This window comes from Terribacillus aidingensis (assembly GCF_040703035.1).
Lineage (GTDB): Bacteria > Bacillota > Bacilli > Bacillales > Amphibacillaceae > Terribacillus.
Map to the genome: position 1 here is coordinate 2,185,579 of NZ_CP159996.1, position 57,671 is coordinate 2,243,249.

Genomic DNA, 57,671 nt, shown 5'->3' on the forward strand with positions numbered 1-57,671 from the left:
GACAATGAATACCGGTTCTTCGGTTAGACTGAATCCTTATGTAACGCTCAGTTCCATGACTCAAACGCAAAACGTACCCTCTGTTCAATCTGTTACAGATAGTACTGCCAAGAGTTCTGGTAACGAGACGATTGATGGTATCATCTCTGATGCTGCTTCCAGATACGGAGTCGATGAGAAACTCATCCGCTCTGTCATTCAGATGGAGTCAAACTTCGATCCATTGGCTGAAAGCGGCGTAGGTGCACAAGGTCTTATGCAGCTTATGCCAGCTACAGCAGCTGGACTCGGGGTGACCAACAGCTTCGATCCGGAGCAGAACGTGATGGCAGGCACAAAATATTTAAAACAGATGCTGGACCGCTATGACGGCAACACCAGCCTAGCTTTGGCAGCGTATAACGCCGGCCCGGGAAATGTCGATAAATATAATGGCATCCCGCCATTCAATGAAACGACGAATTATGTCCGAAAGATAATGGGCAGCTACCTAGCATAAAAAACCAGCTTCCGCTTGGAAGCTGGTTTTTTATTTAGCTATAAGTGATTTTCTCGACTGTTTCTTTGTCCAATTTCTGGATGACTGCAGTCAGAAGTTTCACGGTATTATCATAATCATCTTCATGCAGCATTGCCGCATGTGTATGGATATAGCGCGTCGGAATACCGATTGTCAATGCAGGGACACCATTGCCAGTCAGATGAATACTGCCCGCATCCGTTGCTCCGCCTTTGATTGTGTCAAACTGATAAGGAATCTTCAGCTCTTCTGCTGTTTCGATTACAAGATCACGCAGACCTATATGGGCAATGTGTGCAGCGTCATATAAAACGATCTGCGGTCCAGCTCCTAGCTTGCCTGTTGCTTCTCTGTCGCTGATGCCTGGTGTGTCACCTGCAATACCTGTATCGACTGCAAAAGCAATATCCGGTCCGATTTTATTGGCAGAAGTAGTAGCACCTCGTCTTCTTACTTCTTCTTGAACAGTACCGACACCATAGACAGTCGCTTCCTTGTCGGTATCATGCAAATTCTTCAAAATATCAATGGCTACTGCACATCCTATGCGATTATCCCAAGCTTTGGCTAGAAGCAGTTTTTCATTCTTCATCTTCGTAAACTCGAAATAAGGCACAACCGAATCACCAGGACGAACGCCGAATTCTTCTGCTTCTTCCTTACTGCTTGCACCGATATCAATGAACATTTCCTCTATAGAAGCCGGTTTTTTCCGTTTTTCAAGTGAAAGCAGATGCGGGGGCTTGGAACCGATGATGCCGACAAGCTCACCCTTTCTCGTATGAACAGTTACACGCTGTGCCAGCATGACTTGACTCCACCAGCCGCCGAGCGTCTGGAAGTACAGATAACCATTTGCATCAATACGTGTCACCATAAAGCCGATTTCATCAAGATGACCGGCAACCATCACTTTCGGACCATCTGCCTTACTGCCTTTTTGCATGGCAATCAAACTGCCGAGATTATCTGTTGTTACCTCATCGGCAAATGGGGATATATACTCGCGCATTACCTTGCGGATACCTGCCTCATCTCCGGAAACACCTGGTGCATCAGTCAAACCTTTCAGCATATTCAATTTGTCATTCATTAGGTAGTCCTCCTCCGTTTAATAGCCTTCGTCCTGTCTCGTATGATTCACTTCGTTTTTTTGCTGGTAAGCCTCCAGTATCGAGGCTTCCGTGAATCCTAGCTGCCGGCCTAGCTCCAGGAAGCTTTGGAAAAGCTTTTCATACATTCCCTGTACTGGTTCGCTGTAAAAGGCACCGATGCTACGGTACAATTCCAAAAATGCATCGGTTTGATCCATTTCGGTGGCAGCTAACGGCCCAGAGGTATATGTAAGGCCTTTATCAAGTCCGAGTGACAAAATGAAATGCAGACCATCCACATATTCCTCTAAAATGACACTTTGCTCGCTTGGACCTTTTCTGCTCCAAAATTTGAAGCAGCGGGTTTCATTGGCCAATTCCCCGATTTCAACCTGAAGCGCTAATATTTTCTTGCGGAAAAGATCGTCACGATCAGTTGATTCCAGCTTGTCTTCGATGTAAGCATCCAGCTCCCGCTGTTTATTGAATAGATATTCGTAATCCATATATAAGACTCCTTCTTGCGTTATTCCTATGTAGTGAGGGTATAGTAAAACGGATGAAACTTCTTCTTTAGCGTAATCGTATCTATACAAAAAGTAAAGGAGGCCTGCTCGCTATGAAGATTCTTTTTCTCCTGTTGCTGGCAGGTGCAGCAATTCTTTTGTTCTACACCGTCATGAAAGCAAGGAAAAACCAATTGGATGATCCCTCACACCTCAATGCAGAGGAAGTGGAATACCGCGAACAGTATGATCATTATTTCTCATTAAGCTATCGCGGCTATCGGATGATTGGTAAGAAATATCTCCAGCCAAGGGAAGACAGCATTGAAGTGACCAAGGTCGTGATGAATGCTGTACAGCCGGATCGATTAACCGGATTTTCCCGAAATGATTTATATAAGATGGAAGAATGCATCCTGAGCCATTTTCCTTATGCTTCGATTGAATGGAAGCATCCGATAAAGGAGCTCGTCCTGACAGAAATATGATAAAGCACTGGAGCTTATAGAAGCGCCAGTGTTTTATGCACTTTCTTTGAAAAATTCTTCCCATTTGATTGTAAATTCTTTTTTCCGCATCAGATAAATACATACCAGAAGGACGACCAAGACCCCAGCTATCGCTGCTGGCGGCAAGTAGCGCAGCCATGTCCCAGCAAAAGAATAGGCTGCGGCAAGCGGGATACTTGATAGAAACGAGGCTTTCCCATATGACCTCCAACTGCGGTTGGTTTCCATCAAGCAGACGCTTAAGATGTGGAAGTGAATAAATGGTACTAGCCGCATTAAGGCGACTTGACCCGTTGTAAAGCTCGTGTGCCTGCCAATCAGCTTTTGTTTCAACATGAGAATCCTGTTTGCCGACCGCGGGAAACGCTGGGCTACACCATAAAACAGCATACTGGATGCGGTAATGCCGATAATAGACAATATTGTACCGGCTACAGCACCAAACAGGATCCCTCCAGAGATACATAGGAAAACGACAGGCAGAAATAAAGCAGGTCGAAGCAGGTACAGGAGGATGAACAAAAGCGGTGCAAACAATCCACCTGTCGCGACGACCGTCAAGAGACTTACGCCAACCTGGTCCATTGCTGCTCACTCCCTCTCAGATGTCTCTAATATATATGACAGGAGACGAGCCTTTATGACAAGCACACAGCATTTATCTTACAGCAAATAAAGAATCAGCAGGACATGCATGGCGACAAGGCAAGGAAAGCCGATAACGAACGCGGTATGCTTCGTTTTATGTCGAAATGCTTGCATCCCGAGCCAGCCGCCTAGTGCGCCCCCGATGATTGCTGTGATCCACAGCCTTCTTTCACTTATGCGCCACTCGTGCTTCTTTGCTCTTTGTTTATCGATTCCCATCCAGCTGAAAAGCACGATATTGATAACTAGCAGATAGAGACTAATGACCAGCCACATATTCCTACCCCTTTCTATACAAAAAGCCGCTATCAAAGGATAGCGGCTTTTTGGCTTATTTCAATGCGTCTTTTGCTTTAGTAGCAAGTTGCGCGAATGCTTTTTCGTCAGAGATTGCAAGCTCTGAAAGCATTTTACGGTTTACTTCGATACCAGCAAGTTTAAGACCGTGCATCAAACGGCTGTAAGAAAGTTCGTTCATACGTGCAGCAGCATTGATACGTGCGATCCAAAGTTTACGGAAGTCACGTTTTTTCTGTCTGCGGTCACGGTATGCATACTGACCGGATTTGATTACTTGTTGTTTTGCAGTTTTGAATAGTGCATGTTTCGCACCATAATAACCTTTAGCTAGCTTAAGAACGCGTTTACGACGCTGACGCGTTACTGTTCCACCTTTTACACGTGGCATAGTATTCCCTCCTATAGGACAAAAAAATCTTTAATTTTATTATTTAGGTAGCATTTGTTTGATACGTTTGAAGTCACCAGCAGAAACAAGTGCATCTTTACGAAGTTTACGTTTCTGTTTAGTAGATTTATTAGCAGCCAAGTGGCTTGTGTAACCGTGGTTACGAACTACTTTTCCAGTACCTGTTTTCTTGAAACGTTTAGCGGACCCTTTGTGGGTTTTCATTTTTGGCATCGTATTTCCTCCTTATATCCTTCGGCTTACTGTTTCTCAGCTATAGGAGCTAGCATTAGGAACATGCTGCGGCCTTCCATTTTCGGTTTCATTTCAACCGTTGCAACATCCTTGCACTCTCCAGCTAGCTTTTCGAGAACTTCTTGGCCTAATTCTTTATGCGTAATGGCACGTCCGCGGAAACGAACAGAAGCCTTTACTTTATCGCCTTTTTCAAGAAACTTGCGCGCATTGCGAAGCTTCGTGTTGAAGTCATGATCCTCAATACCAGGGCTCAAACGAACTTCTTTTACGTTGATTATTTTCTGGTTTTTACGCGCTTCTTTTTCTTTCTTCTGTTGCTCGAAGCGGAATTTACCATAATCCATAATCCGGCACACGGGTGGTTTTGCGTTTGCAGCCACAAGCACCAAATCAAGATTTCTTGTTTGTGCGATTTCTAATGCTTCTTGACGGGATTTTACGCCAAGCTGGTCACCGTTTGAATCAATGAGTCGAACCTCACGTGCGCGAATTTTCTCATTGATATTCGTATCTTTGCTAATAATCATCCACCTCCAGGATATTTTGGGAAACTTATGATCGGGGACAAGATATCCGCCGCTTATCAGTTAAACATGGTTGTAAAAAAGCATAAAAAAAATGCCGGTACGCATACGGCACCCACATTTGTCCTAGAACACTGTTTTCATACCTGCCAACTGCCAAGCGGCGTCAATCAGGTGAGAAGTGGGTACTTCTGCTTGTCTCAGATCAATATTTATTTCACTTTTACAATCTTATCATAGCTGATGAATGCTGTCAATCATATTGAAGCCCAGTAATCCTGCTCAACTAATGTAACATATTCTTCAGATGCTGACAACCTCCCCTTTTAAAATAATATAGCTGGAACTTATTCCCCCACTGTTCCGTACATAAACTAAGGGGTGATAAATATATGCAAAAACAGCTCAACATACCGAAAACCCGCGGCGAAAAAGCCTGGGATATCATCGGAATCAGCGGATATATTGCTACCGTCCTTTTCTTGATCATAATCTGGCGCCAGCTGCCTGAACAAGTGCCTCTCCATATGGGTCTGACCGGTCACGTTGACGACTGGGCGGCAAAAGAAAGCCTGCTTCTCCTCCCCGCACTCAGTATCATTATGTTCACTCTTTTACACCAATTGGGGAAATATCCTCATATACACAATTACCCGAAACGACTGAATGAAGATAACGCGGCAGCATTTTATCAGCTTAGCCAAAAAATGCTCAATAGGGTGAAGAATATTTGTGTACTGGTCTTTTGCTTCATTGAATTGGAATTCAGTATGATCGCTTTAGGCTGGATTGATGATGGTCACGCCTGGATATTGATCATCATCTTGCTCGCTGTTTTATATCCTATCGTAGAGGGTATGTTGAAGCAGCGTAAAATAAAGTGAACTCTATCAAGCATATCAGGAAAGTGTCTTGGCCAAATAAAAAGCCATTCCTGTACTAATAATGACAGTCATGAAAAGTGAAAACCTTTTCCTCTATGCCTATTTAGTCGCTCCATATACCTTAGTAAACAAAAAAATCCTTCCACCACTTTAGTGATGAAAGGATTTTTTCTGTTATTTACGCAGTATGCGCTGAGCTACTTCTTCTTTTATATCCGCAACGAAAGCTTTCAGATCTTTCGTATCAGATTGTTTCTCTCCATAACGGCGGATGTTTACGGCTTGGTCGCTCACTTCCTGGTCACCGACGACAATCTGGAACGGAATCTTCTGTACTTGTGCTTCGCGGATCTTATAACCCATCTTTTCGTCACGCTCATCCACTTGTACACGGATACCTTCCATACGCAAAGCATCCTCTACTTGGCGTGCGTATGCCAAGTGTGCTTCAGGAGAAACCGGGATGATTTTCGCTTGGACTGGTGCAAGCCATGTTGGGAAGGCACCTTTGTACTCTTCGATCAAGAAAGCAACGAAACGTTCCATAGTCGATACAACACCACGGTGGATAACGACTGGACGATGTTCTTTACCATCTTCACCGATATAAGTCAGATCAAAACGCTCTGGCAAGTGGAAGTCCAATTGAACAGTAGACAATGTTTCATCTTTACCAAGAGCAGTCTTCACCTGTACGTCCAGCTTCGGACCATAGAATGCTGCTTCGCCTTCTGCTTCCACATAGTCAAGTTCAAGATCTTCCATTGTTTCTTTCAGCATCGCTTGTGCTTTATCCCACATTGCATCATTGTCAACATATTTTTCTTTGTCTTCAGGATCACGATAAGAAAGACGGAAGGAATAATCATCGATACCGAAGTCTTTGTACACAGCTTGTACAAGTTTCACAACGCGGATGAACTCATCTTTCAATTGATCCGGACGCGCGAAAATATGTGCATCATTCAATGTCATCGCACGAACACGCTGCAAGCCGGCAAGAGCACCAGACATTTCATGGCGATGCATTGTTCCGAGCTCTGCGATACGGATCGGCAGGCTGCGGTAGCTGTGCAATTCATTTTTATACACCATCATATGGTGCGGGCAGTTCATCGGACGAAGAACTAGGTCTTCATTATCCATTTCCATCGGCGGGAACATATCATCTTTATAATGGTCCCAGTGTCCGCTAGTTTTATAAAGCTCTACACTGCCCAGGACTGGAGTATACACATGATCATAGCCAAGTTTTTCTTCCAAGTCGACGATGTAGCGTTCAATTGTTCGGCGGATTGTCGCACCTTTTGGCAGCCAAAGCGGCAGACCTTGTCCGACTTTCTGGGATACTGTGAACAATTCCAATTCTTTTCCTAGTTTACGGTGGTCACGTTCTTTTGCTTCCTCAAGCATTTTCAAATGATGATCCAATTCATTTTTCTTTTCAAAAGCAGTACCATAAATACGCTGTAGCATTTGGTTGTCACTGTTGCCTCTCCAGTAGGCCCCTGAAATGCTAAGCAGCTTGAACACTTTGATTTTGCCTGTAGATGGTACGTGGATACCGCGGCAAAGATCGAAGAATTCGCCTTGCTCGTAGATTGTTACATCTTGATCTTCTGGAATGGCATCGATTAATTCCAATTTCAACTCATCGCCAATTTCAGAGAACATAGCTTTTGCTTCATCACGGCTGACAACTTTACGGACGATCGGAAGGTTGGCATCAACGATTCGCTGCATCTCTTTTTCAATCTTCGGAAGATCCTCGGGTGTGATGCTAGCCTCCAAGTCCATATCATAATAGAAGCCATTTTCAATTACGGGACCTACACCGAATTGCACTTTGCCGTACAAGCGTTTTACTGCCTGTGCAAGCAAATGCGCAGCAGAGTGGCGCATAATTTCTACACCTTGCTCCTGCTTAAGTGTGACGATTTCGATTGCACCGCCATTAGGAAGCGGTGTACGCAGATCATATGCAACGCCGTCAACATTGACTGCGATAGCCTGCTTCTTCAAACCTGATGAAATGGAAGCTGCGATATCCTCGCCAGTTGTTCCAGCAGGGAACTCTTTCTTTGCTCCATCCGGGAAAATGATTTCTAATACATCTGCCATTATTCTTTCCTCCTAAATTATAAAAAGCCCGTCCCTTTGCACAAAGTTTGTGCAAAGGGACGAGCGTTTGTCTCGTGGTTCCACCCTAATTCCCGGTAAAAATACCGACTCAAGAATCTGTAACGTAGATAAGACGCTGCCGGTTTTCTTTCGTCCCCCGACAGAGCTGTAAAAGGTGGTAACAGTAAAGCGTATGCAGGAAGCTTCCAGCCTAGGCTCCCCTCTCTTCAGTGCAAACGGATTTTACTATCATGTCCTTTATTGTCGCTTTTTCATATAAGGTAAGTATAAGCGCTGAATCGGGAAAATGCAAGGACATGCTAAAACATGGAGAAAGGAAATTGATGTAAAGGAAGGTATGTGGCTCTTTCCTGGAAAATATTGATGACAGTCAGTGTCTTCGGTTCAGATGGGTAGTCACCATACAAGTAAATTCGCCGTGGTGACATGGCAATCAATGGTGTCAGATTTTTTTCTTGTTTGCCGATACCAGCCAAGAACAGCGGTTCTTCCTCAGCAAGCGAATGGATTTCCTCAGCAGAATAGCAGGTTCCGTCTTCCTTGTAGAAGGAGAAATCACGTCCTTGTATGACATGGATCGCTTCCATTCCTATTGGCTTTTTGCCAACATATTCCCGCAGAGATTCCACGTATAGCTGATATTCTTCTTCACGCTTGTACTCATCTATCGCTTCACCGACTACGTCCATCAATGCTTCTCTGTATGCAGTGCTGCGGAATTGGATGACAGCGTCATAGAAAATCCTGATGTGCTTGGCAGCAATTTCTTGGAAACTCTGAGTAATTTGCTGTCGAGGCAAACTCGGCTCTTTTGCTTCTTCATACATGTCACCTACGAGAATCGTATGTGTTAATTCTGCTATACGTTTTATCGCTTCTTCGTCCTTATAATAATAAACTTCTTTCACAATTTGCTCGATCCATTCTGTCTCTCGATGATGAAGAAACGTTTCTACTAAGGCGATTGCAATCCGCCGGTGATAGCCATCATGAATTGTCGCTTCAAAGCCCCAACGGTCATCTTCATCCACATACACCTGTTTCGTTCCCTCCAGCATAGCCAGGCACGAACAGAATGTATCCATTTCTTTTTTTGATTTGATAAACACTTTACGCAATATCAACCACCCTCGCCACTATCAACTGTTACATTATATGGGCGGAGAATGGAAATATGAGTTGAAAAAAAGACAAGCCGTTCTCAGGCTTGTCTTTCAGATCAATCGTTTCTTCTATTTTTGCCGAACAACGGTACTTCGGTGGCAACACGCTTAATACGCTCCATGATTCTGCCTGCTTTCACTCGTTCCACATCACCCCGATTAGTCGTGGCAATCTGCTGCTCCAGCTGGGCAATGGAATAGTTGGACGTAAAGAAGACTGGCAGCCTTTCCATCATACGGTAATGAAGGATGGAACCGAGTATCTCGTCCCTGAACCAAGCGGATTGGGATTCGGCGCCAATATCGTCCAGCATGAGCACTGGAGTCTTCTTGAACAGCTCGACTTTCTCATTCACCGAATCATCTTTCAGGGAAGCTTTCATTTCCCTTACAAACTCAGGCATATAGATAAGCATACTGGAAATATTTCTTTCGGCCAGATAGTTAGCAATGGCACCAAGGAAATAGGTCTTTCCTACGCCGAACGGCCCATAGAAATACAACCCTTTTTCAGGAATGGTATCGCCTGTCTGCTGCAGGAACTGCAATGTCTTCAAAATTGCCTGCTGACGTTCTGCATCGCCATGATCAAGCATTTCTGTCGACGCTTCCAGTATATCCTTTGGCATGTACAAGCTGTTGATCCGTGACTGCTGCTTCTCCCGTTCCTCCTGCTGAAGGCGGGTATGGCATTTATCATATGCCAGACGGATGACATTTCCATCCACCTCAAGCGACGGCGTATAGCCATTAAGGATATTCCGGCATTCCCCAAGTGAAGGACAGTCCTGGCATTGCTTTGATTGTGTTGTATATTCGTAAAGACGCATCAGATTCCTCTGGATATCCTGCTCTGTCAGCTGCGGATTTGCTTCCAACACCGCTTTGACTTCCGGATCCTGTCTTACCTGCTGCTGCATGCGCTCGAAGTTTTCTTTAAAATTACTGTTTTCCTGCATCCATTTCCGTAAAGATGCTTGAATGGGTTCCATACGTGCACCCCCTTCCTGCTATCAGTCAAACATGCCGCTTATTTTCATTGAACTGTTTGAGCAATTGCGCTACATCCGCATCAGGCACAGCTGCAGCGCTGGGAGCTTCTGCCTTGCCCTTTTGATCGAACCATTCCGGTACAACCTCCGCACGGCCTGAAGTTTTTCTTCTTGCTCCCGATTGATTCGTGCTGTTTGTCGTATTCCATGGCTGATTGCTGCTTTTGGCAAGCTCCATCGCTTCTCTTACTGTACTTACTTTTTTACGAGCCCAATGGGCTGCAATCTTCTCCATATATGCTTTCGACAGCTTCATATCAGATTTGAGCAGCACATAGTACACCAGCACATTCATGATGCCAGGTGACATCCCCTGTTCAGACATGACGTCACGGATCACCTTCAAGTCTGAAGCAGCTGCTGTCCCGTTTCCGGATATATCCTCTAATAGCTGTTTCGGTGATATGGTCTCAAGTATCTGAATGAGCTGCTCCTGCTTGGTGGTAGCCTGTTTGTCCGTTTCCTGTTTGGATTCCTTTTGCACAAGTTCCATAACCTTTGTGTCGTTAGTTTTTGGACGTGCTAAAAATAAATCGTGACAAGCAGATTTGAATTCTGCCGGATTCAGCTCATGCTCATCCGAGACAGCCCAAAGCAATGCTTTGTCAAGTTCCGGTGAGGTGAGGCTGTACAAGACAGCCATCGATTCGAGCAGCTTTTGGTTTCGAGGAGTAAGAATCACTTCCGGATCTAGCATACGCTGCTTCAATGATTGGCGAAGCCAGTCAAAATCGACTACTTCTGTTTCAATGGAAGGTCCTCGCTTTGCATCCGCAACCGGCTTTGCGGCTGTCTTTCTTGGCTGAACAGCATGCTTAGTCAAATTCTTCGCTGAAAAAACAGCTTCAAACGATGCCGTAACTTCCTCCATCGTCTCAGGCAAATCTTCTTCTTTAATAAAGAGAGCTTTCATTTGCTGGAATCTGCTTTCGCCTAATTCGTGATACAGCAGCTGGGATAGCATGTCATCTTGGAAAAATGCATCTGGTGTAAACGGTGCATACAAATCGTATGTATACAAATTCTGTTCCCCAGAATTTTGATACGTCCGGATGAGCCCGATTGCTTCCAGCTGCAGTCTTGCTTCATATAATTGATCCATCGGCATGTCCAGCAGCGTCATAAGCATATGATGGGTCTGCGGTTCACATGTGCCATGATGCAGGAGATAATCATTGACCAGTGTCTGATATAAGGTCACTGCCCGTATCCCGAGCAGCGGCTGATACAGATGCGTCAGGGCTGCTGAATATGTTTCCGGAAGTACTGCTCTCATCCGGAGCTGATAACCATCAGCTGGCAGAAGTTTCCCGATATGCTGACTGTTCATACTATCTGTCCTTTCCTTCTTGCAAACTATTACTCTTTCTTATCGGTTTTGATCAAGTCCTTCAATTCTTCCAGGAAGACACTGATATCTTTGAATTGCCGGTAAACAGATGCGAAACGTACATACGCCACTTCATCCACTTCAGACAGACGTTCCATGACCATCTCGCCGATTTCTTTGCTTTGTACTTCAGATGTTCCGCTGTTACGCAGTTCCTTCTCAACTTCTGCTACAATATGTTCAATCTGCTCCAGCGCAACCGGGCGTTTCTCACACGCCTTGATCAACCCGCGCAAAAGCTTCTCTTTACTGAATTCTTCCCGCGTTCCTTCTTTTTTAACAACAATCAATGGTGTTGCTTCAATACGTTCGAACGTTGTGAAGCGAAAAGCGCAGTCTTCGCATTCCCTGCGTCGCCGGATGGAACGCCCTTCCTCGATGGGACGGGAGTCTAGTACTTTTGTGCTTTTATATTGGCAGTTTGGACATCTCATGCCGATCCACCCCATTACTTCCGCGAACCTCGACAGGCTTCGCGCATTTGCGACACTTTTGCATCGTCTTTTTCCTATTCTACCATGATTCAAGAGAAAAATCGAAGCGTTCTTGGACCCAACAAAAAAAGGCAGCCGAGGGCTACCCTTTCCATTTTTGCAGTGCAAGCACCGCATTATGTCCGCCGAAACCGAAACCATTCGACAGAGCAACTGACAGTTCCTTTTCAACTGCTTCGTTCGGAACATAAGACAAATCGCAATCAGGATCAGCATCCCGATAATTAATCGTTGGAGGTACAATGCCATCTTGCAGGGCTTTCAAGGTGATGATCGCTTCTACAGCTCCTGCAGCACCAAACAGATGCCCAGTCATTGATTTTGTCGAACTGATCAGCAAGTCACTTGCGTTATCTCCAAATACTTCCTTGATTGCTTTCGTTTCTGTTTTATCTCCCTCAGGAGTGCTTGTAGCGTGCGCATTTATGTAATCCACGTCTCCAAGCTCTAAGTCAGCCATTTGCATCGCCAGCTTCATTGCGCGTGCAGGACCAAGATAGTTAGGCGATGTAATGTGATGCGCATCCGTAGTCGACCCGTATCCAACAATTTCGCCAAGGATGACTGCGCCACGCTTTTGTGCATGCTCCAGCTCTTCCAGTACAAGAATACCCGCACCTTCTGACATGACGAACCCATCGCGGTTTGCATCGAATGGCGAGCTTGCAGTTAGAGGTGAATCATTTTGCGTACTCATTGCCCGCATTTTCGTAAATCCGGCATAAGCGAAAGGTGTAATAGATGCTTCTGCTCCTCCAGCAAGAATGGCATCCGCATAACCATGCTTAATATTCAGGAATGCTTCCCCGATTGCATGATTCCCAGTTGCACAAGCAGATACAGGTGCAAAGCTAGGGCCACTGAAGCCCGTCTTGATCGAAACAATTCCTGCAGCCATGTTGCTGATCATCATCGGTACCATGAATGGTGAAACACGTCTGGGACCTTTTTCAAGCATCGTTGCATGATTGTTCAATATTGTGTTTACGCCGCCAATACCAGAACCGATGTAAATACCGACACGTTCAGGATTTACGGTCTCCGCTGACAGATTGGCTTGCTCCATCGCCTGTACAGCAGCACCATAAGCAAACTGACTATACAAGTCATAGCGTTCAATTTCTTTTTTGTCCAAATACTGCTCCGGATCAAATCCGCTGGCAGTTCCGCCGATTTGTGAAGCTATCCCGGCAAATTTCTCCGGATCCAGCTTTTTGATACCGGATTCCCCAGCTTTAATATTATTCCAGAATGTCTCTACATCCGAGCCAAGCGGTGTAACAGCACCATATCCTGTAACTACGACACGTCTATTCAAAAACATACCTTCTTTCTAGCAGTAACTATTAGTACCTGCTATTATATCGGAAGTGAAACTAAAATGCGACCATAAGCTATGTTTCCCTTATGTAGGCTTGAGATACAACATTAAAAAAACCCTGATCCTAAAAGGAACAGGGTTGGTTATCTTGGTATTAATGTGATTTAGGCTGTACTGCCACAGGACCCATGCCCCGCGGAAGCTCTGCTTTTTCACAAGTTTTAGCTTCAAGCGCGTCAATGATATAATCAGTCGCTACGTTCGGGTCAATGATGTTACCGCAAGTGTAAACATCAATGCTGGCATAGCCATGTTCCGGAAAACTGTGAATTGTCAGATGCGACTCAGAGATGATGACCACTCCGCTTACGCCATGCGGCGCAAATTTGTGGAAGGCTACCTCCCGTACTTCAGCTCCTGATTTCAATGCTGCATCTACGAAGATTTGCTCGATCAGCTGCATGTCGTTCAGTTTTTCTGTATTACAATCCCATAGTTCCGCTATAACATGTCTTCCCATTGTATCCAATGTGTTTCCCCCTTTGAATATTTACCTAAAAAATAAATGCGTGAATTGCCACGGGGGAAAGTTAGTCCAAAGAGGTCCTAACCCTTTAAGCAGTCACTTGCTGCATAGATTCTTTAGGAAAACAGTTTTGACATCATGCTTGTATGCAGTAAAGAATGCATGCAAAAAGTAGTATATAGTGTTTGTACTTGTTTGGCAAGCATACGTCCAAAATAATTCAAAGCGGGAGTTTTACTTAGATGACTTCTGCTCCATCTGCCTTTAGAAGACTGCTGCCGACAAGCTGTGCCAAATCGACGACGCGGCAGGAATAACCCCATTCATTATCGTACCAAGCAATAACTTTTATTTTCTTTTCTTCCATAACGATCGTAGATAAGCCATCAATTGTAGCCGATTGCGCTGTCGTCGTATAATCGATACTGACCAATGGCTCTTCATTATAAGAGATAATACCTCTCATGTCAGTTTCTGCCGCTGTTCGGAACGCATCATTGACTTGTTCTGCAGTTACGGATTCTTCCACATCCACCACAAGATCAACAAGCGAGACATTTGGAGTCGGAACACGCAATGCCATGCCGTGTAGCTTCCCCTTCAGATGCGGCAGTACTTCCGCGAGTGCTTTAGCAGCTCCTGTTGTCGTCGGAATGATCGATTGTGTACAGCCTCTGGCTCTGCGCAAATCTTTGTGCGGATTGTCGATATTCTTCTGATCATTCGTGAAGCTATGAACCGTCGTCATCAGACCGTTTTTAATCGTGAACCGTTCATCCAGTACTTTAACAACAGGTGCCAGGCAGTTCGTCGTACAGGAAGCATTGGAAACGACATGATGCAATTCACTTTCATATATCCGATCATTTACACCCATCACGATCGTTGCATCCACATTTTTTCCTGGAGCTGTAATGACAACCTTTTTCGCACCTGCATCCAAGTGCAGAGATGCTGATTCCTGTGAACAGAACTTCCCCGTTGCTTCGATGACGACATCAACCTCAAGTTCTTTCCATGGGAGCTGTGCTGGATTCCGTTCCCCTATGACGCGTATCGTTTTTCCTTCATAAACAATTGAACCTGCTTCTGCGGAAATGTCAGCATCTAAATTACCGTGCACACTGTCATAGCGGAGAAGATGGGCCAGTGTTTCCGCTGGATAAGAAGCATTCACTGCCACAATTTCCAAATCAGGCATTTCCATTGCTCGTCTGCAAACCAATCTGCCAATTCTGCCAAATCCATTAATCGCGATACGTGTTGTCATTATACTGCCTCCTCTAATGTGTCACACTATATATTAATTTATTGATATTAGTATAACATATTAAAAGATAAATGCGAATAAAAAAAGGAGCCCTTTCTGTCAGGCTCCTTCCTTAATGTTCCAAGATACTAAAAGCTGCTCCAGCTGCGCTCTCGTTTCTTCCCTGCTGCCATTATTATCAATGATTGCATCCGCTCTGGCAGCTTTGGCTGCCAAAGACATTTGACTGTTGATCCGATCCAATGCTGCTTGCTCAGTTAAATCATTTCGCTGCATCAGTCTATGCAGCTGTATTTGCGGATCGACATGCACAACAACTATCTTTTCAACTAAATGCAATTGATTGCCTTCAAATAATAATGGTATATCAAGGACAACGGCTGGATGATCGACTTTAAGACGATCTCGCTCAGCTGTCATCCTTTCCCTGACAACAGGATGTACGATACCATTGAGAATCTCACGCTTCTCTTGATCCTGAAAGATGATTCCGCCTAGCTTCTGCCGGTCAAGTGATCCGTCAGCAAGCAGGATATCATTGCCGAATGCTTCAACGATACTAGCCAAAGCAGGCTCACCAGGCTCAACTACTTCGCGAGCGACTATATCCGCATCAACAACCGGGATATTATATTCCTTGAACAAGTCGCTCACAGTACTTTTTCCAGATGCTATACCGCCAGTCAGTCCAATCACAGTACTCAAGATCAAGCCCTCCTTTACTTCTGACAGGAAGTGCAGATATGTGTGCCTCTCCCGCCTACTTTAATCTTGATGATTTCCCTTCCGCAATTCGGGCATGGTGTGCCGTTCTGGCCATATACGAGCAGCTGCTGCTGGAACGTCCCAATCTTTCCTTGGCTGTTCACATAGCTGCGGATAGTGCTGCCGCCTTTTTCGACTGCTTCCAGCAATGTCTCAGCGGCTGCTTGCTGAATACGAACCAATTCCATGTCTTGCATTGAACTGCCTCGTCGCTCTGGGTGTATTCCTGCTTTAAACAATGTCTCATCAACATAAATATTACCCAGACCAGCAACTACCGTCTGGTCCAGCAAAATATTCTTGATCATCCTGCTGCTTCGCTGTACCTTTTCCTTGAAATAATCCAGTGTGAAGCTTTCATCAAAAGGCTCTGGTCCAACCAAGGTAAGCGGAGGCGTATCATTTTCCTGCCCTTCCGTGAACAGGTGCATCGTACCGAACTTGCGGACATCGTTATAACGCAGCTGTTCGCCATTCGTCAGCTGGAAGATAACGTGGGTATGCTTGTCGGAAGGCTCTTCTTCGGGCTTGACGGAGAACTTCCCTTCCATCCGCAAATGGGATACAAGTACATCCCCATCCAAGTAAAACAGGAGAAACTTTCCTTTTCGTCCTATTGAACGAAACGTCTGCCCTTTCAGCCGCTCGATGAAGGCTTCCACACCTTCATCGAATTTAATGATTTTATGCCAGCGGACCGTGATATCTTTAATCGTCTTGCCGACGACGAGCTGTTCCAATGTCCTTCTTGCTGTTTCTACCTCTGGTAATTCCGGCATTCCTTGTCCTTCTTTCCGTGCTTATTTCGCGTCGTACCATGTTTTGCCGTATGCGTATTCCACTTTCAGCGGTACATCCAGCTCCACAGCGTGTTCCATGACATCAGGTACAACTTCTTTTAATTTCTCTAGTTCCGATTCTGGTGCTTCCAGAATCAGCTCATCGTGCACCGAAAGCAAAAGCTTCGCTTCCATCTGTTCCGCTTCTAGGCGTTCTGCCAAATCAATCATCGCTTTTTTGATGATATCAGCTGCACTGCCCTGGATCGGAGTATTCATCGCTGTCCGTTCAGCAAAGCTCCGCACATTGAAGTTCCGGCTGGTCAGATCCGGCAGATAGCGCCTGCGATTCATGAGCGTCGTTACAAAGCCTTTCTGTTTGGCATCCTGGACGATATCTTCCATATACGTTTTTACACCAGAGAAGCTCTTGAGATAGCGGTCGATGAACTGCTGCGCTTCCTTACGTGTGATACCAAGACTTTGGGATAACCCATAATCACTGATTCCATAGACGATACCAAAATTGACTGCCTTCGCTTGGCGGCGCATGTTGCTGGTAATATCTTTCTCTTCGACATGGAAAACGTCCATTGCTGTCCTGCTGTGGATATCCATATCTTCATTGAATGCCTCGATCAATTTTTCATCTTGAGCGATATGCGCTAAAACCCGGAGCTCAATCTGAGAATAGTCTGCCGCAAAGATAACGGAATTCTCCTTGGACGGAACAAAGGCCTGTCTGATCTTACGGCCTTCCTCCAGACGGATCGGTATGTTCTGCAGGTTCGGCTCCGTTGAGCTCAAGCGGCCTGTCTGCGTCAAGGCTTGATTGAAACGAGTATGGATCTTGTTCGTGTCTTTATCCACTACTTTCAAAAGCCCTTCAATGTACGTAGATTGCAGCTTTCCTAATTGGCGGTACAAAAGCAGCTGCTGAATGATCTCATGCTGATCCGCAAGCTGTTCCAGTACATCTGCTGATGTGGAATAACCTGTTTTCGTTTTCTTGATGACCGGTAAGCCTAGCTTTTCGAAAAGAATCGGTCCCAGCTGTTTCGGTGAATTGAGATTAAATTCTTCGCCAGCAAGCTCGTACACTTTTTGTTCGATTTCCGATAATCTGCCGCCTAGTTCTTCTTTCATTTCTTTGATACGCTCTACATCGACCTGCACACCTAGGTATTCCATTTCTCCGAGGATGGTGGCAAGCGGCAGTTCTAAGTTACGGAATAATTCAAGCTGCTCGTTCTCCGACAGCTTTGCTTCTGCCTCTGGCTTAAGCTGGTATATGACCATCGCTTTTCTGGCAAGGTGCTCACTAAAGGCTTCCAAGTTCGGGACCTTCATCTTCGCGCCTTTTCCGTATACTTCTTCATCATATAAGACATCTTTTTTACCTAAACGATGCCCGATTGCTGGAATGTCGTGATGATTTTCAGATGGATTGATCAAGTAAGACGCCAATAACAAGTCAAAATCAGCATTTTCCATCGTAATACCATGATGCAGCAATGCTACGACAGACCGTTTGACATCAAAAACCCATTTTGCTTTTGTACTGTCCTCTGCCCACGCTTTGAACACATCCGATTCGTACGCAACATCTGAAGGAATGAAATAAGCTCCATTTGCATTAGCAAGACCAAAGCCTTCGATTTGAGCTGTATGATAATTATCAGTCAGCATCTCGACGACGAGTGCATCTTCTCCAGTGAACAGGTCCTCCGTGATGTTATCCACGATTGTTACATCCAACGGCGCAAGCTCTTGCGATACTTCCTCTGGTGCACCTTCTTCACCGAGTCTCCCAAGCAGCGATTGGAAGCCGAGATCTTTAAATATCGTACTTACTGCTGCAGGCTGAAATCCATCATAATTAATTTCTTCAAGACTCACTTCTATTGGCGCTTTCGTTTCAATAGTTGCGAGCTCCCGGCTCATGAATGCCGATTCTTTATTATCCGTCAGCTTCTGCTTGATGCTTTTACCTGATACATCATCCAGCTGTTCGTAAATACGATCGAGCGTTTGGAACTGCTTCAGCAATTTGACAGCAGTCTTTTGACCAACACCAGGAACTCCTGGTATATTGTCGGAGCTATCTCCCATGAGCGCTTTCATATCGATAATCTGATCAGGTGTGACCTCCATGTTTTCCAATAAAAAGTCCGGTGTATAGGAATCAATTTCGCTGATACCTTTTCTTGTAAGCTGAATAGTCGTCTTATCACTGACAAGCTGCAATAAATCCTTGTCCCCGGAAATGACTTTTATCTCGTAATCTTCCGCTTCTGCTTGCTTAGTCAATGTACCGATGATATCATCCGCCTCATATTGATTCAGCTGATAATGCTTAATAGAGAATGCATCCAGCAATTCACGCAGCAGCGGGAATTGCTCCGATAATTCAGATGGTGTCTTCTGACGGCCGCCTTTGTATTCTTTGTACGTTTCATGACGGAAAGTCGTCTTCCCAGCATCAAAGGCTACTAGCAAATGCGTCGGTTTTTCATTCTCTAAAATACGGAAGAGCATTGTAGTGAATCCATAGATAGCATTTGTATGGATACCTTTATCATTATTCAACAGCGGCAGTGCAAAAAACGCACGATAAGCGATGCTGTTTCCATCGATCAATACCAATTTATTCGTCATACATCAAACTCCTTTATCATCGTTCCTGTCTCTTTTCATTAGTTTACCATGTTTCCTTGCTGAAACAAAAAAGATCGTCCAGTGGACGATCTTAACCAAGAGCCTTTGGCAATCGAATAGAAAAAGTAGTTCCTTTATTCACTTCACTGCTTACTGTTATCGTTCCGCCATGCGCCTCAACAACATGCTTGACGATCGCGAGACCCAGTCCGGTTCCGCCAGTATTACGGCTGCGAGCTTTATCGACGCGGTAAAAACGCTCAAATACTCGATCTATTGAATCTTCCGGAATTCCAATACCAGTATCTGTTATCTCGGCAAACACAGCATCATTCGATTGTGTTACCTTGAGCTTCACCTTGCCATTTGACGGTGTATAGTTCACAGCATTATTCAGTAAATTGATGACAAGCTGCTTCAGGCGGTCTTCGTCTCCGCGCATGATAACACTGCCAGGAAGCTCCAGTTCCACTTCGATATTCTTATTGGCTGCATGCTGATCTATCATAGGCATGATGGTATCAACCATACTGCTGAAGTCGAGCCTCTCCATCCGCATCTGCAGTTCTTCTTTCTCCAGACGGGAAAGCTCTAGTAAATCCTTCACCAATGCCTGAAGGCGCTGACTTTCATTATTGATAATCGTAATAAAGCGCTCTGTAAGCTCCTTATCATCCAAAGCCCCTTCTTCAAGCAATGTTTCGGAAAAACCACGGATGGATGTGAGCGGCGTTTTCAGTTCATGCGACACATTGGCCACGAAATCCTTCCGCATCTCCTCCACACGCTTCAAATCTGTAATCTCGTAAAAAACGAGTACAGCGCCCTTCAAATCGTAGGAGTCATTGAATATAGGTGCAGCGACAATTTCGAAGAATCGCTTTTCCTTTTCGCGCTGCAATGTGAAAGCATCACGAACTTTCTCTTCATAAAGAAAGGCCTCCGAGACAACATGATGGATATTGGTTTGGGATATGGTGTCATGATATACGTGACCTATATAATCCTTGTCCTTGCCTCCGAATACGGAAAGGAACTTCCTGTTGACCAGATGCACATATCCGCGTTCATCGACTAGCATCAGACCGCTTTCCATGTTATCGATCACCGTTTCAAGCTGATCTTCCTGCATCTTCTCCAATAGCTCCAGCTCATGCAGATTGCGCGCAATCTGGTTCACAGAGCGAATCAAGCGTCCGGCATCTCCATAGAAGTTCTCGTAATTCCTTGCCTTATAGTTTCCTTTCACAAGCTCCTCTGCTACTTCGGCAGTCATGGAAACAGGCTTGATATAGCGTTCCTGCAGTCGGTATAGCACCGAAATGATCAATGCTGCTCCGATCAGCAGGGCGCTCCAAAGAATAAACCACTCAGAAGTGATTTGCATAAGGATAAAACCGATTGCCGCAAAGATCAGCAGGATGAGCGATCCATAAACGGCAATCCCATAAGAACTGCGACGCATTATTGCGGCTCCTCCATCTTATAGCCCAAGCCGCGAATCGTCTTGATATAGACAGGATGTTTGGAATCAGGTTCAATTTTTTCGCGCAAATGACTGATATGTACATCCACGATACGCGTATCTCCGACGAAGTCATAATTCCAGACCGAGCTCAGCAGCTGATCTCGTGACATGACACGCCCCTTATTTTTTGAAAGATAGAGTAAAAGTTCAAATTCCTTGCGGGTGAAGCTCAAGGATTCTCCATTTATGGACGCTTCGTATTGATCTGGGAAAATGGACAAGCCTGCAATTTTGATTTCGCCGCTTTCCATATAATTATCACTTTTATTCGTGCGTCGTAAAATAGCTTTGATCCGTGCAACTACCTCTTTCGGGCTGAAAGGCTTTGTCAGATAATCATCCGCGCCTAGCTCAAGACCAAGAACCTTGTCCAACTCCTCATCCCGAGCAGTCAGCATAAGAATCGGCGTATCAATCTGCTTCTGCCGCAGCTGCTTGCACACTTCTGTTCCATCCAGCTCCGGAAGCATCAGATCGAGCACGATCATATCATATGTATTCTGCAGCGCCTTCTGCAGTCCTGTTAAGCCATCGAAGGCTGTTTCCGTTTCGAACCCAGCTCTTTCTATATTGAATTGCAATAAAGTTACGATGGATTCTTCATCATCAACAATAAGTACTTTTTGTGCCATGGATACTAGCCCCCTCTATGCAACATCATACCGTTTTCCAACTGTAAAGTGAACCATGCCAATTCGCTTTCTCTGTTAAGAGTTTGTAAATATAAGAAAACCTATCCTAATTATAGGATAGGTTTTCTTATATTTATTGCAATACAGTCATGACTTTACGTACAGATTCAACGGATTTATCAAGCTGTGATTTTTCGTCATCTGTCAGCTCCAGCTGGATGATGTCCTCCAAGCCATTGCCGCCGATGATTGTCGGAACGCCAAGGAATAGATCGTTGTAGCCATATTCACCTTCCAGATAAGCAATGGAAGGAATAACACGGCGCTGATCTTTCAGGATAGCTTCTACCATCACGAGCAGGGATGCCGCCGGTGCGTAATACGCACTGCCGTTCCCGAGCAAATTGACGATTTCACCGCCGCCTTTTCGTGTACGTTCCACAATCGCATTGAGGCGATCTTCCGGAATCAATGTCTCAAGCGGAATTCCGCCAGCATAGGAATAACGGATAAGCGGGACCATGTCGTCTCCATGTCCGCCTAGAACAAAGCCAGTGATATCCTTGATGGAAAGGTTAAGCTCCTCCGCTACAAATGTACGGAAACGAGCTGTATCAAGGACACCGGACTGTCCGATTACACGATTACGCGGGAAACCTGATGTTTTGTATACTGTGTATGTCATTGCATCAACCGGGTTGGTCAATACGACAATGATGCTGTCCGGAGAATACTTCACAACTTGTTCAGTAACAGATTTCATGATCTTGCTGTTTGTGTTCACAAGATCATCGCGGCTCATTCCAGGCTTACGAGCGATACCCGCAGTGATGACAACCACATCGGAATCCTTCGTGTCAGCATAGTCTGAAGTGCCTTTCACATGTGCATCGAAGCCCTGCACCGGAGATGCCTCCAGCATATCCAAGGCTTTACCCTTGGTTGGATCCTCCATGTCCGGAATGTCGACTAGTACGACATCCGCAAGCTCTTTTTGTGCAATCAGGAATGCTGTTGTCGCTCCTGTAAAACCACTACCGATTACGGATACTTTTCTGCGTTTGATTGCCATGATGTTTCCTCCTTCGACACATTAGTCCATATTTTTGATCAATTCATCACCGAACTCGGACGTCTTCACTTCTGTTGCCCCGTCCATCAAGCGTGCGAAATCGTATGTGACAACTTTGGAAGCGATCGTCTTGTCCATAGCTTTTGTAATCAAATCAGCTGCTTCTCTCCAGCCAAGGTGCTCAAGCAATAGCACTCCGGAAAGGATAACAGAAGATGGGTTCACTTTATCCAGGCCAGCGTACTTCGGCGCTGTACCATGAGTCGCTTCAAAGATGGCGTGACCTGTTTCGTAGTTGATATTCGCTCCTGGAGCGATACCGATACCGCCAACTTGTGCAGCAAGAGCATCAGAAATGTAATCTCCATTCAGGTTCATCGTCGCTACTACATCAAATTCTGCAGGGCGAGTCAGGATCTGCTGAAGGAAGATATCTGCAATCGCATCTTTGATAATAATCTTACCAGCTGCTTCCGCTTCCTGCTGTGCTTTGTCAGCAGCTTCACGGCCTTGGTCTTCGGCAATCTTATCATACTGCTGCCATGTGAATACTTTGTCGCCGTATTCAGCTTCAGCAAGTTCATAACCCCAGTTCTTGAAGGCTCCTTCGGTGAATTTCATGATGTTGCCTTTATGAACCAGTGTCACACTTTTTCTGTTTTCTTGGATTGCGTAGTCAATTGCTGCGCGCACCAGTCGCTGCGTTCCTTCTTCCGATACAGGCTTAATGCCGATACCAGATGTTTCAGGGAAGCGAATATTATGTACTCCCATTTCATTCTCAAGGAAATCGATGACTTTTTTCACTTCCGGTGAACCCTTCTGCCATTCGATACCAGCATAGATATCTTCCGTATTCTCGCGGAAAATGACCATATCCGTATCCTCAGGCTTCTTCACTGGTGAAGGAACACCTTTGAAGTAGCGGACCGGACGTAAGCAAGTAAACAAATCAAGCTCTTGTCTTAGCGCTACGTTCAATGAACGGATACCGCCGCCAACCGGCGTTGTCAATGGACCCTTGATGGCAATCTTATATTCGCGGATTACATCAAGTGTTTCTTCCGGGAGCCATTCGCCTGTCTTATCGAATGCTTTCTGACCTGCATAAACTTCTTTCCACTCAATGGACTTCTCGCCTTTGTAAGCCTTATCTACAGCAGCCTCGAGTACACGGCTTGCGGCAGCCCAAATATCAGGACCTGTTCCATCTCCTTCGATGAAAGGGATGACCGGACGGTCTGGTACTTGCAGCGCTCCGTTTGTTACTGTGATTTTGTTTGCTTCAGCCATGTTCGATTCCTCCTAAATAAAATCTGATACTCTATCAGTTTAGCAAATATTTTCCTCTATGGTTGTAAAAATATTAGACTCTTTCTTCTAATGGTGTATACGTACGATGTGTTTCCCCGACATATTCTGCACGCGGACGGATCAGACGGTTGTCTGCATACTGTTCGAGGATATGTGCGATCCATCCTGAGAAACGGCTCACCGTAAAGATCGGTGTATAAAGATCATGATCGATTCCCAAGCTGTAATAGCATGTAGCAGAATAGAAATCAACGTTTGCCGGAAGGTTTTTCTCCCGCTTGACGATGTCTTCTACTTTTACGCTCATTTCATACCATTTTGTCTGACCGGATATCTCTGTCAGTTCACGGGACATTTCTTTCAGGAATTTTGCACGCGGATCACCAGATTTATAGACACGGTGTCCCATACCCATGATCTTCTCTTTGTTTGCAAATTTCTTTTCAAGATACGGTTCTACGTTGTCAATTTCACCAATGTCGAACAACATCTCCATAACTGCCTCGTTTGCTCCTCCATGAAGCGGGCCTTTCAATGCACCAATTGCTGCTGTAAGACCTGAATACATATCAGACAATGTACCGACACAGACACGTGCAGTAAATGTAGATGCATTCAATTCATGGTCAGCGTGAAGCACAAGTGCCTTATTCATCGCTTCAATCTCAATGGCACTTGGTTCTTTCTCGTTGAACATATACAGGAAATTCGCAGCATAGCTGTAATCTTCCCGCGGTGTTACTGGTTCCTGACCGGAACGGATACGAGAAAAAGTAGCAACTAGTGTTGCAATCTGTGCCTGAAGACGGATTGCCTTCTTAGCATTCGCTTCTGGTGTATTCACTTCTGCATCCTCATCGTACAAACCAAGTAGTGAAACAGCAGTGCGAAGTGCAGCCATTGGATGAACCGCTTTCAAATCACAGGATTTCAAGTGATCGATAACCGGTTCTGGAAGCTTAGCTTGCGCAGCCAATTCCCCTTTTAGCTGGGCAAGCTGCTCCTCAGTCGGCAGCTCATCATGCCATAATAAATAAATTACTTCCTCGAAACTGGAATTACTAGCAAGATCATCGATGCTATAGCCAGCATAAGTCAGTTGATCGTCGATAATCGAGCTGATCTTTGATTCTGCCGCTACAACACCTTCAAGCCCCTTAACTACTGCCATGTTAATCTCTCCCCTTTAGTAAAAGTCAAATCCATAACATGTGTAATAAAAACTTCAAGTTGCTAGATATTTGAGTGAAGCACTTTCATTATAAACATAATATAACTATTTGTGAAATGAAAACGTTTTAATTTTTTTGTTTTCTTTATTATTAGAATAATATCAATTTTTCTTTATTTAGTAAATAGTCCGACAATCTGAAATACCATATAAGCGATTCCCGCCCCTATCAGCGGACCTACCGCGACACCGTTTAATAGCACAACAGCAAGGATTGTGCCGATTACAAGCGCCACTGTCACCTGCGGATCTGAAGACATGAGGTTGACGCCGTATTTACCTAAAACCGCAACAAGAATCCCAGCTGCCAATGCTACCCAGGCATAATATGATTTCACACTTGCATATAAATCTTTGAACCCAATTTCTCCGCTTGCAATTGGGACAAGTACTGCAATTGTAAGGACGGTGATTCCGATACTTAACCCTTTGGAAGCTAGAAATGGGAACACCTTGTCATCCAGCTGCAGTACCTTAATGCCAAGCAGGACATATGCGGCAATCGTGATGGATTGGTTTTTTCCGATGATTCCTAATATAAGAATGATTACTAAAAATAATGATGATGTGTTTAACAAAATTTTTCCTCCAAACTTATTCCACTAGAAAATGAAAGGATGTGAGCTCATGCAAATGACAACACTTCACCAGTTGCTGCGATTATGTATCGTCCTTGGATCGATAGCGGGCAGTATCGCTCTCATTCTGCTGGCCGCTCCTTATGTATATCCATTTATCATTTCCGTCATCCTTGCTATTCTGATGAATCCAGCAGTACGTCTGATCGAACGGAAGACAGCCTTGAACAGGACAGCGGCAGTTGCACTTATTCTATTGATATTTTTAGGTTTCTGCCTTGCTGGCCTTGCGTTGGCAGTAAATGAAATTGCCCAAGGTGCAGCTTATCTGGCTAAGACTGTACCCGTACATTTCACTGATTTTATAGGTTATGTACAAAAACTGGCGGAGCTTTATATTGTGCCATATTATGAGCGATTGATGTCTTTTCAACAGGAATTGAATCCTGATCAGCAAAAGGCACTTGATGAGAATCTGCAAGCAGTCATTCAGCATCTGTCTGCAACACTAGGAGAAGGCATTCAGGTAGCACTGGAGGCTGTTCCTATGTTGCTCGGCAAGGCACCTCTCTATATAAGTGTTTGTATTTTTGCCTTGCTAGGCACTTTTTTCATCTGTAAGGACTGGGAAAAAATCTCTGCGTTTTTAAATAGATTTCTACCTTCACTATTGCTCTCTTCCGCCAAACAAGTAGGCAAAGGACTTAAAAAAGCATGCTTCGGATTCCTGAAAGCACAGGCTTTGCTCTTGAGTTTAACATTCGTGATCATGTGTATCGGTTTCGCTGTACTTCGCATTGAGCATCCGATTGCCACGGCTTTTTTCATTTCACTGGTTGATATTGTGCCTTATCTTGGAACAGGAATTGTCTTCGTTCCTTGGATTCTGTACAGCTTTTTGAGTGGCAATTTCTCTTTAACGATCGGACTGGCTGTGCTTTATCTTGTAATTGTGCTGCAGCGGCAGCTGATGGAACCCAATCTATTATCGGTCCAGATCGGGCTCAACCCACTCGCTACATTGATTGCTGTCTTTGCAGGATTCCAGCTGTTAGGCTTTATCGGCCTGCTTGCCGGCCCGGTACTGTTAGTCATCCTCCATACGCTTTACCATACTGGTGTTCTGCGTGTCCTCTGGCAATATATAAAATCTGGCAACCAGACTTAACGGCGATAAACACGAATCGTATTTTTCGCTATAAGTCGCATGAGCAGCGCCTGCACCCAGTACCGAAGTCTTTTTCGGGTAAACGGCAGTAAAAATAAAATACCTATAAAATCACTGAAAAAGCCAGGAAGCAGTAAAAGGAATCCACCAATCAGAATGCAAATACCGTTAAGAACTTCATCTGTCGGCGGCTGGCCATTTTGCATTTGCTCCCTTGCCCTCCTATATGTTTGGATTCCTTCGCGGCGTGCCAAAGCTACTCCAAGCAGACCTGTTGCCACGATGAGAAGGAAAAGCCATAGAAAACCGATTTCCATACCTGCCCAGATGAAAAATGTTATTTCAATGGCCGGGAACAAGATGAAAAGGAAAAGTAACGCTTTTTTCATAGACAACGCTCCATTAACTTAGAATGATTCAAGTGTACCACAGCCTTTTAAAATGAAAAAAGGAGAGGGTCTCATCCCCTCTCCTAGTCTCACTTATATCTTAAAGAACACTTGCATGACCGTCGTAAATATCACCTTTGGCTGCATCAACTGTTACAAGTGCGCCATTGGAGATTTTTGTTGTTGCTTCCGCTACACCAACAACGACCGGGATACCTAGGCTCAAGCCGACAACCGCTGCGTGGGATGTCAAACCGCCTTCTTCTACAATAAGACCGCCAGCTTTCTCAATGGCTGGCATCATGTCTTTATCTGTTCCGTACGTTACGAGAATATCTCCTGGCTGAAGAAGACGCTGCGCTTCTTCTGCATCCTTTGCAACGATAGCTTTGCCGTAGACACTGCCTTTTCCGATTCCTTGACCTTTTGCAAGGATATCACCGATAACATGTACTTTCATCAGGTTGGTTGTACCAGTTTCTCCCACAGGTACACCTGCAGCGATGATGATACGGTCTCCACGCTTGAACAAGTCAGTAGATAATCCTGTATCCACTGCAAGATCAAGCATATCATCTGTGGATTCTACACGTTCACCTGTAACTGCTTGTACACCCCATACAAGGGCTAGTCTGCGGTTTGTCGCTTCATCGAATGTAACTGCTACGATAGGAGCTTTTGGACGATACTTGGATATCATCTTAGCAGTATAACCGCTTGAAGTAGCTGTAACGATTGCGCTGACACTCAAGTTGATGGCAGTATGACCAACAGATTGGCTGATTGCATCTGTAATTGTCATATCACTTGCTTTGGAACGATCATCGAGAATCGCTTTATGGTCAAGTGCAGTCTCTGCTTTGCGAGCGATATTGTTCATCGTGCGAACAGCCTCGACAGGGTAGTTACCAGCAGCTGTTTCACCAGAAAGCATGATTGCATCTGTGCCATCAAAAATCGCATTCGCAACGTCAGATGCTTCTGCACGTGTCGGACGCGGATTGCGCTGCATGCTGTCCAGCATCTGTGTTGCAGTGATAACTGGTTTACCAGCGATGTTACATTGCTTGATCATCTCTTTTTGTGCCAATGGTACATCTTCTGCCGGGATTTCAACGCCAAGGTCACCACGTGCAACCATTAGGCCGTCACTCACCTGCAAAATGGAATCCAGGTTGTCAAAGCCTTCCTGGTTTTCGATTTTCGGGATGATTTGGATATGACCAGCTTCATGCTTCTCAAGCAATTCGCGGATCTCCAATACATCAGATGGGCGTCTTACGAAGGAAGCAGCGATGAAATCAATGCCTTGTTCGATACCGAACTGGATGTCGCTTGCATCTTTGTCTGTAATACCTGGAAGATTCACGCTGACACCTGGCACATTGACACCTTTTTTGTTTTTAAGCAATCCGGAGTTCAATGCTTTTGTTTTGATTTCATTATTCGCTTTATCGATGTCCAGTACTTCCAATTCGATCAAGCCGTCATCCAATAGAAACTTCGAGCCGACATGAACATCATTGATCAAGCCCGGATACGTTACGGAGAATCTCTCTTTAGTACCTTCCAGCTCAGTCATGCTGACAAAGATTTCGTCGCCTTTTTCGATGTTCGCTTCGCCGCCTTGCAGAACGCCAGTACGAATTTCAGGTCCTTTTGTATCCAAAAGGATAGCTACTGTTTTGCCAGTGCGTTTTGATGCTTCGCGGATATTCTTGATACGGGCGCCATGCTCCTCGAAATCTCCGTGAGAGAAGTTAAGGCGTGCAACATTCATGCCTTCTTCGATTAGCTGAACTAGTGTTTCTACGGACTCAGAAGCTGGTCCAATTGTACATACGATTTTTGTTTTTCTCATTATGAGAATCCTCCTTCAGTAGTGCAACATCTATTAAATCGATAATTCCTGGGATAGCTTATACATATCCAGATCGATTTCGTGTCTCTGGTCCAAAATTTCCAGAATGTCATGATCTACAAGTTTATTATTTTGAATTCCTACCATGCGTCCGGATTTGCCTTCAAGCAGAAGATCAACAGCGTGCGCACCTAAACGGCTTGCAAGCACGCGATCATTCGCTGTAGGCGATCCGCCCCTTTGCACATGGCCCAAAATAGTTACTCGAGTATCCATATTCGTTGCTTCCTCGATGCGTTTGCCGAACTCAAAACCACTGCCGACTCCTTCTGCAACGATGATGATACTATGTTTCTTTCCGCGTTCCTGACCGCGCTTCAGACGCTCGATTACGTCATTGAAGTCTGTTGGCTGTTCTGGAATGAGAATACTTTCAGCTCCATCAGCAAGACCTGCCCATAGGGCAATATCGCCTGCATGGCGCCCCATTACCTCGACTACGTACGTGCGCTCGTGGCTCGTAGCAGTATCGCGCACTTTATCAATTGCTTCGATAACTGTGTTTAGTGCTGTATCAAAACCGATGGTAAAGTCTGTACCTGGAATATCGTTATCGATCGTTCCTGGTACACCAATGCATGGGTAACCTTTTTGCGTCAGCTTCTCTGCTCCACGGAATGAACCGTCACCGCCAATGACAACAAGTCCCTCGATGCCAAAACGCTTCAGCTGCTCGATACCTTTATTCTGTCCTTCATCTGTCTTGAATGCTTCACAGCGTGCCGTATGGAGCACCGTACCGCCGCGCTGAATGATATCGCCGACTGATCCAAGATCCAGTTGTTTGATATTTCCATCAATCAAACCTTGATAGCCGTTATATATACCATACACTTCCAAATCATGATAAATAGCCTTTCTTACTACAGAACGGATTGCCGCGTTCATGCCTGGAGAATCTCCTCCGCTTGTTAGAACACCTATCTTTTTCATGCGCTCACCTCTAAGCAATTTCGATTATAGAACTTTTATACCCTCTCAAAGATAATCCTTATCCAGCTTATTATCAAATAAAAACATATAATTTTCTTATTAAAAAAAGTAAGAGAAAGAATTCCGCAAAAAAGCCTATGTAAATCGTTTACAGAAGCGGAAGATGAAGTCAGTTGTACGAGTGCTTATTCAGCAAACGAACCAATATTACTATATTTTTCCCATCTTTGTTCCAGTAATACTTGCTTGTCCAATTTTTCCAATTGAGAAAGATGCTCGGTAATTGCCTGATCCACAAGCTCTGCTTGCGCCGAGAGATCCCGATGTGCACCGCCGCGGATTTCCGGAATAATGTCATCGATAACACCGATTTCTTTCAAGTCAGGTGCTGTAATCTTGAGTTTTTCTGCTGCTTCCTTCGCTTTCCCGCCGTCTTTCCACAGGATGGAAGCTGCACCTTCTGGTGAAATAACAGAGAACGTAGAATTCTCCAGCATAAGCAGACGATCACCCACACCAAGAGCCAATGCGCCGCCGCTGCCGCCTTCTCCGATAACGATGCATATAATCGGTACTTCAAAGCCGGACATTTCCATTAGGTTACGGGCAATTGCTTCACTTTGTCCGCGTTCTTCTGCTGCTCGACCCGGGAATGCACCCTTTGTATCGATGAAGCAAATGATCGGACGGCCAAATTTAGCAGCCTGCTGCATATGACGGGCTGCTTTCCGGAAACCTTCCGGATGCGGCATTCCGAAATTACGGCGGATGTTTTCTTTCGTCGTTTTACCGCGCTGATGACCTACGATTGTTACTGGGCGACCTTTGTACTTGGCGATACCTGCAACTATTGCAGCATCATCTCCATAGTAACGATCTCCATGGAACTCCAGGAAATCAGTGAAAAGCTGCTCCACATAATCAAGTGTCGTTGGACGCTCAGCATGTCGTGCCATTTGCACACGATCCCAAGGCTTCAGGTTCGTATAAATATCATTTTCCAGCTTTTCAAGCCGCGTCTCCAGCTTAACGATTTCTTCCGTTAAATCTAAGTCGCTCTCCTTCGTGAATGTCTTCAGCTCTGCAATCTTTTCACGCAGAGCGATGACTGGCTTCTCGAATTCCAATACTTGTTTCATGATACGTTTCCTCCTGCTTGATGAATATCGAGGATCGTGGTCAGGTATTTTTTCATATCATGGCGATTGATAACATCGTCCAGCTGCCCATGTGCCAATAGGAATTCCGCGGTCTGGAAGTCCTCTGGAAGCTTCTCACGAATTGTTTCTTCTACAACGCGTCTTCCCGCAAAGCCGATTAGTGCTCCTGGCTCGGCAAAGTTATAATCCCCGAGCGACGCAAAACTTGCAGAAACTCCTCCATATGTAGGATTCGTCATGACAGAAATCATCAGTCCGCCAGCATCACGGAAACGCTGGACAGCAGCAGATGTCTTGGCCATCTGCATGAGGCTTAAAGCGCCCTCCTGCATTCTGGCGCCGCCAGATGCTGTGAAAATGATGAACGGAATGTTCGCTTTACGTGCATTTTCAATTGCACGAGCAATCTTTTCCCCGGCTACAGAACCCATGCTTGCCATTCGGAAGCGGGAGTCCATGACAGCAAAGGCTGTACGGAAACCGTTTATCGTACCTTCACCAGTTACGACTGCTTCCTTTAAGCCTGTCTTCAGCTGGTCTTTCTCCAACTTCTGCGTATAGCTTGGGAATCCAAGCGGATTGCCTGTTTTTAAGTCTGTATCATATTCCATAAATGAACCTTCGTCGAACAAGTTGTTAATTCGCTCGTCAGAAGGCAATTGATGATGGTGGCCGCAGTTCGGACACACATTCAATTGCTTTCTCATCTCTTCCCGGTAGTAGATCTTTCCACAATCCGAGCATTTGAGCATGAGTCCTTCAGGAATATCCTGCTTCGCCTCTTCACTCGGCTTAGAAGCATGTTTCTTCTTGCTAAAAAAATCTTTAAGCAAGGTAATTCCTCCTTTTGAACAAACGCATCTAACTATTTATTGTACCATCATTTCCATGTGAGTGCGCGTTAAATTCATCTATGTAAATACACAAAACCCGCGCTAGACAGACATTTTCCAACAATGGAAACGTCTGCCTGTGCAGGTTGCATGTCAGTCTTCGTCGATGAGTGTAAGCTGACGCGTCTTCTCAGCTACTTCTTCTGGATCAACTGTAATGCGGTTGACGCCAGTATCCATCGCTGCTTTTGCTACTGCTTTCGCAACAGCTGGTGCAACGCGCGGATCGAATGGAGCTGGGATAACGTAATCTTCATTTAGATCACTTTCGTCGATTAGCTCAGCAATCGCTTTAGCAGCTGCAATCTTCATTTCCTCGTTGATGCCAGTTGCGCGAACATCCAGCGCACCACGGAAGATACCAGGGAAGGCAAGTACGTTATTCACCTGATTCGGGAAGTCAGAGCGGCCAGTACCGATAACGCGAGCGCCTGCTTCTTTTGCATCAGCTGGCAGGATTTCCGGATCAGGATTAGCCATTGCGAAGATGATAGGATCCTTCGCCATAGTGCGTACGTCGTCTTTTGACAATAGGTTTGCCAAAGATACACCGATGAACACGTCCGCATCCTTGATCGCATCAGATAGGCTACCTTCCTGACGGTCACGGTTCGTGATTTTCGCTACGCGGTCTTTCATTTTGTTCATGCCTTCTGGACGGCCTTCGTAAATCATACCTTTGGAGTCACACATGATAACGTTGTTCACACCAAGGCTGTGCAGCAATTCGATGATTGCGATACCTGCAGCGCCAGCACCGTTAGCTACCACTTTGATGTTATCGAAGCTTTTGCCAACCAATTTCAATGCGTTCAGCAACCCAGCAACCGTTACGATTGCAGTACCATGCTGATCATCATGGAATACTGGAATGTCCGTTTCCGCTTTCAAGCGCTCTTCGATTTCGAAGCAGCGAGGAGCGGAGATGTCCTCTAGGTTCACGCCGCCGAATGTTGGTGCCATCAATTTCACAGTCCGAACGATTTCGTCCACGTCATTTGTGTCAAGCACGATTGGGAAGCTGTCAACTCCTGCGAAGCTTTGGAATAGGACAGATTTTCCTTCCATTACCGGAAGCGATGCTTCTGGACCGATGTTTCCAAGGCCAAGCACGGCAGAGCCGTCACTGACAACTGCAACCATGTTGCCTTTCATTGTGTATTCGTACACGTCATCCTTGTTTTTGTGGATTTCTTTACAAGGCTCAGCTACACCCGGGGAATAAGCAAGGCTCAAATCCGTTGCATTACGGACAGGAATCTTCGACTTCATCGTCAGTTTCCCTTTATTTTCTCGGTGTATTTTCAGAGCATCTTCTCTTAAATTGGACATATTTTATCATCCTTTGTGTAATTTATAACTTGATCGGTACAGACGACTATACATTATAGGCATATCCCACCATGGTGTAAAGAAAGTTAATCAGATCATCACTGCCCTGACACGGCAACGTTTTCTTTTCCGAAATGTTTCCTTAAGATACCCAGGCTTTTCTGGCTTAGCTCGAGGTGATACGAACCAGACAGCTGATAGCTTTTCCGAGTATCCTTGTGTACAACGATGACAGGTACATTTCCGGGATATTGCGCGGCACAATCGCGGACAATATCGAGAACTTCTTCTTCAGCGATAGTATCGTAGCGGATGAATAGCCGTTCCTTACCAGGCTCGAGCTTGTCTTCCTGGAAGAGCTGGCCATCTTGCAGGATAAGCTGTCTTTCCCCATTTCTTTCCTCGATCTTCCCTACTAGATCGAGCAGTTTCTCCTCTTCCAGAAAACGACCGATTTGCCGATGCAAATCAGGAAATACGACGGCTTCGACCTCACCAGTCTCATCCCCAAGTGTCAGGAATGCCATAGGCTGTCCTTTTTTTGTCCGGATCGTCCGCTGCTGGAGCACAACAGCGGCCAATCGTACCTGCTTTTTAGCCGGTAGTGCTTCGAGCTGCTGAACTGCGATATAACCGCTGCTGCGGAGATCACCCCGATAGCTTGCGAGCGGATGACTGGAAATATACAAACCAAGCACTTCTTTTTCATGCTTTAGAGTGGTCATTGATGAAAAAGGCTCCTGCTTCTCATAGGTGGCCTCAAATTCGACTTCTCCAAGCAGCGATGGCTGATCGTATAATTCTCTGAACAATTCTGCCTGCTCAATTGCTTTATCAATCGTGGCTAATACTGCAGCTCTGTTATTATGCATAGTATCGAAAGCCCCGGCTAATATGAGCTGCTCCAGTGCAGACTTACTGATGGACACTCGAATGCAGAAATCGAAAAGATGCTTGAATGGTCCATCTTTCCTGGCATCAATAATCTGGCGTACCACTTGGGCACCGATACCTTTGATTGTCAGCAAGCCCATTCTAATATTTCTGTTTTCCACTGTATACTTGCCAAAGCTTTTATTGATGGAAGGAGCTAAGACCTTGATTCCGCTGTCAGATGCTTCACGGATATACTGCCGAATCTTATCTGGCTGATTCGCTGCGCCACTCATCAATTCAGCAAAAAAGTTAGCAGGAAAATGCGCTTTTAAGTAAGCCAGCTGATAGGCCAGGTAGCTGTATGCGACTGCATGACTGCGGTTGAATCCGTAGTTGGCGAACTTCACGATCCAGGAAAATACTTCCTTGGCAGTATCGGTAGTGTATCCATTTTCTATACAGCCTGAAAGAAAGCGGCTTTCTTCTTTTTCCAGTACCTCAGCATCTTTTTTACTAACTGCTCTGCGCAGTAAATCCGCTTCCCCTAGCTTATAGCCAGCCATGGAGGCTGCTATTTGCATGATTTGTTCCTGGTATACAAGAACACCATATGTCTTCTCCAGAATCGGCGCAAGCCTTTCATGCGGATAGCTGACAGCTTCTTCCCCGTGTTTACGACGGACAAAGACGGGGATATAACTCATCGGACCTGGTCGGTACAACGCATTGACAGCGACAATATCTTCAAATGATGACGGCTTCAGCTGACGCAGCACTTGCTTCATACCGCTTGATTCAAATTGGAACACACCATTCGTGCGTCCTTCCCGGAATAAACGGAAAGTCATTTCGTCATCCAGCGGAACCGATTCTATATCTGGTTGTTTCGGCAAGCTGTTCAGAACATGATCCATCAGAGTCAGGTTTCGCAATCCAAGGAAATCCATTTTCAACAGACCAAGCTGCTCCAGCTCCTTCATAGAAAATTGTGTCAATGCTACCTCGTCATGCCCTGAAGCGAGTGGGACTGTTTTCACGAGCGGATCGGCACTGATGACGACACCAGCGGCATGCGTCGATGCATGCCGCGGCAATCCCTCGAGCTTGACGCCGATTCGGAATAACCGCTTCAGCTGCTCGGATTCTTTTACATAGGCAGTAAGTTCTTCCGAAGCCTTTAAACCAGCAGACAATGATGCTGCGTTATTCGGAATCATCTTAAGCAAGTAAGCAGCATCTGCCTGCGGTATCTCCATCGTTTTAATGAGCTCTCTCAAAAGGGAGCGGGCTGCAAAGGTACCGAATGTTATGATTTGTGCTACATGGTCTGCGCCATATTTATCCCGTACATAGCGGATGACCTCATCCCTGCGGTAGTCAGAGAAGTCAATATCAATATCCGGCATCGAGATTCGTTCCGGATTGAGGAAACGTTCGAATAAAAGACCATAAGCTAATGGATCCACCGCTGTAATGCCCAGTACATAGGCAACGAGCGAACCAGCGGCTGATCCGCGGCCAGGACCGACACGGATGCCGTGTTCCTTTGCATATCGGACGAAATCCCAAACGATAAGGAAATAATCACTAAAGCCCATTTCCTTTATTACGTTTAGCTCATATGTCAGCCGATCTCTTGCATCCTTCCTATCCCCATATAGCTCCTGAAGCCGAATACTGCATAGTTGACTCAAATATGTATCAGCTTGTTCTTCTTGAGGAACTGGGTATGCAGGCAAATGGCGACCGCCAAGCTGCAGCTGAATCGTACATCGCTCAGCGATGGAGCCGGCCTCAGCCAGCGCTTCACGCCATAATACACTATCGGAAAGCCGTTCCATTTCTGCTCCTGTACGCAAATGATGCGTCGGTTGTACATCATGCACTAGTGGCTCCCAGGTTGCTCCTTCTTCAATTGCAAGCAGACAATGATATGCATCGATATCATCTTCCTGCACATAGCGCACGTCTCCAGTTGCCGCGTATCGAAGATTGTATTGCTGCTGCCAATTGGTCAAGGTCTGGTCATCCAGGTAACGCACTTCTTCCGGACTGATACCAGCATACAGCCGTTCACCAAATATGGATCGCCATGGATCGATCTGAAGCTGTATCAATGTGTGCGTTGGAATTATTGCAATGACTCCATTCGCATATGCTTCCAATAATGCAATTGGCAAATGATTTGTTTCATTCGTTTGCAAGTATGTACTTAATTCTACTAGCTGCTGATATCCAGTATCATTTTCTGCAAGCAAGAGAACTTTCATCACTTGCCCTTCTGCCTCGACTGGAACATGGATTCCGATAATCGGTTTTATGCCTGCCTCTAAACAAGCCTGATAAAACGGCACAACTCCGTACATTACCACGTCATCCGTCAGGGCCAAAGCTTCAAAACCTGCTTCCTTGGCTTTCTTCACTAATTGAGGAATTTTAATTGTACTCTGATAGAAGCTATAACTGCTTCTGATTTGCAGATGCGAGAACTCCATACATCATTACCGTCCTTTTTTACACTCTCTCCATTATATACGAAATCTTGCAGACATTGAAATGACTAACATAACTTGTCCTGAGCTGCCATAGGGTAGAAAAAGACTTTGAAAAGGAGTTTCAGCATGGAAGAACGAGTTATCATTTCAATGATGCATTGTTATTTCATTGCACTCGGCGTTATGATCGGGGGCTGTTTCATCGGCAGTATTGGTGCTTTTGCTACTGGAGAACCACCACTCACCGCCATCAAGCGTATTTCCAGCGGTATTCGGATCTGGGCTATCATTGCGGCAATCGGCGGAACATTCGATGCTATTACTAATTTCGAAAAAGGTATCTATCAAGGGGCGACTTTTGATGTCATCAAACAAATTCTTATCATCATCGCTGCGATGGGAGGAGTAAAAACCGCACTCTTGATCATCGGCTGGTTCATCCAGGAGGATGTCTCCTAATGCACATACCGCCGATTTATAAGCAGACTGGGTGGCAGCGCTTTTTGGTCGGATTTTTCCTTGGGGGAATCATTTCCTATTTTGTCTATCTGTTCATGTATGGCACATTATTTGAAGACTGGGTGAAGGAAAAAGTAGAAATGGAAGGTACGATACACGACTTGGAACGGGATATCGAAGTATTGAAGGACAACAATGAAGAAATGAATGAACTGCAGCAGGAAGGTCTTCTTATTGATGAAATCACGGTTGCTATTGAACCAGATGACAGCCTGGAGCTGGACAAATTAATTGAGCATGAACTAAAGGAAGCGATTAAGGAAGAAGCACGCCATATGATCGGCCGCAGTGTTAATGGAGCTGTCCAAAGCACCCCTCTATTGCTAGGTGCGATTGAAAATAAGGTTTATGAACTGGATGGATTTCGTTATAAAGTCGCTGTCAAGCAGCTGATCATTTCCGAGATCCTCTACTTGACAGTGACAGTGGAGACAGACATTTAGTTTGATTCAAACTGACGGCAAATATCTTGCAAATCCCGCTCGAGTCTGGCAGCTTCATCCCAGCTGTACACCGTAGCACCAGAAGCAAACGCATGACCGCCGCCATTGTATTTCCCGGCCAACCCATTGATCACAGGCCCTTTCGACCGGATCCGCACTCGAATCTGTTCTTCTTCTTCAACGAAAAACAGCCATGCTTTGACGCCTTCTATACTGGCAATTGTGCCGACAAGCTGACTTGTTTCCAAAGAAGTCACTCCGTAGGATGCAAGAATATCCTTTGTAATACGGATTGCACAAACACCGGTTTCATGCAATTCCAGTTGCTGGAGGATATATCCCTGAAGTCTGGCGACATCAAGCCTCGAAGCATACAGTTTTTCATAAAGCACCGTCCGGTCAAAGGGATGCTTAATCAATTCACCAGCATAGTGGAATGTCTTCTCGCTTGTTGAGGGGAATAGGAAACGTCCCGTGTCACCGACAATACCAGCATATAATAACATTGCGCCCCGAGTCGTCAGCTGAAGCTCTGGATGCGCTGTATACAATTCGTAAATCATTTCACTTGTTGAACTGGCTGTAGGAACAACCCACTGAATATCTCCATATCGATCCACTTCCGGATGATGATCTATCTTGATGATTTCTTTGGCTAGCTTATACCGCTGGTCAGAAATACGCGGCTGATTAGCAGCATCGCAAATGATGACAAGCGCTTGCTCAAATACGCTGTCAGCTATCGTATCCATCTCTGCCAGGAATGTCAGTGATGGATCAGCATCACCTACAACCCATACCTGTTTATTTGGAAATGATGCCCTTATGATTTCACTCAATCCGACCTGTGAGCCATACGCATCCGGATCCGGCCGGACATGGCGCTGAATGATGATTGTTTCATATTCTTTAATTCTTTCCAGGATTCTATCGTGCATCATATCCCCCTCTATGTATCTGCCTCAGCGATCCAATAACTGTGCCATAAGCAGTGCTTTTGCAACTAATGTTTTCTTGTTACTATACACTTCCACATCCATTTTCGCCAGCTTCCGACCAACTTCCAGTATTCGCGGCTTGATGAGGATCGTGCTGTCCAGCTGAATGGGACGCAGGAAATAGACGGATATATTATCGACTACCATATCCCCCTTCTTCATCTTCCGGACAAAACGTCGGCTTGCTTCCGTGACAAACGTTGTCAGAACCCCGGTAGAAAGACTGCCAAGCTGATTTGTCATCTGCGGAGTTACTTTCCCTTGGAATACGATGTCTGGCGCCTCATCTTCCAGCAAATCTATCTCTCTCGTTACCAAATCCTCAATTGTTTCACCGATTTGCGGCTGCAGTTGGATTTGCTGAAGCGCTTTTAAAACATCCTGCCTGGAAATCAAACCCTGCAGTTTATGCTGCTGATCGACAACCGGAATAATCTCAATACCTTCCCAAACCATCATATGAGCAGCATATGCGAGGGTCGTATGCTTCTGAACGGTAAGCGGATTCTTTGTCATTGCCTTTACAACTGACAGCTGTCTGTCTTTATTGATGATATCCTTTGAGGTGACCATTCCTGTTACCTTTTGGGCAGCATTAGTTACTGGATAACGTGTATGAGTCGTTTCCGCATTGAACGTATACCATCTTTCAAGCGTATCCGTTTCCTGCAAATGATATGTATGCTGCAATGGTGTGTAAATATCCTCTACTACTATAATCTCTTTCTTGATCATCTGATCATAAATCGCTCGGTTAATCAGTTCTGCAACCGTAAATGTATCATAGCTCGTCGAGATGACAGGAAGCTCCTTCTCATCTGCCAACCGCTTAATACGGTCATCCGTGTCAAATCCACCGGTGATGAGCACAGCCGCCCCTTCCTTGATGGCCAGTTCATGCGCTTCAATACGGTTACCGACGATGAGAAGAGCATCCTTTTGGGTATAGCGCATCATAGCATCAAGTTCCATCGCACCGATAACGAATTTATTAAGCGTTTTATGCAAGCCATCCCTGCCTCCAAGCACTTGACCATCCACGATCCCAATAATTTCCGCAAAAGATAAGCGATCGAAATTATCTTTGATCTTTGTTTCGATCCTCACAGTACCGACACGCTCGATTGTACTGACCAGCCCTTTATTCTCCGCCTCTTTGATAGCACGGTAAGCCGTTCCTTCACTTACATTTAATTCCTTGGCAATTGCACGTACGGATATTTTCCCGCCAACCGGAAGGTTCTCAATATATTTAATAATCTGATCGTGTTTTGTCGACATTCGTTCACCGTGTCCTTATCTGTACTAGTCTTTTTTTATCTATTGTTATTGTACAGTTTTTAGGTGAAGGTTTCAATTTAAGAAGAGAAATTGCTCTTTTTCTTAGAAAATAACATTCTAAAATCATTCCAATCACTATAACAGATAAAAACAGCACCCTATCACAGGATGCTGTTTTCTTTAGATTGTAATGGATTGACCAGGCTCAAGGTGGACACCTTGACCAGGTTTCACTTTTTCAGCAAATGCCGCGCCATCCTGTTCAATCAATGGGAATGTATTGTAATGAATCGGAACGACTTGTTTGGCCTTTACCCACTCAGCGGCAATCAGCGCATCCTCCGGACCCATCGTGAAATTATCTCCAATAGGTAGCAAAGCAACGTCAATGGAGTTCGTATCTCCGATAAGTTTCATATCCGAGAACAATCCTGTATCACCGGCGTGATAGATTGTCTTTCCTTCAGCAGTGAACAGAATCCCTGTAGGCATTCCCATGTAGTGGGTGCCATCTTCATCTGTAATAGCACTGCTGTGAAATGCCTGAGTCAGCTTTACACGTCCAAATTCAAATTCATGTGCACCGCCGATACCCATTGGATGTGTGTTCAATCCTTTGCCTTCCAAGTAGACTGCCAATTCGTTCGGCGCTACCACTAGCGCACCGGTTCTTTTAGCTATCGAGATTGTATCTCCGACATGGTCATTGTGGCCGTGTGTCAGCAGAATCACATCTGGCTGCACATCGTCTGCATTCAAATCACATGTAGCATTTCCAGTGATGAACGGGTCGATTAATATCGTATGCTTTTCGGTAATAATCTGTACTACAGCTTGTCCGTGGAATGAGATTTTCACGTTTACAACCCCTTTTCATTTTTTCGCATTTAGTTTACCACAGTTATATACGGAAGAAACGCAATACGTTTTTTGCTATACTTAGGGAAAGGAGGTTTTACCATGCAACACAGAATCGATACATTATTAAACCAGCTAAAAGGTGACCAGGCAGACAGCGTGTTCATCACCTCCATGGAGAACGTGTATTATGTGAGCAATTATTATACAGATCCGCATGAACGACTCGTCGCTGTTTTTGCAGATCAAAAGGATGCACCACTGCTAATCCTTCCGGCAATGGAAAAAGAAGACGCCCTACAAGCCGGCTGGAAAGAAGAAATGCTTACATACCACGACCATGAGGATGTCTGGCAGCTGTTCAAGGATTACTTGAAAGAACGAGGTCGTATTCCAGCTTTCATGGGAATTGAAAAGGATCATATGTCCGTAATGCGATTAGAGATGCTGCAGCATATTCTGCCAGATACGGCATTTACGAATGCAACGGAACTCCTGCAGAATCAACGCAACATCAAAGACAAAAAAGAATACACATTGTTGAAACAAGCAGCGGTACTTGCTGATTTCGGCGTCAAGAAAGGCATCGAGGCAATCGCAGCCGGAAAGAGTGAATTGCAGATTACAGCGGAGCTTGAATACGCATTGAAGCAAGAAGGAGTAACGAGCATGTCATTTGCGACAACCGTTTTGTCCGGTGCGAAGACCGCCTCTCCGCACGGAACTCCGGACGGCAAACAGATTGCACCAGGAGATCTCGTTTTATTCGATTTAGGCGTCATCTTCGAAGGCTACTGCTCAGATATTACCCGGACTGTTGCTTATAAGCAGGTAACAGCTGATCAGCAGCATATCCATGATACTGTGCGAATCGCGCTCGAAAAAGCGACAGCAGCATCACGTGTAGGAACTGCCATCTCAGAAATTGATAGAGCTGCCCGCGGCCATATCGAACAGGCTGGCTATGGTGAGTATTTTACGCACCGTGTCGGACACGGATTGGGAATCGGGGTACATGAATTTCCATCATTGTCCAGTAACAATACACAAGCATTACAGGAAGGCATGTGCTACACCATCGAGCCTGGTATTTATTTACCTGGTGTCGGCGGCGTACGTATCGAGGATGATATTTTCCTTACAAAGAACGGTCCGGATGTGCTTACAGCTTATCCACGCGATCTTCAAATTATCGACTAAAAAAAGAGCATCTGCTTTAGGGCAGATGCTCTTTTTTTTATCTCTGCAGCAGTTTGTCAGCTGCTTCAAACGTTAGATCATGGGCTTCCGCTACTGCCTGATACGTCACAAAACCATCCAATGTGTTGATTCCTTTTGCTAGCGATGGATTGTTCAGACAAGCTTGCTGATATCCTTTATTCGCAAGCTGTAATGCATAAGGAACGGTTACATTTGTCAGCCCGATTGTTGAGGTACGCGGAACTGCACCCGGCATATTGGCAACTGCGTAATGCAGCACATCATGCTTGGTGTACGTCGGGTTATCATGTGTCGTAATTTTATCAGATGTCGCAAAAATACCTCCCTGATCAATTGCGACATCGACGACAACAGATCCTGGCTTCATACTGGCAATCATCTCTTCAGTCACCAGCTTCGGCGCTTTGGCACCCGGTATGAGAACAGCTCCAATAACTAAATCCGATTCTTTTACTGCCTCCGCGATATTAAGCGGATTGGAAACAACCGTATTGATTGAGCTGCCGAACAAATCGTCAAGCTCACGCAGACGCTGCGGACTCAAATCGACAATCGTGACATCTGCACCAAGACCGACAGCGATTTTTGCTGCATTGGTTCCAACAACACCGCCGCCTATAATCGTGACTTTACCTCTCTTCACTCCTGGTATACCGGACATTAAGATACCGCTGCCGCCATACGGCTTTTCCAGGAATTGCGCACCGATTTGTGATGCCATGCGGCCAGCGACTTCACTCATCGGTGTAAGAAGCGGCAGGGAGCGATCCTCCAGCTGAACTGTTTCATAAGCGATAGCGACGACTTTCTTCTCGATTAAAGCATTCGTCAACGACCCTTCTGCTGCGAGGTGCAGATATGTGAAAAGAATGAGACCTTCATAGAAATAATCGTATTCTTCCGGAAGCGGCTCCTTGACTTTCATAACCATTTCTTTACTCCAGACATCCGCCGCAGTCGGGACAATAACAGCACCAGCTTGCTCATATTGTTCATCTGTAAAGCCTGATCCGAGCCCTGCTCCTGTCTCGATGAACACGTCATGCCCTGCTTCATGCAACAGTGTCACGCCAGAAGGTGCCATAGCAACTCGGTTTTCGTTATTCTTTATTTCCTTCGGTACGCCAATCTTCATTCTGCTTGCCTCCATTTCATATGTAACAAGACTTTCCTTTCGTCCCAAGTATACCATTGTTTCCGCTTATTAAAACGCAAAAAAAGCTAGTCCCATTAGGTCTGGGACTAGCTTTTCTGCTAAATTATTTTGTTACAGTTTCAGAAAGGCGAACTGTGTCTCTTGCAATCATAACTTCTTCGTTTGTTGGGATAACAATTACCTTCACTGGAGAGTGCGGATAAGTTAGGAATTGTTCTTTCCCGCGTACATTATTCAAGGATGGATCATAATAGACACCCATGAATTCCAGTCCTTTAAGAACACGTTCACGAACAGTCGTACTATTTTCACCAACACCAGCAGTGAAGATGATTGCGTCTACTCCGCTCATACGCGCAGCATAAGAACCAAGGTATTTGTGGATTCTTTCTGCAAAGACATCAAGTGCAAGCTCTGCACGCTCATCGCCTGCTTCAGATTTGCTTTCAATGTCACGCAAGTCACTGGAGAAACCAGATAGCGCAAGCATTCCGCTCTCTTTGTTCAATACATGCAATACTTCATCAGCTGTTTTGCCTGTTTTACGCATGATGAACGGAATAAGTGCAGGGTCGATATTACCAGAGCGTGTACCCATCGTTACACCAGCTAGTGGTGTGAAGCCCATGGATGTATCAACTGATTTCCCGCCTTCAATAGCAGCAATACTTGCCCCGTTACCAAGGTGGCAAGAGATCAAGCGAAGCTGTTCAACTGGTCGGTCCATCAATTCAGCAGCACGCTGAGATACGTATTTATGGCTTGTTCCGTGGAAACCATATTTACGGATGCCGTATTTTTCATAATAGTCATATGGAAGACTGTATAGATAAGACTCAGGCGGCATTGTTTGATGGAAAGCTGTATCGAAAACAGCAACAGCCGGAATGTTCGGCAGAATTTCCTTGAATGCACGGATTCCTGTTAAGTTTGCTGGGTTGTGTAATGGTGCTAGCTCAGATACTTCTGCAATCTCTTCCATCACTTGGTCTGTGATAAGAACAGAGTCACTGAATTTCTCTCCGCCGTGTACAACACGGTGGCCAACGCCGTCGATTTCATCCAAGGAAGAAATGACGCCAGTGGAAGTCAGCTTTTCAAGCAACATTTTTACTGCTTCTTCATGATTTTCAATATCTTTAGTTGTTTCATCTTTTTCACCATTGAATTTGATAGTGAAGATGGAATCATTCAGTCCGATACGTTCTACGAGACCCACTGCCTTTACATCTTCCTCAGGCATGTGGATTAGCTGGAATTTTAGTGAAGAACTACCAGCGTTGATTGCTAAAATATTACTCAACATGTTCAGCCCCTTGTAAACTTTTACGTACTTCCCTATTTTACCTGTCTCGACAAGCTCATTGCAAGATATGTCGAGGACTTGTTTTAGTTTTCATTAATTTTTTTAGTTTTTTAAACCAGATAGCTCATTATCGAACCAATCGTTGATCTGTTTCAGGACATTTGCCATCGCATTTGGATTCTTGAAGGACGGAAGCTGTACGAGCAATGCTTGCTTCGGCGCTTTAGTTAGCGTCCCCTTTTTCTGCAGAATCAAAACACTTTTCGCTTGGGATTCATTTTTGAACATGCTCTCAGGAAATTGAAGTAATCCGACGATATGTGCATGCTGCTGCAGGAATGTATGCAGCGAACGAGCTTGATCACTTTCAAACAAGAAGTTCGGCACAACAAATAGCAGATAACCGCCTTCCCTTGTATAATGAAGGCTCTGTTCAATGAACAGATGGTGGGAGTAAGAATGCCCCTCTTCCGCTTTTAGTTCAAATTGTGCCGCTTGAATATCATCAGGGTAATAACCGACTGGCAAATCACTCACAACCAAATCAACTGGCTCGAGAAGGAATGGCCGCAGGCTGTCCTGATGGAAAAATTCAATTTGCCTTTGCTGCATATTGGCATTCATGACAGCAAGCTGAATCAATGTCGGATCCACATCACTGCCGTAAGCTTGCCCTTCCCCCTCTACTTGATTCAAAACTGCCGTAAGCAGATTACCTGTACCTACAGCTGGATCGAATATACGAAAATCTTCATTTTCCCCAACAAGTTTATTCGTCAAGTAACCGATCAGCATCGCAACAGTATCCGGTGTCAGCATGTGCTGCTGCTGGGTTGCACCTTTCATACCTTTCAGGATAGACAGCTGGATACCTTTACGGATCTCCTCTTTTTTATAGCTTTGACCATCGAAAACAGCCGCGTGCTTCTCCAGCTGCTGTTTTAATAATGGCTGTTCTGTAATTTCTGTATCGCGATCCAATATATATTCCATTGCTGCACCAAGTGCATCAAGATAAGGTATGTTTTCACGTGTTTCCAATGCCTCGGCCATTTGGTCAAGTGCTTGGTAAACCTTTTCGACATTCTGTTGTTCCACGTATCTTTTCCTCCATTTCTCTGCATCTGCCTTATTGTATCAAAAGCAGCGGACAGAAGCGAGAACAGGCTCTGCTGCAAGCAAAAAGCCCAGCCGAAGCTGAGCTTTGCTTTTTAGCCGAAGAAATGCATCAATGCTGTTGCACCGATAACCGTAGCAGCACCACCAAGACGAGTGGAGATCTGTGCGAACGGCATCAACGCCATACGGCCGGAAGCAGAAAGGATCGCAACGTCCCCAGTACCGCCAAGACCGCTGTGGCAAGCTGTAACGATACAAGCTTCAACAGGATACATATTCATCAATTTACCTACAAAGTAACCAGTAGCAGCCATTGCGATAACAACGGATGCACATGTTACTGCAAATCCGATTGTGAAGACACTTGCTACATCTTCAAGCGGAATGAAGACAATACCCAAACCAACCATTAAAGGCCATGTAAACGCAGTAGATACGAATTTGTACAATTGCTGGGCACCAGTTTGAAGCTTTGCAGGCAACAAGTTACCAGACTTGATGATTGTTGCAGCAATGATCATAATGATTGCGCCGGAAAGTGTGAAGCCAGCCACTACATGAATCCAATGCTCGACAACTCGTCCAAGAACGAACAAACTCATTGCAACAAGGAGACCCGCTCCCATCAAACTGAAATCGATTGCTTTAGTTGAGCTTTCTTTTGCAGCTTCCAATACTTTATCGCCCTTGTTGGAGCGAACTAGTTTATCATGTCCTGCAAGCTCTGGGCGTTTTTCACCGAGTTTCTTCATTAGTCCAGCGATGATGATGGCACAAACGTTACCAATAATTGCAGCTGGAACCAACTGAGAGATATAAGTTGAAGCATCTCCTCCGAGAACACCCGCATAACCTGCAGACAATGGCAGGATACCCTCACCAATACCGCCTGCGATGATCGGAACTACAATGTAGAAGAATGTATGATGTGCGCTGTAACCGAATAGCATACCAACTAAAGTACCTACTGTTACTGCCGCAATCGTACCAGTTACCAATGGAATGAACATACGGATGAAGCCTTGGATAAGGACTGTCCGGTTCATACCAAGAATACTACCTACAACCAAACACGCGATGTAGAAGTAAAGGAAGTTGGATCCGTCTGATGTCATCAGCTGATCGACTGCTTCCAAAGTTGTAGAGCTCAATGTGCCAAAGAATACAAGCATGGATGGGACGAACAAGGATAAAATTGCTGGTCCTCCGATGCTGTTGAAGTAAGGTATGCGCTGACCGATATCTCCTAGCAGCACACCTAGCACCATGATGACTGCGAAGCCGCCGATCATGTCAGTAGGCAATTGGTTGGTGTATGCTGCAATAAGAACGATGATTGCTAATACGATATACACCGGAAGCGGCATAACACCGACTTTCCATTCCATAATTTTGTTAAAGCCTGATGGCTTTTGGTTGTTGGATTGTGGATCGCTTGTATGCGATTTCATTTCCATAGTAATGCACCCCCTAAGTAGATACGACTATTCTAATTTAACCAAAATTAACTGTGTTATTTTTTAACTAAACTAAATATAATATAACTTTTGTAATTAAAAAAACGACATGCAAGTTTCCTTAGCATTCCTAGTTGAGACATGGCGGATACATACCTTTTCTAACCAGTTTCTTCTGGCATGTAAGCTGCAATGCTGGAATACAATAGCGTAATTAACACTCGGAAAGGTGTTGCTGATAATGAAGGCGATAACGACACGGCGTTATGGTTCTCCTACTGTACTCAAAGCTGAAGAAGTCCCAGATCCAGTGCCTAAAGACGATGAACTGCTGATTAAAGTACATGCCGTCTCACTCAACCAAGCTAATTTAGTACTGCTGAAGGGCAAACCCTTTCTCGCTCGTTTTGCTTATGGGTTATTGAAACCGAAGCATATAATACCTGGCAGCGATATTTCAGGTGTCGTGAAAGCTGTCGGCAAACAAGTAAAACGCTTTAAACCAGGCGATGAAGTATATGCTGATTTGTCCAATTATGGATTCGGCACGCTGGCTGAATATGCTTCTGTTCCAGAAGAGGCACTGGCCTTGAAACCGGCCAACCTTTCCCATCTTCAAGCAGCTGCTGTTCCTCTTGCTTCCTTGACCGCATTACAAGCTTTACGGGATGCAGTGCGATTACAGCCAGGGCATCGCATCATGATTTATGGTTCATCAGGAGGTGTCGGAACTTTTGCCGTCCAAATTGCCAAAGCTTTTGGAGCAACCGTCACTGCCGTTTGCAGTAAGAAGCATAAGGAGAATATGAAGCTATTAGGCGCTGATTATATATTGGATTATGAAAAAACCGATTTAACCAAGTATTACCGCTCCTTTGACGCAATTGTGGCGATAAATGGCTATCAGCCGCTTGCTACCTATAAGAAATTACTTAACAAGAATGGCGTGTACGTAATGGTTGGCGGATCTGTTGCCCAAATGTTCGAAGCGATGCTGCTTGGCCCTATCTTCACGTTGGCAAGCAGTAAAAAGCTGGGTAACTTCTTAAAAAAACATAATACAGAGGGCTTGGCAGAGCTGACAAATCTAATAGAAGAAGATAAAGTCCGTCCCTTAGTGGATCGAGTATATCCATTCCAAGAATGTAAAGAGGCCTTCACTTATCTCGATCAGCACCACGCATACGGTAAGGTTATCATCACAATTCCAAATTAAAAAGAAGCCTATAAAAAGGCTTCTTTTTTTGTCAGATATATTGACTGATATGATGGGAGGTATTTGCGTTAACACGATATTTAAAGACTGGTCGTCCAATGCTGCCGTAATGCATTTCCACTTCGAGCAGCTGCACATCCTCCAGGAACTTCAAATATTTCCGTACGGATACTTGCGACATTTCCGTTTCCTTTGCGATATCCTCCGTTGTGAAGAAATTATAACGGAAAGTCAGGATACTGTTCCAAACGACCTTAAGGGTACTTCTTGTCAGACCTTTCGGCAGCTGCATCATTTGCTCCTGTTCAGGCAGCTGCAGAAGCTGGCTGTCTAATTCCTGCTGCGTCATCTCTTCTTTGTTGCTGAAGATAAGCTGACGTTTTCGATAGCCGCTTAAAGCATTCTGGAAGCGGTCGAATTCGAAAGGCTTAATTAAGTAATCGACAGCTCCATATTGCAGCGCTTCGCGAATCATCGGTTTCTCGCTTGCTGCAGAGATGATGATAGCATCCACTTTCTGGTCGCGTTTACGAATCTCTTTAAGCAACTCTATTCCGTTCTTACCTTTCATATATACATCCAAAAGAAGAAGGTCGACTTCATTCTGCTGAATGAAATCAAGGGCTTCTTTATAATTCTGAGCCGCTCCGACTGCTGCAAATCCACTCATTTGTTTGACATAGCGTTTGTTCAATTCACTAACCATCGGATCGTCTTCCACGATCAGTACTTTAATCATTTGTTACATCCTCCTGTGTATCATACGGCAGCTGGACGCTGAAAGTGGTTCCTTCGCCTGGCTCGCTTGTCAGGACAAGATAGCCGCCCAGCTTCTGCACATAGTCTTCCACTTGATATAGGCCAAAGCCGCGGTCGTTTCCTTTTGTGGAATAGCCTTGTGTGAATATTTTCTCCTGCTGCTCTTCACTGATACCTTTTCCTGTGTCTGTCAGCTCTAAGAAGAGCTGTCCATCGCTGTACTTCATGGAAAGCTGGACGCGCTTCTCTGGCTGCTGATCGACAGCATCCACTGCATTGTTCATTAAATTACCTAGAATGGTAATGAGCATCTGATTCATCTTTTCAGATGTATTCGGTATTGTATCTCTGCAATCCACTTCCAGCTGGACACCATTTTCCGCCATATAGCTTTTCTTCCCAAGCAGAAAACCAGCCAGGATAGGATTCTTAAGATGGTGAATCATGGCAATCGTAGCAGATCTCTCTTTACCAGCAACGTTTTTCACATAGCGCTCCAGCTGATCGTAATCTTCCAATTCCAATAAACCAAGAATTACATGCAGCTTGTTCATGAAATCATGTGTCTGCGCTCTTAAAGCATCCGCGTACAGCATTGTATCGGTCAGCTTCTCGTTTAAATGGTTATATTCAGTACGGTCGAGAAATGTCGCAATTGCCCCTTCGGTTTTTCCTTTGATTTGAATAGGGATTTCATTCATCACCAGCGTCAATCCATTATGCTCGACCTGTCGGCCAATCAACGGTTTATTCCATGCTATGACTTGATGAAGCTTCGTAACTGGGAGCACATCATCGACGTGACGATTCTTCAGCTCTCCTTTGATCCCCATCTCTTCCAGCAATCTTTTTCCTTCCTTGTTGACCATTTGAATTTTTCCATTCGTATCGACAGCCAACATCCCGTCTTTTATCGATTCCAGCATTGCAATCCGCTCACTCAACAGAGCAGCAATCTCGTCAGGTTCCATCCCATGCATGATCTGCTTTATTTTCCGCGCCAGCAGGACAGCTCCGATCAGACCAATAACTAAACTAAGTATCGTAGCCAAATATAATGGCAAACGGTTGTTACGAATGATCTCATTCAGCTCATTCATCGTTATTCCGACAGCAACAACTCCGACTTGCTGTCCTTGTTCATTGTAAATTGGGGCAAATGCCCGCAAACTTAGGCCAAGCGTCCCTTTTGCTTTCGAGACAAATTCTTTCCCTTGTATAGCCGGAGTTTCATCTCCGCCGGCAAATCGTTTTCCGATCTCATCCGGATCCGGGTGACTCAGCCGAATGCTATCCATATTCATCACTACGACAAAATCTGCATCTGTAATTCCCATGGCCTGCGTAGTAAACTTCTGCAGTGTCTCAGAATCTTGCTCATCTGCTGCTTTTACGACGACTGGATCCACCGCTATCAGCTTAGCAGTTTGCAGCACACGATCCCGTTCCTGGGATTTGATATTATTACTCGTCTCAATTCCAATCATGACGAATGTCGTCGTCACAGCCAGAATTACGACTATGAATACCAGTGCAGTCATCTGCGTCCGCAGATTTATCTTCTGTTTCAAGTATAACCTTCTCTCTTTTCGCTTTCCCGTTACAAGCTCAGTATCTTTAAATTATAGCGGAATAATGCCGGATTATAAACTAAAAAAACCACCAACAGGCGGCCTTTTAGTCAATATATCGTCTCGTCATCGAATCGTTGCGATTTTTGCTGCTTTTTCTGCTTCGGATTTTGCTTGAGCATTTCTTGGATTTTCTCCACTGCTGCCGGTGCTGCTTCAATCAGCTTTTCATATAAATGTGTCTGTTCATCCAGATGAATCATCTTGACACCTTTATGACCTACGATGAGAAAGGCTATCGGGGTGATGGACACACCGCCGCCGCTTCCCCCACCAAAAGGCAATTCCTTCTGATCACTCTTACCTTCGGAAGCAGCGTCAAACTCGCTTCCTCCTGCTGCAAAACCAAAACCAACACGAGATACAGTCAAGATGATGCTTCCATCCGGTGTTTCCACCGGATCGCCGACAATCGTATTGACATCGATCATTTCTTTCAGGTTTTCCATTGCGGTTTTCATTAAGCCTTGAATCGGATGATCTGCCATATTGCTCCTCCTATCTTCCTCTGGCATTGGATATAATAGCCTGCATAGCTTTCCCGGTACGAATAGACACTATGCATTGAAAGCTCGTATCAAAAAAGGAAGCTTGAAAAATTGGCTGTACTTGGATGTCGAAAGGCTGTTTGGTTTGAAAATTCGATCGGATTATCTGATTGGCTATTCCTTTTAAAGCCCACACCAAACCAACAATTGTACCTGTAGCAGCTGCATCAGACATTCCGATCGTCGTATGCCAGCGAAATTGCTGCAGCTCTGCACTTTTCGTAATCTGCCGCAAATAGGGAAAGGTCTTCCAAATTCTTTGCAGATCAGTAATGAAATTGCTCAGCTGCTGCTTCATATCGTCGGTGGATGTGTGTTCAATAGATGATTGCTGTTTAATTTGGCGCTTATGCACACGTATACCGAAAACCAGAATTTGAATATGCCAATGATTCTTATCATAACGAATATGTATCGTCACTTTAGCTGCCAGAGCCACTGTGATCAATAGCAGCAAACAAACCGCAAATATGGCTATCCACATATTCTCCAGCCCCTCTCACAGCATAGGATAAGCAATTCACTTTATTTTTACACAGAAAAGGAGCAGCGAACGCTGCCCCTTTATGCCATACTTATTAAATTATCTGCTTAATTGCTCTTGTGCTGTGCGTACAAGACGTTTAGTGATTTCTCCTCCAACAGATCCGTTGGCACGAGAAGTTTCGTTTCCGCCAAGCTGTACACCGAATTCTTGTGCGATTTCATATTTCATTTGATCTAGTGCTTGTTGTGCTTGAGGTACTACTAGCTGATTGCTTGAGTTGTTGTTAGCCATTTTGTGTCACCTCCTTGTACAAGTAGCATGCGCCGACAAGGAGATTAACATACGGACTATTTATATGGGAAGTTCTTACAATAAATCAGCAAAAGGCGCTTTATCTTCTTCTGGCAATGCAGTGATAATCTCTGTTCCTTCGATAGCTCGTTCGAATTCAGCCGAGAAGTCGATTGTCCCTTCATACAGATGGACCTTTTCACGGCGAGGCTTTGTTTTTGGTGCCTCTGGTACAAATACTGTACAGCAGTCATCATATGGACGAGTTGAAATTTCATAGGTATCGATTTGTTTTGCAATATCAATGATGTCAGACTTGTCCATTGTAATCAATGGACGAAGTATCGGATAATTCGTCACTTCGTTAATTGCAAACATACTTTCCATCGTCTGACTCGCGACTTGACCAAGGCTTTCTCCGGAAGTAAGCGACATGATACCGTGTTTTTCCGCAATTCGTTCACTGATACGCAGCATCATCCGACGCATGACTGTCATGCTATAGCCAAAGGGTATTTCTTGATGCACCTTCACCTGTAAATCTGTGAATGGAACAACATGAATCTTCACTTTAGCACCGAATTTCGATAATGTTTGCGCTAAGTCGATCACTTTCTGTTTTGCACGTTCATTTGTATAAGGCGGTGAATGGAAATGGATTGCTTCTATCTCGACACCGCGCTTCATAGCCAGATACCCTGCGACAGGACTGTCGATACCGCCTGATAGCATTAATAGAGTTTTGCCTGAACTGCCTGCTGGCAAGCCGCCCGGCCCCTTGATTTTTTGGCCAGTTACATAAGTTGCTCGCTCGCGAATCTCCACCATGATGTCAACACCAGGTTTCCTTACATCAACAGGATAGCCCTCACTGTTCTGAAGAACGTACGCACCAATACGCTGATTCATCTCCTGTGAATCAATCGGGAATCGTTTGTTTGTTCGTCGGCAAGAGATTTTGAATGTCGTTCCCGCTGGATTATCGAGCAGCAGCTGCAATGCAGCTTGCTTGATTGCCTGTTCTTCATTTTCCGTCCGGATAGCCAAACTGAAGCTATGGATGCCGAATATATGCCGGCATGCTTCTACGATCGGTTCATGATCTTCCCCATGAAGATGAATATACATCCGGTCGCGAGTACGTTCTACTTTCGCTTTCGGGTAAGATCTGATTTGGTCCTTCACGTTATATTCCAGTTGTTTGGTGAAATGCTTACGATTCTTTCCTTTTAGTGCCATTTCTCCATAACGTATCAATATATGATCATACTGCATAAGCTTACCTCATCACTTTCTTTAATTGTGTTAATGTCTTTTCAAGTATCTCCAAGAAATAGTCGACTTCTTGCTGTGTATTATCATAAGAAAAACTCACACGGATAGCAGATTCTGCCTGTGCATCCGGCACCCCGCAAGCGAGCAGCACCGCACTCGCGTCGCTGTTTTTGGAAGAGCACGCTGATTTTGTCGATACATAAATATCCTTTTCACCAAGAGCATGCACCAATACTTCCGGCTTCAAGCCTGGAACAGAAAAGTTCACGATATGCGGAGCACCAGCAGGAGGAGAATGAAGTACAACGCCCTCCATTCTTTCCAGTCCAGCCCAAAGTCGCTCCCTCAATTCAAAAAGCTTAGCAGGATACGTCTGCAGCTCTTCCATCGCCAACCGCAGCGCTTTAACCATAGCCGTTATTCCAGGTACATTTTCGGTTCCGGAGCGAAGTGCCTGTTCCTGTCCTCCACCGGACATCTGAGCAGCTATACGTGTATCAGCAGCTTTATACAGTATACCGCTGCCTTTCACTCCATGAAATTTATGAGCTGATAGCGTACAAAGATGAATATGACTCTCTTTGAGATTGAGTGCTACTTTCCCGGCTCCTTGGACATGGTCGACGTGGAAAGTGATAGCAGGAAATTCGGTCAGCATCTGGCCAATTGTCTTAATTGGCTGGATGGTGCCAAGTTCATTATTCACATGCATCACACTTACAAGGATGGTCTGATCTGTTATGGCCGCTTTTATCTTTTCAGCTGTCACATAACCATACTTATCCACATCAACGTACGTTACCTTAAAGCCCTGGTTCTCCAATTCCGCACAAGTCTCCAAGACAGAAGGATGTTCCACGGTCGTCGTAATAATATGATTCCCTATACGTTTTTTCTGAAATGCCGTTCCTTTAATTGCCAGGTTATTTCCTTCTGTTCCGCCTGATGTGAAAAAAACCTCATTTTCCCCGACATGTAAAAGCTGTGCAGCCTGTTTCCGGCATGCAGTCAACAGCTGTTCTGCACTGCCGCCCAATCGATGCAGAGAAGAAGGATTGGCGAAATACGCTTGTGCTGCCTCTGTGTAACTGACAAGCACGTCAGGGTGCGGCTTCGTTGTTGCACTGTTATCAAAGTAAATCATATATCCGTCTCCCCTCTGTTCAAAAACTATCTTTTACTAAAATAAAGCAATCCCTCGCATGTGGCAAGGGATTGCTTTATGTATCAGCTGGGAACCTTGATATGTTTTTCCAAGCGTTCCAGCGCTTTTGGCTCTATATCTTGTAATGCACGTGCAGCCCGTTCTAAGGCTTGTTCATATTGATATTCACGGAAAAGCTTCTCTGATTCTGCCATTTCGGCAGCAAGCATCGGATATTGGCTGCGGTAACGGTTGGAATACTGAATCACTACTTCTGCCAAATAAGCTTGTTCAAGTAAATGCTCAATTTGTTCAATAGTTGTACTGGTGACTTCCTCTGCCTGCTGCAGATGTGTACGGACCTCAGCCATATCTAGCGGATGTGCTTCGAGAACTTCCATTGTGCGGGAGGTTTTCTCCTGACTCTCTTCGACCATCTGCCAAACATCCTGCGGTACACCAGGAATATTGCTCTTTTGCAGTTTCCGATTCACATCGTACAGCTTCTGCCGCATGTCAGCAATTTTTTCTTTAGCTTCCAATTCATCTTTACGCAATGTCTTGATCTTTTCACGGATCGCCTCGTGTTCCTCTTCTATGGCACTCAGTTCACGGAAGCCCGCTTCCAGCTCTTCCTTCAGCTTCGCATGTGATACGAGCTCATCATCGACTTCTTGCTGCAGCGTCTCAAGCTGTTTGACGAGTCTGGAGATCTTTGTTTCAAGCTTCAGATGGAATTCGACATCATTGTCAGTAAAGAAATAAGATTCCCGAAGCAGGTCAACTTCTTCTTTTGTCTTGATATAGGACTCTGTTTTCTTCTCGACAGCATTGACGTATTGCTCGAATTTGGAATCGACATAATTCTTGGCAACAGCCTCGTTCTCAAGCAGTTGATACATCTCTTTAATACGGTTTTCCAAAGCAGGTATAACCAAATTCGTCTCTTCTGCATCGCCCGCTTCCAGATGTTTTATCAGAAGATCCAAACGTTCCTTCTCAGCCTTCAGCTCGTCTTCGAAACCTAGATGATGGATCCGGTAGCCATCTTGCTTCATCTCGCGGATACCGCCCAGCAAATCCGTGACTTGCGCCGGCAGGTCTTGCTTCACCTGCTTGTACACTTGAGGAAATGCCTCAATCTCAGCTTCCAGAGACTCTGTTTTCATTTTCACATCTGTAATGAGTTGGTTAGCTTCGAAGTAGTTGCCAGATTCGATGAGTGAATGATAGGTAGCCAGCTGTGTGATTTGCTCAGCAATAGCTGTCTCAAAACGCACATCTGCTTTTCCGAATTGGTGGCGATGCTGCGAAATCGTACGCTTCAGCGTCTGCAGTACAGGCTGTAAAGCCTCTGCCTGCTTGCGAGCTTCTTCTTCCGATGCAAGCAGCTCGTCCAGCTCACGGAACATAGCTTCAATCTTATCCTCCACTTGAGAAAGTGTCGCTTCCACTTGCTGCAGATGCTGTTTCGCTTTTTTGAAACGATAGCGGTCAGCACCTTCCTCCGCATCAAAAAGAGCCTCTTCTGTATCTGGAAGCTCTTTGGTTACGATATGATCCCAGCGTTCCTTCCACGATTCGAATTTTTCCTGTGTTTCTCCAGACAGGTTCAACGCTTTCACTTTCGCTAATTCTTCCGATACGTTGCGGTTCGATATATCCATTTTCCAGCTCTCAAGCCGGTCCACTTCATCATAAACTCGCTTTCTCATAATCAAGCCCAAGATGATCAGGGCGATGATTAAAATAATTCCTCCGATGATGTACGGCAATGTCCAGCCTCCTAACCAATACTCGGGAAAAAGGAGTAATACCCTAATAATCGTTATCTATTTTTAATACTAATATGATACCATGTAAACCGCAAATATGGCTAAATTTTTTCAAATTTCTCTGGTATTTTCCATGTTTTTCCCCTGGTAATGCATCAATTGGCGGATACTGCACGGAGCGCAGCGGACGAAACCGTTGTCAACGTATCGATCCAATGGTGGATACTTGACGTGTACATGCTGCAAAAATAGCGGCGTGACTCCTCTGTCAGCAACATTCCTTTCATTTCTTTGTTCATCGTAAATGGCGCAGACAGCATACCGGAAAGCTGCATGTAAAGATATACTCCTTCCCGTTCACGTATCCCACTGGCTTCCAAGTAATCACGGAAGGCTTGCTTCAGCGTATGATTCTCCTTCGCAAGATACGTCACCGCCATTTCCCTGACAAAGACAGAATCCAGCATGAGCTCCCTTTGGATGAAACCCGTGAATTGATTCCGCGAGAGCTTATAATGTATAATTGCTTCAATTAACTGTTTCAGATAGGTACTGGAAGAGTCCTGCCCGCGTTTTTGGGCTATTTTCTCCAGCACAGCAAGATATTCTTCGTAATACAGCACGACGGATGCTTCCAGAAGTCCTTGCTTGCTCTTATAATAATAGTTGATCAAGGAGACATTGACCGAAGCTTTTCCCGCAATATCGCGGACGGATGTCCCATGGTAGCCTTTTGTGTAGAACAATTGACAAGCGGCGTCCATCACTTTTTGTTTCGTGTCATTTTTTTTCAATCTTCTCAGCTCCTTTATCTGTTGTATACGACAGCGAAAGAGGCATACCTGCAACTTTCGCTCGCCAAATCTCGCGCCTTCTGTCGAATTACAGAAATTAATTATATGGGGGAAATGAATATGTTCGAAACAAAGGCTTATAGCGGTTCCCGTGAAAAGGACTATGAATTGCTCGTCAAACAGCTTGATGCGTTGCTTACTGGCGAAGAAGACGAAATCGCTCATCTGGCAAATGCTTCTGCTCTTTTGAATCAGTTTTTGGATGATGTGAACTGGGTCGGTTTTTATCTTCATAAAGGAGAAGAATTGATTCTAGGTCCATTCCAAGGCCTTCCGGCGTGTGTACGCATTAAAATTGGTAGAGGTGTATGCGGAACAGCTGTAGCAGAAAATAAAACACAGCTAGTAGCCGATGTACATCAATTTCCTGGTCACATCGCATGTGACGCAGCAAGCCAGTCCGAAATCGTTGTTCCTATCGTTGTAAATGGCAAATCTTACGGAGTGCTTGATATCGATAGTCCGTCCAAAAATCGATTCGACGAAACAGATCAGAAATACTTAGAAAAATTCATCGAAGTTCTCGTCAAGCATTTGACTAAATAAAAAACAGCTTCCGCTAAAGGAAGCTGTTTTTTCATTTAGATACAATATCTGTTTTTTCCGAGCCTTTTTGCATC

The 57,671-nt window shown here is 45.0% G+C and carries 57 protein-coding genes and 1 other annotated feature (2 of these 58 only partly in view); of the genes, 9 read left to right on the top strand and 48 right to left on the bottom strand.

All coding sequences use genetic code 11. The annotated features are described in order from the left end of the window. Nucleotides 1–499 carry the 3' portion of a lytic transglycosylase domain-containing protein gene (locus ABXS78_RS11600; protein ID WP_366247362.1) on the top strand. Its footprint begins 119 nt before the window's first position, so 499 of the gene's 618 nt are visible here — the last part of the coding sequence; the start codon falls outside the window, past its left edge; its stop codon occupies nt 497–499. A gap of 34 nt (nt 500–533) precedes the next feature. Here ABXS78_RS11600 and ABXS78_RS11605 read toward each other — a convergent pair whose 3' ends face one another. Together ABXS78_RS11605 and ABXS78_RS11610 are read right to left on the bottom strand one after the other, a co-directional pair. Continuing rightward, nucleotides 534–1,613, bottom strand: coding sequence for a M42 family metallopeptidase (locus ABXS78_RS11605; RefSeq protein WP_366247363.1), 1,080 nt, complete (start codon nt 1,611–1,613; stop codon nt 534–536). Nucleotides 1,614–1,631: 18 nt separating this feature from the next. Beyond that, complete coding sequence (locus ABXS78_RS11610; RefSeq protein WP_366247364.1) at nt 1,632–2,120, bottom strand: dUTP diphosphatase; 489 nt, start codon at nt 2,118–2,120, stop codon at nt 1,632–1,634. A 113-nt stretch (nt 2,121–2,233) separates the two neighbouring features. Between ABXS78_RS11610 and ABXS78_RS11615 the strand changes: the two genes are divergently transcribed. Continuing rightward, the gene (locus ABXS78_RS11615) at nt 2,234–2,608 is read left to right on the top strand and encodes a hypothetical protein (RefSeq protein ID WP_366247365.1); all 375 of its coding nucleotides are present in this window, start codon (nt 2,234–2,236) and stop codon (nt 2,606–2,608) included. A gap of 33 nt (nt 2,609–2,641) precedes the next feature. On the opposite strand, the gene ABXS78_RS11620 is transcribed toward ABXS78_RS11615, so the two are convergent. The 5 genes from ABXS78_RS11620 to infC all read right to left on the bottom strand — a co-directional run bounded on the left by ABXS78_RS11620 (nt 2,642) and on the right by infC (nt 4,750). After that, complete coding sequence (locus tag ABXS78_RS11620; protein WP_366247366.1) at nt 2,642–3,214, bottom strand: VTT domain-containing protein; 573 nt, start codon at nt 3,212–3,214, stop codon at nt 2,642–2,644. A 78-nt stretch (nt 3,215–3,292) separates the two neighbouring features. Next, nucleotides 3,293–3,547: a DUF1294 domain-containing protein gene (locus ABXS78_RS11625; protein WP_366249928.1), complete on the bottom strand. Its 255-nt coding sequence runs from the start codon at nt 3,545–3,547 to the stop codon at nt 3,293–3,295. A gap of 61 nt (nt 3,548–3,608) precedes the next feature. Beyond that, complete coding sequence (gene rplT / locus ABXS78_RS11630; protein ID WP_095222202.1) at nt 3,609–3,965, bottom strand: 50S ribosomal protein L20; 357 nt, start codon at nt 3,963–3,965, stop codon at nt 3,609–3,611. Between the two features lie 39 nt (nt 3,966–4,004). Beyond that, nucleotides 4,005–4,199, bottom strand: coding sequence for a 50S ribosomal protein L35 (gene rpmI, locus ABXS78_RS11635; protein WP_095222200.1), 195 nt, complete (start codon nt 4,197–4,199; stop codon nt 4,005–4,007). Nucleotides 4,200–4,225: 26 nt separating this feature from the next. Then, nucleotides 4,226–4,750 (bottom strand): translation initiation factor IF-3, encoded by a 525-nt coding sequence (gene infC, locus ABXS78_RS11640; RefSeq protein ID WP_095222198.1) that lies wholly within the window; start codon nt 4,748–4,750, stop codon nt 4,226–4,228. 79 nt (nt 4,751–4,829) lie between these two features. Then, nucleotides 4,830–4,950, bottom strand: a sequence feature (ribosomal protein L20 leader region). A 189-nt stretch (nt 4,951–5,139) separates the two neighbouring features. Between infC and ABXS78_RS11645 the strand changes: the two genes are divergently transcribed. Beyond that, entirely contained in the window at nt 5,140–5,631 is a 492-nt protein-coding gene (locus ABXS78_RS11645; protein ID WP_366247368.1) for a DUF1648 domain-containing protein, read from the top strand. 174 nt (nt 5,632–5,805) lie between these two features. Here the strand turns inward: ABXS78_RS11645 and thrS are convergent, their stop codons facing one another. The 17 genes from thrS to ABXS78_RS11730 all read right to left on the bottom strand — a co-directional run bounded on the left by thrS (nt 5,806) and on the right by ABXS78_RS11730 (nt 25,546). Then, nucleotides 5,806–7,752 carry a threonine--tRNA ligase gene (gene thrS, locus ABXS78_RS11650; RefSeq protein WP_366247369.1) on the bottom strand — a complete coding sequence of 649 codons (1,947 nt, stop codon included), beginning with the start codon at nt 7,750–7,752 and terminating at the stop codon, nt 5,806–5,808. A gap of 320 nt (nt 7,753–8,072) precedes the next feature. Next, complete coding sequence (gene ytxC / locus ABXS78_RS11655; protein WP_366249929.1) at nt 8,073–8,882, bottom strand: sporulation protein YtxC; 810 nt, start codon at nt 8,880–8,882, stop codon at nt 8,073–8,075. Nucleotides 8,883–8,992: 110 nt separating this feature from the next. Next, nucleotides 8,993–9,928, bottom strand: coding sequence for a primosomal protein DnaI (dnaI, locus tag ABXS78_RS11660; protein ID WP_095222190.1), 936 nt, complete (start codon nt 9,926–9,928; stop codon nt 8,993–8,995). 25 nt (nt 9,929–9,953) lie between these two features. Beyond that, on the bottom strand, nt 9,954–11,318 hold the full coding sequence (locus tag ABXS78_RS11665) for a DnaD domain protein (RefSeq protein ID WP_366247370.1): 1,365 nt from the start codon (nt 11,316–11,318) through the stop codon (nt 9,954–9,956). A gap of 29 nt (nt 11,319–11,347) precedes the next feature. Further along, nucleotides 11,348–11,812 carry a transcriptional regulator NrdR gene (gene nrdR, locus ABXS78_RS11670; RefSeq protein ID WP_095222186.1) on the bottom strand — a complete coding sequence of 155 codons (465 nt, stop codon included), beginning with the start codon at nt 11,810–11,812 and terminating at the stop codon, nt 11,348–11,350. A 142-nt stretch (nt 11,813–11,954) separates the two neighbouring features. After that, the gene (gene fabF, locus ABXS78_RS11675) at nt 11,955–13,190 is read right to left on the bottom strand and encodes a beta-ketoacyl-ACP synthase II (RefSeq protein WP_366247371.1); all 1,236 of its coding nucleotides are present in this window, start codon (nt 13,188–13,190) and stop codon (nt 11,955–11,957) included. A 157-nt stretch (nt 13,191–13,347) separates the two neighbouring features. Beyond that, the gene (speD, locus tag ABXS78_RS11680; RefSeq protein ID WP_038562156.1) at nt 13,348–13,722 is read right to left on the bottom strand and encodes an adenosylmethionine decarboxylase; all 375 of its coding nucleotides are present in this window, start codon (nt 13,720–13,722) and stop codon (nt 13,348–13,350) included. A 235-nt stretch (nt 13,723–13,957) separates the two neighbouring features. Continuing rightward, nucleotides 13,958–14,989 carry a glyceraldehyde-3-phosphate dehydrogenase gene (locus ABXS78_RS11685; RefSeq protein ID WP_366247372.1) on the bottom strand — a complete coding sequence of 344 codons (1,032 nt, stop codon included), beginning with the start codon at nt 14,987–14,989 and terminating at the stop codon, nt 13,958–13,960. 99 nt (nt 14,990–15,088) lie between these two features. Further along, the gene (gene coaE / locus ABXS78_RS11690) at nt 15,089–15,694 is read right to left on the bottom strand and encodes a dephospho-CoA kinase (RefSeq protein ID WP_366247373.1); all 606 of its coding nucleotides are present in this window, start codon (nt 15,692–15,694) and stop codon (nt 15,089–15,091) included. 14 nt (nt 15,695–15,708) lie between these two features. Next, the gene (mutM, locus tag ABXS78_RS11695; RefSeq protein WP_366247374.1) at nt 15,709–16,533 is read right to left on the bottom strand and encodes a DNA-formamidopyrimidine glycosylase; all 825 of its coding nucleotides are present in this window, start codon (nt 16,531–16,533) and stop codon (nt 15,709–15,711) included. Nucleotides 16,534–16,554: 21 nt separating this feature from the next. Next, nucleotides 16,555–19,191, bottom strand: coding sequence for a DNA polymerase I (gene polA / locus ABXS78_RS11700; protein WP_366247375.1), 2,637 nt, complete (start codon nt 19,189–19,191; stop codon nt 16,555–16,557). A 91-nt stretch (nt 19,192–19,282) separates the two neighbouring features. Then, nucleotides 19,283–20,656 carry a two-component system histidine kinase PnpS gene (gene pnpS, locus ABXS78_RS11705; protein WP_366247376.1) on the bottom strand — a complete coding sequence of 458 codons (1,374 nt, stop codon included), beginning with the start codon at nt 20,654–20,656 and terminating at the stop codon, nt 19,283–19,285. Next, a complete protein-coding gene (locus ABXS78_RS11710; protein WP_095222174.1) occupies nt 20,656–21,351 on the bottom strand; it encodes a response regulator transcription factor in 696 nt (231 codons plus the stop codon). Before ABXS78_RS11710 ends, pnpS begins: the two co-directional genes overlap by 1 nt. 133 nt (nt 21,352–21,484) lie before the next feature. Beyond that, complete coding sequence (gene mdh / locus ABXS78_RS11715; RefSeq protein ID WP_095222172.1) at nt 21,485–22,423, bottom strand: malate dehydrogenase; 939 nt, start codon at nt 22,421–22,423, stop codon at nt 21,485–21,487. A gap of 21 nt (nt 22,424–22,444) precedes the next feature. Beyond that, nucleotides 22,445–23,716, bottom strand: coding sequence for an NADP-dependent isocitrate dehydrogenase (icd, locus tag ABXS78_RS11720; RefSeq protein ID WP_366247377.1), 1,272 nt, complete (start codon nt 23,714–23,716; stop codon nt 22,445–22,447). Between the two features lie 73 nt (nt 23,717–23,789). Then, nucleotides 23,790–24,908 (bottom strand): citrate synthase, encoded by a 1,119-nt coding sequence (gene citZ / locus ABXS78_RS11725; RefSeq protein ID WP_366247378.1) that lies wholly within the window; start codon nt 24,906–24,908, stop codon nt 23,790–23,792. 173 nt (nt 24,909–25,081) lie between these two features. Next, on the bottom strand, nt 25,082–25,546 hold the full coding sequence (locus ABXS78_RS11730; protein WP_095220157.1) for a DUF441 domain-containing protein: 465 nt from the start codon (nt 25,544–25,546) through the stop codon (nt 25,082–25,084). A gap of 49 nt (nt 25,547–25,595) precedes the next feature. Between ABXS78_RS11730 and ytvI the strand changes: the two genes are divergently transcribed. Continuing rightward, a complete protein-coding gene (gene ytvI, locus ABXS78_RS11735; protein ID WP_366247379.1) occupies nt 25,596–26,714 on the top strand; it encodes a sporulation integral membrane protein YtvI in 1,119 nt (372 codons plus the stop codon). Here ytvI and ABXS78_RS11740 read toward each other — a convergent pair. The 7 genes from ABXS78_RS11740 to dnaE all read right to left on the bottom strand — a co-directional run bounded on the left by ABXS78_RS11740 (nt 26,711) and on the right by dnaE (nt 36,713). Continuing rightward, the gene (locus ABXS78_RS11740) at nt 26,711–27,103 is read right to left on the bottom strand and encodes an FxsA family protein (protein ID WP_366247380.1); all 393 of its coding nucleotides are present in this window, start codon (nt 27,101–27,103) and stop codon (nt 26,711–26,713) included. The two genes, ytvI and ABXS78_RS11740, sit on opposite strands and share 4 nt — an antisense overlap. Before the next feature lie 100 nt (nt 27,104–27,203). Continuing rightward, nucleotides 27,204–28,964: a pyruvate kinase gene (pyk, locus tag ABXS78_RS11745; protein ID WP_366247381.1), complete on the bottom strand. Its 1,761-nt coding sequence runs from the start codon at nt 28,962–28,964 to the stop codon at nt 27,204–27,206. 33 nt (nt 28,965–28,997) lie between these two features. Then, the gene (gene pfkA, locus ABXS78_RS11750; protein WP_095222160.1) at nt 28,998–29,957 is read right to left on the bottom strand and encodes a 6-phosphofructokinase; all 960 of its coding nucleotides are present in this window, start codon (nt 29,955–29,957) and stop codon (nt 28,998–29,000) included. Nucleotides 29,958–30,142: 185 nt separating this feature from the next. Next, nucleotides 30,143–31,096: an acetyl-CoA carboxylase carboxyl transferase subunit alpha gene (accA, locus tag ABXS78_RS11755; RefSeq protein WP_366247382.1), complete on the bottom strand. Its 954-nt coding sequence runs from the start codon at nt 31,094–31,096 to the stop codon at nt 30,143–30,145. Next, nucleotides 31,093–31,950, bottom strand: a complete 858-nt coding sequence (accD, locus tag ABXS78_RS11760) for an acetyl-CoA carboxylase, carboxyltransferase subunit beta (RefSeq protein ID WP_095222156.1) — start codon at nt 31,948–31,950, stop codon at nt 31,093–31,095. Before accD ends, accA begins: the two co-directional genes overlap by 4 nt. 153 nt (nt 31,951–32,103) lie before the next feature. Next, nucleotides 32,104–33,342, bottom strand: a complete 1,239-nt coding sequence (locus ABXS78_RS11765) for a malic enzyme-like NAD(P)-binding protein (protein WP_366247383.1) — start codon at nt 33,340–33,342, stop codon at nt 32,104–32,106. A 98-nt stretch (nt 33,343–33,440) separates the two neighbouring features. After that, a complete protein-coding gene (dnaE, locus tag ABXS78_RS11770; RefSeq protein WP_366247384.1) occupies nt 33,441–36,713 on the bottom strand; it encodes a DNA polymerase III subunit alpha in 3,273 nt (1,090 codons plus the stop codon). A 126-nt stretch (nt 36,714–36,839) separates the two neighbouring features. On the opposite strand from dnaE, the gene ABXS78_RS11775 reads away from it, so the two are divergent. Further along, nucleotides 36,840–37,172, top strand: coding sequence for a YtrH family sporulation protein (locus tag ABXS78_RS11775; protein WP_038562204.1), 333 nt, complete (start codon nt 36,840–36,842; stop codon nt 37,170–37,172). After that, on the top strand, nt 37,172–37,675 hold the full coding sequence (gene ytrI / locus ABXS78_RS11780) for a sporulation membrane protein YtrI (protein WP_366247385.1): 504 nt from the start codon (nt 37,172–37,174) through the stop codon (nt 37,673–37,675). The genes ABXS78_RS11775 and ytrI overlap by 1 nt, the downstream gene beginning before the upstream one ends. Here the strand turns inward: ytrI and ABXS78_RS11785 are convergent. From ABXS78_RS11785 to ABXS78_RS11795, 3 genes are all read right to left on the bottom strand, one after another. Then, nucleotides 37,672–38,613, bottom strand: coding sequence for a bifunctional oligoribonuclease/PAP phosphatase NrnA (locus ABXS78_RS11785; RefSeq protein ID WP_366249930.1), 942 nt, complete (start codon nt 38,611–38,613; stop codon nt 37,672–37,674). The genes ytrI and ABXS78_RS11785 overlap by 4 nt on opposite strands. Nucleotides 38,614–38,637: 24 nt before the next feature. Beyond that, nucleotides 38,638–39,954, bottom strand: coding sequence for a DRTGG domain-containing protein (locus ABXS78_RS11790; RefSeq protein WP_366247386.1), 1,317 nt, complete (start codon nt 39,952–39,954; stop codon nt 38,638–38,640). 180 nt (nt 39,955–40,134) lie between these two features. Beyond that, nucleotides 40,135–40,812 (bottom strand): metal-dependent hydrolase, encoded by a 678-nt coding sequence (locus ABXS78_RS11795; RefSeq protein WP_366247387.1) that lies wholly within the window; start codon nt 40,810–40,812, stop codon nt 40,135–40,137. A 102-nt stretch (nt 40,813–40,914) separates the two neighbouring features. Between ABXS78_RS11795 and ABXS78_RS11800 the strand changes: the two genes are divergently transcribed. Further along, the gene (locus ABXS78_RS11800; RefSeq protein WP_366247388.1) at nt 40,915–42,012 is read left to right on the top strand and encodes a Xaa-Pro peptidase family protein; all 1,098 of its coding nucleotides are present in this window, start codon (nt 40,915–40,917) and stop codon (nt 42,010–42,012) included. A gap of 37 nt (nt 42,013–42,049) precedes the next feature. On the opposite strand, the gene ald is transcribed toward ABXS78_RS11800, so the two are convergent. The 4 genes from ald to ABXS78_RS11820 all read right to left on the bottom strand — a co-directional run bounded on the left by ald (nt 42,050) and on the right by ABXS78_RS11820 (nt 47,071). Beyond that, the gene (gene ald, locus ABXS78_RS11805; RefSeq protein ID WP_366247389.1) at nt 42,050–43,168 is read right to left on the bottom strand and encodes an alanine dehydrogenase; all 1,119 of its coding nucleotides are present in this window, start codon (nt 43,166–43,168) and stop codon (nt 42,050–42,052) included. Between the two features lie 124 nt (nt 43,169–43,292). Next, a complete protein-coding gene (locus tag ABXS78_RS11810; protein ID WP_095224614.1) occupies nt 43,293–44,492 on the bottom strand; it encodes an acetate kinase in 1,200 nt (399 codons plus the stop codon). A 105-nt stretch (nt 44,493–44,597) separates the two neighbouring features. Beyond that, entirely contained in the window at nt 44,598–45,593 is a 996-nt protein-coding gene (locus tag ABXS78_RS11815) for a class I SAM-dependent methyltransferase (RefSeq protein ID WP_366247390.1), read from the bottom strand. Nucleotides 45,594–45,706: 113 nt separating this feature from the next. Continuing rightward, a complete protein-coding gene (locus tag ABXS78_RS11820) occupies nt 45,707–47,071 on the bottom strand; it encodes a 2-hydroxycarboxylate transporter family protein (protein ID WP_366247391.1) in 1,365 nt (454 codons plus the stop codon). A 241-nt stretch (nt 47,072–47,312) separates the two neighbouring features. Between ABXS78_RS11820 and ABXS78_RS11825 the strand changes: the two genes are divergently transcribed. After that, a complete protein-coding gene (locus ABXS78_RS11825) occupies nt 47,313–48,287 on the top strand; it encodes an NAD(P)-dependent alcohol dehydrogenase (protein ID WP_366247392.1) in 975 nt (324 codons plus the stop codon). 31 nt (nt 48,288–48,318) lie between these two features. Here ABXS78_RS11825 and ABXS78_RS11830 read toward each other — a convergent pair whose 3' ends face one another. From ABXS78_RS11830 to refZ, 9 genes are all read right to left on the bottom strand, one after another. After that, a complete protein-coding gene (locus ABXS78_RS11830) occupies nt 48,319–49,026 on the bottom strand; it encodes a response regulator (protein WP_366247393.1) in 708 nt (235 codons plus the stop codon). Further along, nucleotides 49,019–50,617 (bottom strand): DcuS/MalK family sensor histidine kinase, encoded by a 1,599-nt coding sequence (gene dcuS / locus ABXS78_RS11835; RefSeq protein ID WP_366247394.1) that lies wholly within the window; start codon nt 50,615–50,617, stop codon nt 49,019–49,021. Before dcuS ends, ABXS78_RS11830 begins: the two co-directional genes overlap by 8 nt. A gap of 110 nt (nt 50,618–50,727) precedes the next feature. After that, nucleotides 50,728–51,165, bottom strand: a complete 438-nt coding sequence (gene ytfJ, locus ABXS78_RS11840) for a GerW family sporulation protein (protein WP_095224598.1) — start codon at nt 51,163–51,165, stop codon at nt 50,728–50,730. A 10-nt stretch (nt 51,166–51,175) separates the two neighbouring features. Beyond that, nucleotides 51,176–51,709, bottom strand: a complete 534-nt coding sequence (locus ABXS78_RS11845) for a DUF2953 domain-containing protein (RefSeq protein WP_366247395.1) — start codon at nt 51,707–51,709, stop codon at nt 51,176–51,178. A gap of 99 nt (nt 51,710–51,808) precedes the next feature. Then, a complete protein-coding gene (locus ABXS78_RS11850; RefSeq protein ID WP_095217236.1) occupies nt 51,809–52,003 on the bottom strand; it encodes an alpha/beta-type small acid-soluble spore protein in 195 nt (64 codons plus the stop codon). 75 nt (nt 52,004–52,078) lie between these two features. Further along, nucleotides 52,079–53,278, bottom strand: coding sequence for a tRNA uracil 4-sulfurtransferase ThiI (gene thiI, locus ABXS78_RS11855; RefSeq protein ID WP_366247396.1), 1,200 nt, complete (start codon nt 53,276–53,278; stop codon nt 52,079–52,081). 4 nt (nt 53,279–53,282) lie between these two features. After that, nucleotides 53,283–54,422 (bottom strand): cysteine desulfurase family protein, encoded by a 1,140-nt coding sequence (locus tag ABXS78_RS11860; RefSeq protein ID WP_095224595.1) that lies wholly within the window; start codon nt 54,420–54,422, stop codon nt 53,283–53,285. Nucleotides 54,423–54,505: 83 nt separating this feature from the next. Next, nucleotides 54,506–56,197, bottom strand: coding sequence for a septation ring formation regulator EzrA (gene ezrA / locus ABXS78_RS11865; protein ID WP_366247397.1), 1,692 nt, complete (start codon nt 56,195–56,197; stop codon nt 54,506–54,508). A 155-nt stretch (nt 56,198–56,352) separates the two neighbouring features. After that, entirely contained in the window at nt 56,353–56,991 is a 639-nt protein-coding gene (gene refZ / locus ABXS78_RS11870) for a forespore capture DNA-binding protein RefZ (RefSeq protein WP_095224593.1), read from the bottom strand. A 120-nt stretch (nt 56,992–57,111) separates the two neighbouring features. On the opposite strand from refZ, the gene ABXS78_RS11875 reads away from it, so the two are divergent. Beyond that, complete coding sequence (locus ABXS78_RS11875; protein WP_095224592.1) at nt 57,112–57,597, top strand: GAF domain-containing protein; 486 nt, start codon at nt 57,112–57,114, stop codon at nt 57,595–57,597. Between the two features lie 35 nt (nt 57,598–57,632). Here the strand turns inward: ABXS78_RS11875 and ABXS78_RS11880 are convergent, their stop codons facing one another. Continuing rightward, a protein-coding gene (locus ABXS78_RS11880; protein ID WP_366247398.1) for a diguanylate cyclase crosses the window boundary here: on the bottom strand, nt 57,633–57,671 show its 3' portion. The gene runs 1,788 nt beyond the window's last position; 39 of the gene's 1,827 nt are visible here — the last part of the coding sequence; its start codon lies off the right edge, out of view — the gene reads right to left on this strand; its stop codon occupies nt 57,633–57,635.

What these genes read in the sequence shown, in the direction of transcription:
- thrS (WP_366247369.1), bottom strand. Translation starts at nt 7,752, where the DNA reads ATGGCAGATGTATTAGAAATCATTTTCCCGGATGGAGCAAAGAAAGAG.
- rplT (WP_095222202.1), bottom strand. Translation starts at nt 3,965, where the DNA reads ATGCCACGTGTAAAAGGTGGAACAGTAACGCGTCAGCGTCGTAAACGC.
- thiI (WP_366247396.1), bottom strand. Translation starts at nt 53,278, where the DNA reads ATGCAGTATGATCATATATTGATACGTTATGGAGAAATGGCACTAAAA.
- ABXS78_RS11820 (WP_366247391.1), bottom strand. Translation starts at nt 47,071, where the DNA reads ATGGAAATGAAATCGCATACAAGCGATCCACAATCCAACAACCAAAAG.
- ABXS78_RS11875 (WP_095224592.1), top strand. Translation starts at nt 57,112, where the DNA reads ATGTTCGAAACAAAGGCTTATAGCGGTTCCCGTGAAAAGGACTATGAA.
- pyk (WP_366247381.1), bottom strand. Translation starts at nt 28,964, where the DNA reads ATGAGAAAAACAAAAATCGTATGTACAATTGGACCAGCTTCTGAGTCC.
- ABXS78_RS11740 (WP_366247380.1), bottom strand. Translation starts at nt 27,103, where the DNA reads ATGAAAAAAGCGTTACTTTTCCTTTTCATCTTGTTCCCGGCCATTGAA.
- rpmI (WP_095222200.1), bottom strand. Translation starts at nt 4,199, where the DNA reads ATGCCAAAAATGAAAACCCACAAAGGGTCCGCTAAACGTTTCAAGAAA.
- ABXS78_RS11615 (WP_366247365.1), top strand. Translation starts at nt 2,234, where the DNA reads ATGAAGATTCTTTTTCTCCTGTTGCTGGCAGGTGCAGCAATTCTTTTG.
- icd (WP_366247377.1), bottom strand. Translation starts at nt 23,716, where the DNA reads ATGGCTGAAGCAAACAAAATCACAGTAACAAACGGAGCGCTGCAAGTA.
- ABXS78_RS11845 (WP_366247395.1), bottom strand. Translation starts at nt 51,709, where the DNA reads ATGTGGATAGCCATATTTGCGGTTTGTTTGCTGCTATTGATCACAGTG.
- polA (WP_366247375.1), bottom strand. Translation starts at nt 19,191, where the DNA reads ATGACGAATAAATTGGTATTGATCGATGGAAACAGCATCGCTTATCGT.
- dnaI (WP_095222190.1), bottom strand. Translation starts at nt 9,928, where the DNA reads ATGGAACCCATTCAAGCATCTTTACGGAAATGGATGCAGGAAAACAGT.
- ald (WP_366247389.1), bottom strand. Translation starts at nt 43,168, where the DNA reads ATGAAGATTGGCGTACCGAAGGAAATAAAGAATAACGAAAACCGAGTT.
- ABXS78_RS11775 (WP_038562204.1), top strand. Translation starts at nt 36,840, where the DNA reads ATGGAAGAACGAGTTATCATTTCAATGATGCATTGTTATTTCATTGCA.
- ytfJ (WP_095224598.1), bottom strand. Translation starts at nt 51,165, where the DNA reads ATGGCAGATCATCCGATTCAAGGCTTAATGAAAACCGCAATGGAAAAC.
- ABXS78_RS11830 (WP_366247393.1), bottom strand. Translation starts at nt 49,026, where the DNA reads ATGATTAAAGTACTGATCGTGGAAGACGATCCGATGGTTAGTGAATTG.
- infC (WP_095222198.1), bottom strand. Translation starts at nt 4,750, where the DNA reads ATGATTATTAGCAAAGATACGAATATCAATGAGAAAATTCGCGCACGT.
- ABXS78_RS11645 (WP_366247368.1), top strand. Translation starts at nt 5,140, where the DNA reads ATGCAAAAACAGCTCAACATACCGAAAACCCGCGGCGAAAAAGCCTGG.
- citZ (WP_366247378.1), bottom strand. Translation starts at nt 24,908, where the DNA reads ATGGCAGTAGTTAAGGGGCTTGAAGGTGTTGTAGCGGCAGAATCAAAG.
- ABXS78_RS11860 (WP_095224595.1), bottom strand. Translation starts at nt 54,422, where the DNA reads ATGATTTACTTTGATAACAGTGCAACAACGAAGCCGCACCCTGACGTG.
- nrdR (WP_095222186.1), bottom strand. Translation starts at nt 11,812, where the DNA reads ATGAGATGTCCAAACTGCCAATATAAAAGCACAAAAGTACTAGACTCC.
- ABXS78_RS11605 (WP_366247363.1), bottom strand. Translation starts at nt 1,613, where the DNA reads ATGAATGACAAATTGAATATGCTGAAAGGTTTGACTGATGCACCAGGT.
- ABXS78_RS11765 (WP_366247383.1), bottom strand. Translation starts at nt 33,342, where the DNA reads ATGTCCAATTTAAGAGAAGATGCTCTGAAAATACACCGAGAAAATAAA.
- ABXS78_RS11685 (WP_366247372.1), bottom strand. Translation starts at nt 14,989, where the DNA reads ATGACAACACGTATCGCGATTAATGGATTTGGCAGAATTGGCAGATTG.
- ABXS78_RS11850 (WP_095217236.1), bottom strand. Translation starts at nt 52,003, where the DNA reads ATGGCTAACAACAACTCAAGCAATCAGCTAGTAGTACCTCAAGCACAA.
- ytvI (WP_366247379.1), top strand. Translation starts at nt 25,596, where the DNA reads ATGCAAATGACAACACTTCACCAGTTGCTGCGATTATGTATCGTCCTT.
- ABXS78_RS11825 (WP_366247392.1), top strand. Translation starts at nt 47,313, where the DNA reads ATGAAGGCGATAACGACACGGCGTTATGGTTCTCCTACTGTACTCAAA.
- ABXS78_RS11665 (WP_366247370.1), bottom strand. Translation starts at nt 11,318, where the DNA reads ATGAACAGTCAGCATATCGGGAAACTTCTGCCAGCTGATGGTTATCAG.
- pnpS (WP_366247376.1), bottom strand. Translation starts at nt 20,656, where the DNA reads ATGCGTCGCAGTTCTTATGGGATTGCCGTTTATGGATCGCTCATCCTG.
- ABXS78_RS11790 (WP_366247386.1), bottom strand. Translation starts at nt 39,954, where the DNA reads ATGTCGACAAAACACGATCAGATTATTAAATATATTGAGAACCTTCCG.
- ABXS78_RS11620 (WP_366247366.1), bottom strand. Translation starts at nt 3,214, where the DNA reads ATGGACCAGGTTGGCGTAAGTCTCTTGACGGTCGTCGCGACAGGTGGA.
- ABXS78_RS11800 (WP_366247388.1), top strand. Translation starts at nt 40,915, where the DNA reads ATGCAACACAGAATCGATACATTATTAAACCAGCTAAAAGGTGACCAG.
- pfkA (WP_095222160.1), bottom strand. Translation starts at nt 29,957, where the DNA reads ATGAAAAAGATAGGTGTTCTAACAAGCGGAGGAGATTCTCCAGGCATG.
- ABXS78_RS11710 (WP_095222174.1), bottom strand. Translation starts at nt 21,351, where the DNA reads ATGGCACAAAAAGTACTTATTGTTGATGATGAAGAATCCATCGTAACT.
- ytrI (WP_366247385.1), top strand. Translation starts at nt 37,172, where the DNA reads ATGCACATACCGCCGATTTATAAGCAGACTGGGTGGCAGCGCTTTTTG.
- mutM (WP_366247374.1), bottom strand. Translation starts at nt 16,533, where the DNA reads ATGCCGGAATTACCAGAGGTAGAAACAGCAAGAAGGACATTGGAACAG.
- ABXS78_RS11785 (WP_366249930.1), bottom strand. Translation starts at nt 38,613, where the DNA reads ATGCACGATAGAATCCTGGAAAGAATTAAAGAATATGAAACAATCATC.
- ABXS78_RS11610 (WP_366247364.1), bottom strand. Translation starts at nt 2,120, where the DNA reads ATGGATTACGAATATCTATTCAATAAACAGCGGGAGCTGGATGCTTAC.
- accA (WP_366247382.1), bottom strand. Translation starts at nt 31,096, where the DNA reads ATGAAACAAGTATTGGAATTCGAGAAGCCAGTCATCGCTCTGCGTGAA.
- mdh (WP_095222172.1), bottom strand. Translation starts at nt 22,423, where the DNA reads ATGGCAATCAAACGCAGAAAAGTATCCGTAATCGGTAGTGGTTTTACA.
- dnaE (WP_366247384.1), bottom strand. Translation starts at nt 36,713, where the DNA reads ATGGAGTTCTCGCATCTGCAAATCAGAAGCAGTTATAGCTTCTATCAG.